This window comes from Leclercia sp. UBA1284, from assembly GCF_002308415.1.
Taxonomy (GTDB): Bacteria; Pseudomonadota; Gammaproteobacteria; order Enterobacterales; family Enterobacteriaceae; genus Enterobacter; species Enterobacter pneumoniae.
The window spans coordinates 170,306-226,434 of sequence record NZ_DBUS01000009.1 but is presented as its reverse complement, the minus strand read 5'-3'; the positions used below and the strand labels follow the sequence as shown (position 1 = coordinate 226,434).

Genomic DNA, 56,129 nt, shown 5'->3' with positions numbered 1-56,129 from the left:
TCGCACAGAGGAACAGGATGAAAATTGCGTGTCTGGGTTGGGGTTCGTTAATCTGGAAAAGCGGCGCGTTACCTGTCGCCGGAGAGTGGCAAACCGACGGGCCTTCCCTGCCCGTCGAGTTTTGCCGGGTGAGCGATGGCGGCGAACTGGCGACCGCCATCTGCATGAATGCGCCTGCTGTACCGGTGCTCTGGGCATGGCTGGATACAGACCAGTTGAGTCTCGCCTGCCAGGCTTTGCGCGCACGTGAAGGGATACCGGAGGAGCGCTGCGATGGCATTGGTTCGCTGCTGATAGCGGGTCGCCATGTGGGCGAGCTATCGACCTGGGCCGCACAGCGAGACATCGAGGCGGTTATCTGGACCGGACTACCGCCCCGCAGCGCGTCGCTGGAAGGCCGGGTGCCAACCGTGGACGAGGCTATCGCTTATCTGGATAGCCTTAGCGGCGAGACCCGCAGCCATGCAAAGGATTACATGCGCCACGTGCCGTCTCAGATCGACACGCCCTATCGGCGCGTCATTAAAGAGGTACTGGGGTGGTAACACCCCAGCCTGTTACCAGTACAGCTTCCAGCTCTGCGTAAAGCGCACCAGCGCCTCTACATAGAAGTAATCCCCCCAGCTTGCACACTCATCCACCCCTTTATTGCTTGCCAGGTGATAGACAGAGTGCTTCAGCAGGCCCGTCCCCTTCTCCTCTTTGCCCATCAGGTAGTGCTTCGTCAGTGACGACATGATCCCTTTTGCCCAGGCCAGATAACGCTCCCGGTTCGGATCGGTGGCTGGCAGATGTTTCACCAGCTCCAGCAGGCCGCATACCGCGATAGCCGCCGAGGAGGAGTCACGTAGCGCGTCGGTCCCGACCAGCGCCAGATCCCAGTGGCAGACGTAGTCTTCCGGAAGCCGATTAAGGAAATAGTTTGCCAGCCGTTTTGACAGGTCAATCATCGCCGCGTCGCCGGTGTAGATATAGCTCAGCAGGAAGCCGTAAATCCCCCACGCCTGGCCGCGCGACCAGCACGAATCGTCGGCGTAACCCTGCTGAGTATTGCCATAACGCGCCGCGCCGGTGTTGACGTCCATATAATAGGTATGGAAGGTCGAGGCATCTTCACGGATCAACCAGGTCGCCGCCTGCATGACGTGGGCTTTAGCGGCATCGGCAAAGCGCGGATCGCCGGTCTGTTCCGTCGCCCAGTAGAGGAGCGGCAGGTTCATATTGCAGTCGATGATCATCCGTCCGGCCTGATCCGGATCGGTCAGATCGCCCCACGCCTGTATAATCTTCGCCTTGTCATGGAAACGCTCCAGCAGCGCCTCTGCCGCCAGCAGCGAGAAGCCACGCGCTTCGCGGTTTCCCGTCAACCGCCAGGCCGCGACGCAGGAGAGCGTATAGAGAAAACCGAGATCGTGGGTATTGGTATCATTGCGCCCGGCGATACGCAGACCAAACGAACGGACGTGTTTCTCGGCCACGGCGCGGTATTTCTCTTCACCGCTCATCTCCCACGCCAGCCAAAGCTGCCCGGTCCAGAAGCTGGTGGTCCACTCCACGTTGTCGGTCAGCGGGTAATAGCCCTCCTGGCAGGTTTCTGCCGGAAACTGCTCGCCAAAGGTTTCTAAATGACGGCCAATCAGTTCCAGAACATGGCTGCGGGCTGAGCGTAATTCATCGCTGAATGCCCTCTCGTCTACAGGCTCGGCAATCCCGGTCAGGCGCTCAAGGGCAATCTGATTTAACATATTTGGTTCCTTCTTTGACGGCGTAAATTAGCGAGTTGAATGCTGTTCTGCGACGTTAAGCGGCTGCGCACTGCGCCATTTGCTTTGGCAGGCGGATAACGTAAAGGCAGAAATCAGCGTAAAGGTCAGCGCCGTGGCACCCATGATGATGTAGGTCTGCTCGAAGCCAATGCGGTCGTACATATAGCCAGCCGGCGAAGAGACCACCACATTCCCGACGTACAACATCGCCTGATACCCCAACAAATACATGGTGGCATTGACGCGTTTATCGAAATGCTCGGCGATATATTTAAAGACCGATACCAGCAGCAGACAGATTTCCAGGCCATAGAGCGGCTTGAGAACAGAAATTAATAGATGTGAGTCGCAGATGCCGGAAATAATCAGGCGTGCCCCGACCACCAGCCCGACAATTAATAATCCCCGTTTTGCGCCAATAAAGTTCACAAACAGCGGGATCACCATATACATGACAAATTCCATCCCTGACTGCACGGTGCCCAGATAACCAAATACCGCGTTGCCCTGGTGAATATCATCGAAGAAGGTGACGAAATAACGCGAGAACTGCTGCTCGGCGATAAACATCATCCAGGCTACGCCCGCCACGTAAAGACAGAAGGCCCAGAACTTGCGGTTGCGCAGCAGCGCATAGACATCCGCCGGGGCAATTTTCTCTTTGGTCAGCACGTCGCCGGCATGGACGGAGTTAGTGTTCACTTTCAGTTTCAGCAGCACAATCAGCATGATCACAGAGGCCACGCTGCCCATAATAAAGTTATATGCCGGAGAGAGGTTAAACAGCAGGCCCGAGAATGACGAGGCTACCGCCCAGCCGAGCGATCCCCACATGCGGATCTGGCCAAACTCCATGCCGTTCAGGCGGCTAAAGCGGTCGGAATAGGATTCACACGCCGCCACGCCCGCATACCAGGCAAAGCTTAAATAGAGTGCCCCGATAATAATCCCCAACAGGGTGTTGGACATTAACAGCGGCTGATAAACGTAAATAAAGAACGGGGCCATCAGGGCAGACATCGCCACCACAAAATAGAGCAGATATTTGCTCATGCCGATCTTATCGAGAATATAGCCATAGATAGGTTTCAAAATGACGGAGAAGATGCCGTTCACCGCAAATACCGTGCCGATGACCGAACCGCTCAAATTCGCCTTTTGTCCGAGCCAGATAGCCAGCAAGCCAATACTTGCGGACCAGGTAAAGAAATAGAGAAAAATAAAACTACTGATTTTGTAATATTCAATTCTGTTATTCATACCATCCTCGCCGACATTCAGGTGCAGGGCTTTATAAAATGAACGACAGCTGACGTTCGCTTCCGGGCTGGCTGATTACGGCCTGCCGGTTATTGATTTCCAGCCGCGGGGGTTCCCCGTGGTTGACAGGCGCTCCGCTGGCAAACACGGCGCAGCAGAGCCAGCTCTCACCGTGAGCAATCTCGCCGGTAAGGAGCGGGATAGCGGCACATTCCGGGAACATGACGCTGCTGTTTGGCGGAGTGACAATACTTTCCGCACGGCGATGGATGACCGGTGAGAGATCGACGATCCGGCTCATGCCGTTATCTGCCACCAGGCTCACCCCGCGCTCGTCGGCCTGCGGCTCGGTTTTGCGTACCGCAAAGCCCCCTTCCGCCGTTTGCAATGTCCGTGCGCTGTTAATGCGATGCAGACGAAGGTGCCATTCGCCAAACGGGATCAGCCAGGTGTCGACATGCACGTCATGCCACGGCGACCAGCGTGAAAAGATGAAGTTCTCATCAACGCGGACCTCCTCGCAGTCGCGGCGGCCGCGGTAGTAGTTATCACCATCGGCCAGCAGCAGCATGGAGTCGCTGGCCGCATGCTTAAGACCATAACGCCCACGCTCAATGGTGAAGCCAAAGCGGCTGGAGTAGGCGAATTTGGTGTATTTCGCCTCGGTATTAACGTAATTATTCAGCTCCAGCTGCCCGGCGGTGAGCAGGGTGACATGCTGCAACTGTGGTGCGTGAATGAGGATCTGCTGGGCCTTCGGGATCACGTGCTTTTCAGCCAGCGGCGGCAGCGGTTGCTCTTCCACCTGCCAGAAAGGGTGCGCTTCAGGCAATGCCAGAATCAGCATCGTTTTCAGCGCCCAGTAAGGCGAGCCGGGGGAATTGTAGTCTTCGCACATCGCCAGGTTGGGGTAAGCAAACCCGAGCGTCAGGATCCCGTCGCGATCGGTAATCGGCTGCTGTTGCCACCAGCGCAGATGGCGCAGGATGATCCCCTTTACGATGCCGGGGGTGAACACCTCCAGCCCGGAGAATGCCACTGCGCTCCAGAAGGCGACCATCGCGAAGCGGTAGGTCAGGCTGCGGCCGAACGGAATCGACGCGCCATCGGCGGCAGACATAAAGATGAAATCGTCCGCGAAGAGGCGGGAACGCTCGCGCAGCACGGCGGCCCGCTCCTCATCACCGCTGAGTGTGGCGTAGATAAGACCGTAAAAGTGGAACGCCATCGAGATGTAATAATCTTTCGGACGGCCAGCACCGTCGGAGTACCAGCCGTCGCCGAGGTAGTAGGCATCCATCATCGCAAAACGGCGATCGATGGCGGACTGATCGTACGGTAGCCCGGCGCGTTTAAAACCGAGCTGAACCATAATGGCGAAATAGTTCCAGTTGCTGTCGGGCATCTCCGCGTCGGTGATCTGGTTTAACCAGGCGTGCAGGTTCATGACCTCGCGCTCGCTAAACAGGTCGGTGAGCTTCTCCTGCAATAACGTAAGCCCCAGACCGTAGGCCGCCATCTCTACCAGCCGCTGATCGTAAGGGGCGGTTTCTCCCCAGTAGTCCGGGTGCGTCGGATCGCTGCCGATGCGGATAGCGTTGATATATTTGTCGCTAAAGGGGGTGGTGTCCCCTCCTGCCATCAATGGAAACAGCCCCCACAGCACGCGGGAAAGCCCCTCCATTTCGGCAATGTCTGTTGCGTAGTGCGCGCTGGTTTCCCCCAGCGAAAAGCGCGAACGCCCGGCCGGAAACTGTTTATCCAGCGCGCTCAGCATCCCATTCAGGGCCGTGACCAGATCCTGACGGGAAGACAACGGATTTGATTTTTCTTGCTCTACCGCCCACATACGCTTGCCCTCGTAATCAACTGCGGCAAAGCATAGTGAATCCGTCGGGCGTAGAAATGTTAGCCCGGTCACAGGAGTGAGAGATGAATGAACTCCCCGTTGAGAAAATTTAAAAAGGTGGTTTATAACGACGTAGAGAGGGGTAAAAATTGAGTTTTATTGCACTATGCGCGAAACGCCACAATCTGAATTTCTAGAGCTTATTACCTTAAACGATACCCTGGTGTCGTTCAGTCGACTCTTTGCCAACACCGTGCGCTACCACCACTGGCACCAGTGTCTGGAGATCCTCTACGTTGAAGAGGGGTTTGGCGTGGCGATTGTTGATAACCGACAATACACCATGCGCCCCGGACGGCTCTTTTTCTTTCCCCCCTTTACGCTGCACAAGGTGATGGTGGATGAGCAGGCCGAGGCCAGCTATCGCCGCACCATTATTCATCTCGATCACCACGCGGTACTGAAGTCACTTCGGGATTTCCCTCAGACCCGGCAGCGCCTGCAGCAGCTCTCACGCCGTGGCGGACCGGCGTGGGTCGTGGATATGGCCCACTGCCATAGCCATCTCGATCATCTGTTTAGCTGTTACCAGCCCCCGCTTAATGCAGAGCGTATCGCCAGCCTGCTGATTAGCCTCTTCGCCATGCTGCCTCAGGAGATAGACGGCGAGCGCGGCAGCAGCCACGGGATTGCCAGCCAGGTGATGTTCTGGCTGGATGAGCACTATCGTGAGAAATTCAGGCTGGATACGCTGGCGCAGGCGCTGGGAAAGTCTCGCAGCTATGTGTCACGAAAATTTCACGCCGAAACGGGGGAGAAAATTCACGACTATCTGAACACCCTGCGGCTGCGTAAGGCGTGCGAATATCTGCTGCATAGCGAAGAGAGCGTGCGCGATATCGCCGCGCGGGTGGGGTTTTCAGACGTGACCTGGTTTATCAGCGCCTTTCGCAAGGGGATTGGGGAGACGCCGCTGCAGTATCGTAAAAACCACGCCAGCGACTAATTTTCAGGCACAAAAAAGCCCTGCATCGCAGGGCTTGTTTATCAGGCTTCGATATCGGCCATGTCGCCTTTCTCCTGCAGCCAGTTACGTCGGTCTTCCGAACGTTTCTTGGCCAGCAGCATATCCATCACGGCGTTGGTTTGCTGTTCGTCTTCATCGCTGATGGTCAGCTGTACCAGACGACGCGTGTTGGGATCCAGGGTCGTTTCACGCAGCTGCATCGGGTTCATCTCGCCCAGCCCTTTAAAGCGCTGCACGTTGGGTTTGCCCTTCTTACGCTTTAACTGCTCCAGCACGCCCGCTTTCTCTTCTTCCGTCAGCGCGTAGTAAACCTCTTTTCCGAGGTCGATACGGTAGAGCGGCGGCAGCGCCACGTGAACGTGGCCGTTTTTCACCAGCGTACGGAAGTGCTTCACGAACAGCGCGCAGAGCAGCGTGGCGATGTGCAGCCCGTCGGAGTCCGCATCCGCAAGGATACAGATCTTGCCGTAGCGCAGCTGGCTCAGATCCTCGCTGTCCGGATCGATCCCGATCGCGACAGAGATATCGTGCACTTCCTGCGAGGCCAGCACTTCGTCTGAAGAGACTTCCCAGGTGTTGAGGATCTTACCCTTCAGGGGCATGATCGCCTGATATTCACGATCGCGCGCCTGCTTGGCCGATCCGCCCGCCGAGTCCCCTTCTACCAGGAACAGCTCGGTGCGGTTGAGATCCTGCGCGGTGCAGTCCGCCAGCTTGCCCGGCAGCGCGGGGCCGCTGGTGAGCTTTTTACGCACCACTTTCTTCGCCGCACGCAGACGACGCTGGGCGCTGGAGATGGCCATTTCGGCCAACATTTCTGCCGCCTGCACGTTCTGGTTCAGCCACAGGGTAAAGGCATCTTTGACCACCCCAGAGACAAAGGCCGCGCACTGGCGTGAAGAGAGACGCTCTTTGGTCTGTCCGGCAAACTGCGGATCCTGCATCTTCACGGAGAGCACGTAGGCACAGCGATCCCAGATATCTTCCGCCGACAGCTTCACGCCACGCGGCAGAATATTGCGGTATTCGCAGAATTCGCGCATCGCATCCAGCAGGCCCTGACGCAGGCCGTTGACGTGGGTGCCGCCAAGCATGGTCGGGATCAGGTTGACGTAGCTTTCGGTCAGCAGCTCGCCGCCTTCCGGCAGCCACAGCAATGCCCAATCCACCGCCTCGGTGTCGCCGGCGAAATTACCGACGAAGGGTTTTTCCGGCAGGGTCGGCAGGCCGTTTACCGCTTCGCAGAGATAGTCGTTCAGACCATCGGCGTAGCACCAGCTCTGCTCGGTGTTATTAACGTGATCTTTAAAGGTGATCTCTACGCCCGGGCAGAGCACCGCTTTCGCTTTCAGCAGGTGCGTCAGGCGGGAAACAGAAAAACGTGGGCTGTCGAAGAAGCTCTCGTCAGGCCAGAAGTGGACGCTGGTGCCGGTGTTGCGTTTGCCGCACGTGCCGACAACCTGCAGATCCTGCACCTTTTCACCGTTCTCAAACGCGATGTTATAGATCTGACCGTCGCGACGGACGTTCACTTCCACGCGCTTAGACAGGGCGTTAACGACGGAGATCCCCACGCCGTGCAGACCGCCCGAGAACTGATAGTTCTTGTTAGAGAACTTACCGCCCGCATGCAGACGACAGAGAATCAGCTCAACGGCAGGTACGCCCTCTTCCGGGTGAATATCCACCGGCATACCGCGCCCGTCGTCGATGACCTCCAGCGACTGATCGGCGTGCAGGATGACGTCGACGCGTTTGGCATGGCCTGCCAGCGCTTCGTCCACACTGTTATCAATAACTTCCTGGCCCAGATGGTTTGGGCGCGTCGTATCGGTGTACATCCCCGGGCGGCGGCGAACCGGCTCTAGCCCGGTGAGTACCTCAATGGCATCAGCGTTATAGGTTTGCGTCATGATTTAAACTAGCAATTCGCATTGATTGTCAGTGGCTGTGCAGTCCAAGAAAATCGACAATCTGGGTGAAATGATTCTCAAAGCCCGTGAAAGCATGATTTCCGCCCTCTTCTACAGTCTGGCGGCAAGAGGCGTAATACGCCACTGCCTGGCGGTAATCCAGCACTTCATCGCCCGTTTGTTGCAGCAGCCAGATAAGATCCGGCGCTTCAAGCGGGTCTACCTGCATAACTTTGAGATCGTAAATATGGCGTGACTCTAGCACATATTGCTGCCCGGTGTAGGGGTTCTCGTTTTGCCCGAGAAAGTCCCGTAACAGCTCGAATGGCCGAACTGCCGGATTCACCACCACCGCAGGCAACATAAAGCATTGTGACAGCCAGGTGGCGTAGTATCCGCCCAGAGAAGAGCCCACGACGCCCAGCGGTTCACCGCCGTGCGCCAGCACGATAGATTCCAGCAGTTCTGCGGCATCGGCCGGGTATGGCGGCAGCTGCGGCACGATTATCTCAACCTGTGGATGATGAACATTTAGCCACTGGCGAAACTGTGTTGCCTTCGCAGAGCGCGGCGAACTGTTGAAACCGTGGAGATAAAGAAGTGCTGACATCAGTATCCTTCTGAAGCCGTATCCGGACGGAACGCGGTTCCTTGCAGGCGGCAAACTTCCGTCGTTAAGCTGCCATCAGCATGCAGTTCCAGCCAGCGCCAGCCCGGCGCAATGGTATCAAGCGTAAAGTTGGCGCAGTGGGGTTTGAACTGCACGCAGGTGGATGGCGTAGCCAGCAGGCGACGACCGTTCCAGTCGAGATCCTGCTCCTGGTGGATATGACCGCAGAGCAAATTTTTTACGCGGGGGAATTTCACCAGCACCTGATCCAATGCGGCAGAGTTGCGCAGACTGTGCTGATCAAGCCAGCTACATCCCGCAGGTAACGGATGATGGTGCAATAACAGCAGGGTATGGCGCTCGGGCTCAGCGTTGAGCTTATCTTCCAGCCACTCGAGCTGGAATTCACTCAGCTCGCCGTGCGGTACGCCGAACACCTGGCTATCGAGCAGCAAAATTTGCCAGTGGTCGCCAACGAAGACGCGCTTGGCAGGCGAGATGCCCGCATCCTGAAGCGCGCTGTACATTGCAGGCTGGAAATCGTGGTTGCCAGGCAACCAGACGCAGGGCACGCTGAAGCTCGCGATACCCTCAGCGAAGCGCTGGTAGGCCGCAGCGGTTTGATCCTGCGCCAGATCACCCGTGGCGACAATCAGATCGTATTCGCGCTTTTCAGCATGAATCGCATCCAGGACAGCCTGATAGCTCTCCCAGGTATTCACCCCCAACAGGGTTTCATGCTTTTCGGCAAACAGGTGAGTATCAGTAATTTGTAGTACCCTGACTGGCGCCCCACCAGCAACAGTCAGGTTTAACAGGCTTTCCAAATGGTGTCCTTAGGTAGGTTTCACGACGCTAACAAACCGGAATCGCCATCGCTCCATGTGCTAAACAGTATCGTAGCCAGTCGGCCAGAAACTGATTAATTTGATGCTTTTCGTCACGTTGATGCAACTTTTTATTTGGGTAATCATACCGCGCTTTGAAGCGGAAAATCTGCTGACTTGAACACACTTCCGCGACCATCGCATCGTGGTAAAGGCGCACCGTCATCGACGGTAAGCTCCAGTAGCTGACGGATGGGGCCGTCTGCTCAATTTCGACCAGCGTAGTGTAGCGGGTAGATTCCACAATCGTTAACCGATACTGCGCGTTGCTCACCTGATAGCTCACTGTCTCGCCAGCCGCGTCGTTTCGCGGCAGCAGGCGTCGGAGTTGCGCGAAGTTGGTCTCGCACAAACGCATCATTTCAGGGAAGTCAGGTGTATAACGCTTCATTCATTTCCACTCATTTCGTAATTCTTGATAGTGCAGCTGGAGCCATTGCAAAGCGATGACAGAAGCTGCGTTGTCGATTTTCCCCTCTTCTACCCAAAGGTAAGCCTGCTCCCGGCTCACCACATGAACACGAATGTCTTCGTTTTCATCAGCCAGACCATGTATACCTTGTGCGGTCGTGGCGTCCACTTCGCCTACCAAAACAGATAAACGCTCGCTGGTGCCACCCGGGCTCGCGAGATAGTTCAACACCGGTTTGGTGCGGCCTACTACCAGCCCGGCCTCTTCCATGGCTTCGCGACGGGCGACATCTTCCGCTGTTTCGCCCTCTTCAATCATTCCGGCCACCATCTCCAGTAACCACGGGCTTTCGCTGGTATCAAATGCGGCAATACGAATCTGCTCTACCAGTACCACTTCGTCGCGCACTGGGTCAAAGGGTAGCAATACTGCGGCGTGCCCGCGCTCAAAAATTTCGCGTTTCACTTCGCCACTCATTTCGCCGTTAAACAAGCGGTGGCGAAAACGGTAAAGATCGAGCGAAAAAAATCCGCGATAGAGCGTTTCTCGTGCAATAATTTCTACATCATTTTTGCTGAAAGTCACTGGCATCTTTTCAGGTATAGGCATGAGAGTGTCCTGTAAAAGTGGTGATGTTATTTCGATTTTCAAATCTTCTAAAATGCGGTTTCTCAGACAGTATGGTAAATTGCTGCGAGTTACTGCCGGATGGCACGGAACGCCAACCTTTTGTACTGGCGAAGTCTGCTAGAATCGGTAAATTATTTTTAATTAGATCAGCGCTAACAAAGCTTCACAACAAGGAAAGCAAATGAAGAAATTGCTCCCCATTCTCATCGGCCTGAGCCTGACGGGTTTCAGCGCGATGAGTCAGGCAGAGGACCTGTTACAGGTTTATAAGCAGGCACGACTGAGCAACCCGGAACTGCGTAAATCCGCTGCCGACCGTGATGCTGCCTTTGAGAAGATTAATGAAGCACGCAGCCCACTTCTGCCACAACTCGGTTTAGGGGCTGACTATTCCTACACTAACGGCTATCGCGATGCTAACGGTCAGGACTCAAACGTGACCAGCGGTTCCCTGCAGTTAACCCAGACTCTGTTTGATATGTCTAAATGGCGTGCTCTGACCCTGCAGGAAAAATCTGCCGGTATTCAGGATGTCACTTTCCAGACCGATCAACAAACCCTGATTCTCAACACCGCGACGGCTTACTTCAAGGTGCTGAGCGCTATCGATACTCTCTCTTATATCGAAGCCCAGAAACAGGCTATCTACCGTCAACTGGATCAGACCACCCAGCGTTTTAACGTTGGCCTCGTGGCGATCACCGACGTACAGAACGCCCGTTCACAGTACGACAGCGTGCTGGCGAACGAAGTGACCGCGCGTAACGACCTTGATAACGCCGTTGAAGAGCTGCGTCAGGTTACCGGTAATTACTACCCGCAACTGGCTTCGCTGAACGTCGACAGCTTCAAAACCGATAAGCCGCAGGCGGTGAATGCCCTGCTGAAAGAAGCTGAAAACCGTAACCTGAGCCTGCTGCAGGCACGTCTGAGCCAGGACCTGGCCCGTGAACAGATTCGTCAGGCGCAGGATGGCCACTTGCCAACCCTGGATCTGAACGCCTCCTCCAGCATCTCTAACTCACGTTACAGCGGCTCCAACTCCATCAATAATAACGCTGACGTAGGTCAGAACAAAGTTGGCCTGAGCTTCTCCCTGCCGCTGTATCAGGGCGGAATGGTGAACTCGCAGGTTAAACAGGCCCAGTACAACTTTGTTGGCGCGAGCGAGCAGCTTGAAAGCGCACACCGCAGCGTTGTGCAGACTGTACGTTCCTCCTTTAACAACGTGAACGCCTCCATCAGCAGCATCAACGCCTATAAACAGGCCGTTGTCTCTGCCCAGAGCTCTCTCGATGCGATGGAAGCCGGTTACTCTGTGGGTACCCGTACCATTGTTGACGTGCTGGATGCGACCACCACGCTCTATAACGCCAAGCAGCAGCTGTCTAATGCGCGTTATAACTACCTGATTAACCAGCTGAACATCAAATCTGCCCTGGGAACCCTGAATGAACAGGACCTGCAGATTCTGAACAGCTCCCTGGGTAAACCTATCTCTACCACGCCAGAATCCGTGGCGCCGGAGAATCCAGGTCAGGATGCGTCCGCTGATGGATATGCCGCCAACAGTGCCGCTCCAGCCGCACGCCCGGCCTCTACCGGAATGCTGCGCAACTGATGCGCTAACCCGGCCTGATTTTTCAGGCCGGGTCTGTTTTCACACCAACCGATAAATACAACCCGATCCCTTCGAATTGCAGACAGCCGAGGCACAGGCAGTTTGAACTCTGTCCGGTATAAACGTAAGCCAACGTAAAGATCCCCTCGATTCCCGCACTACGCTTCATTTTCGACCACTCATCCTCTATTCTGAGCGTTATATACCACGTAATACCACTGGGTCCTGGAAGACAAAAATGAAACGGACAAAATCCATCAATCACGCGTCGTTCCGCAAAAATTGGGGCGCACGCCATCTCACTCCTGTCGCACTGGCCGTAACGGCCGTCTTTATGCTGGCGGGCTGTGAACAAAACGACGAAACGGTTTCGCTCTATCAGAACGCTGATGACTGTGCGACCGCCACCGGCAACAAAGCGGAATGTACCACCGCTTACAACAGTGCCCTGAAAGAAGCTGAACGTACTGCGCCGAAATACGCCAGCCGTGAAGACTGCGTAGCCGAATTCGGTGAAGGTCAGTGTCAGCAGGCACCAACACCGGCACAGGCTGGCACCGCGCCAGAAAACCAGGCGCAGGCGCAATCCAGCGGCAGTTTCTGGATGCCGCTGATGGCGGGCTATATGATGGGCCGCCTGATGAGCGGTGGCGCAGGCTACCAGCAGCAGCCGCTGTTTAGCTCTAAAAATCCGAACAGCCCTGCCTACGGCAAATATACCGACGCCAGCGGTAAGGGATACGGCGCCGCACAGCCGGGCCGTACCATGACGGTACCGAAAACCGCGATGGCGCCAAAACCGGCGACCACCAGCACCGTAACCCGCGGCGGCTTTGGGGAATCTGTTGCGAAACAGACCTCCATGCAGCGTAGTGCCACGGGCACCTCAACCCGCTCCATGGGCGGCTGATAATGGAACGAGTCAGTATTGTCGAGCGCCCGGACTGGCGCGAAAAAGCCACTGAATATGGTTTTAACTTCCACACCATGTACGGCGAGCCGTACTGGTGTGAAGAGGCCTATTACAAGCTCACTCTTGAGCAGGTTGAAAAGCTGGAAGAGGTGACTGCCGAACTGCATCAGATGTGTTTGAAAGTCGTCGATAAGGTCATTGCCAGCGATGCGCTAATGACCAAATTCCGTATTCCTAAACACACCTGGGGTTTCGTTCGCCAGTCCTGGGAAACGCATCAACCGTCGCTCTATTCCCGCCTCGATCTGGCGTGGGATGGCGTTGGCGAACCTAAGCTGCTTGAGAATAACGCCGATACGCCGACTTCCTTGTACGAAGCGGCGTTCTTCCAGTGGATTTGGCTGGAAGATCAGCTCCAGGCGGGCAAGCTGCCGGAAGGTAGCGATCAGTTCAACAGCCTGCAGGAAAAGCTGATTGCGCGCTTTGCCGAGCTGCGTGAGCAGCACGGTTTCAACCTGCTGCATCTGGCCTGCTGCCGCGATACGGTAGAAGATCGGGGTACCGTGCAGTATCTGCAGGACTGCGCTGCAGAAGCAGAGGTCGCTACCGAGTTCCTGTATATGGAAGACATTGGTCTGGGTGAGAAAGGTCAGTTTACTGACCTGCAGGACCAGGTCATCAGCAATCTGTTCAAACTCTATCCGTGGGAGTTCATGCTGCGCGAGATGTTCTCCACCAAGCTGGAAGATGCCGGCGTGCGCTGGCTGGAGCCAGCCTGGAAGAGCATCATCTCGAACAAAGCGCTGCTGCCGATGCTGTGGGAGATGTTCCCGGATCACCCTAACCTGCTGCCTGCATATTTCGCCGAAGATGACTATCCGCCAATGGATAAGTATGTCGTGAAACCGATCTTCTCCCGCGAAGGTGCCAACGTATCGATTATCGAAAACGGTAAAACGCTGGAAGCCGTTGAAGGTCCGTACGGTGAAGAGGGAATGATCGTCCAACAGTTTTATCAACTGCCTAAATTTGGCGACAGCTATGTCCTGATTGGCAGCTGGCTTATCAACGACGAGCCAGCCGGGATTGGTATTCGTGAAGACCGGGCGCTGATTACCCAGGATCTGTCACGCTTCTATCCGCACATCTTTGTAGAGTAAACCTTGCCCGGTGGCCTGCGCTACCGGGCATGTTTTAACCCACCTGTACCGACAACATGCTCAGGCTTCCCATCTCAATTCCGTCGACCGGGATCGTTATCGGCTCTTCGCCATCCCAGGCCCCCAGCACATACAGCAGAGGCAAGAAATGTTCAGCCGTGGGATTCGACAGCGAGCCACCTTCGTGTTCCAGGTAATTCGCCAGCGGATGCTCTCCGGCGGGCCCCTGCCAGTGAAGATTCGCTTTTACAAAATCGTTGAACGATGTCGCCCAGGGATAGGGCGTATTTTCGCCATGCCAGCGCGCGGTACGCAGGTTGTGCACCACATTACCGCTGGCCACCAGCATAATGCCCTCGTCACGCAATGTTGCCAGCTTGCGCCCCATCTCCAGATGCCAGGCCGCCGGTTTGGTGCTGTCGATGCTAAGCTGCACCATGGGGATGTCTGCATCCGGATACATCTTAATAAGCACGCCCCAGGAGCCATGGTCGAAGCCCCAGGCCTCTTTATCCAGCGCCACCGGGACGGGCGCCAGCCTTTCAACCAGCGCCTGCGCCAGCTCGGGCGAACCCGGCGCCGGGTAGTGCGTGTCATACAATGCCTGTGGAAAACCGCCAAAATCGTGGATCGTTTTCGGCGCTTCCATCGCGGTCACGCCAGTACCGCGGGTGAACCAGTGGGCGGACACCACCACGATAGCCTTCGGACGCGGTAAGGTCTCGCCCAGATGACGCCATGCGCGGGTATAGACGTTATCCTCCAGCACGTTCATCGGGCTACCGTGCCCCAAAAACAGCGCTGGCATACGAGAAGCAGTCATGATGATATCCTTACATAAGATGTCGATTTAATAGCATCACATTACGCGCTATCGCGCTAAGATGAACCCGGATAAGCATGATGATGATCTTCAGGAAATTTGAATGTAAGGGAATGGTAAAGGCGTAGCGGCCCTCTCGCTTTGCCCGCTTTTAGCCCTTAATATTAATGAGAATCGTTATCAAAAGGAGAGAGACATGTCAGTACCCTTGCTTCTGACCATACTTGCAGGCGCCGCCACGTTTATTGGTGCGATTCTCGGCGTGCTGGGCCAGAAACCGTCTAACCGCGTGCTGGCCTTCTCCCTCGGCTTTGCCGCGGGCATTATGCTGCTGATATCACTCATGGAGATGCTGCCCGCCGCGCTGGGCACCGAGGGCATGTCGCCGGTGCTGGGCTATGGCATGTTTGTCTTCGGCCTGTTGGGTTACTTTGCGCTGGACCGGATGCTGCCCCATGCGCATCCGCAGGATCTGATGCAAAAGGGGGCGAAACCGCTGCCGGGCAATATCAAACGTACCGCCGTGCTGCTGACGCTGGGCATCAGCCTGCATAACTTCCCGGAAGGGGTCGCCACCTACGTTACCGCCAGCAATAACCTTGAGCTGGGCTTTGGTATCGCGCTGGCCGTGGCATTGCACAATATTCCTGAAGGTCTGGCGGTGTCCGGGCCGGTCTATGCCGCCACGGGCTCTAAACGTAAAGCGGTATTCTGGGCCGGGATCTCCGGTATGGCAGAGATTCTTGGCGGCGTGCTGGCATGGCTGATTCTGGGAAGCCTGATTTCACCGGTGGTGATGGCGGCCATCATGGCTGCGGTCGCGGGGATTATGGTGGCGTTGTCCGTGGATGAGCTCATGCCGCTGGCAAAAGAGATCGATCCTAACAATAACCCGAGCTATGGCGTGCTCTGCGGCATGTCGGTGATGGGGCTAAGTCTGGTCCTGCTACAAACCGCAGGGATAGGATAAAAAAACGCCGGGTTAACCCGGCGTTTTTCATTCAATTAGCTGGCTTTACGCTCATGCGCCTGACGATAGGCCACCAGATCTTCGATGGTGACAACGGCCATGTTGTGCTTCACGGCAAAGTCGATGCACTCTGGCGCGCGCGCCATGCTGCCGTCGTCGTTGGTCAGTTCACAGAGCACGCCGGCTGGCTTGAAGCCTGCCAAAGTCACCAGATCGATGGTTGCTTCTGTGTGACCACCGCGGGTCAGAACGCCGCCCGGCTGCGCGCGCAGCGGGAAGACGTGGCCCGGACGGTTCAGATCGGAAGGTTTTGCGCCGTCGGCAATGGCGGCACGAACGGTCGTAATACGGTCGGCAGCAGACACGCCCGTTGTCACGCCGTGGGCTGCTTCGATGGTTACCGTAAAGCCGGTGCCGAAGGCGCTGGTGTTGTTTTCTACCATCATTGGCAGATCCAGCTGCTTACGGCGCTCTTCGTTAAGACACAGGCAGACGATCCCACTGCCGTGGCGAATGGTCAGCGCCATCTGCTCAACGGTCATGGTTTCGGCGGCGAAAATCATATCACCTTCGTTTTCACGATCTTCATCGTCAAGCACCATCACACCGCGACCTTCACGAAGGGCGGTAAGAGCCTGTTCGATACGTTCGACAGGGGTACCAAAAGAGGAAAGTAGCGTCTGATTCATGGTAAATAAACCTCATTAAAATTATGGTTACCAGAATCAGGGCAGTCTTAGGAGCGCCGCAAAGCGGCAAAAAAATAACGTGAGCGGGCCTCGCCCGACTTGATCGTTACTCTCTCCCATCCGGACTTTAACCGTCGGCCCCGGAATTACACCGGATCTGCTGACCTTCAGGCTCACACCTGAAGCGCTCGCGGGCTTTCAACGTAAGGTTGATTTACCGCCGGTGGGGAATTTCGCCCCGCCCTGAGAATAAGCGAGATAACTATAACGCTAATGATTATGTTCGGCAACGCATTAGCTTCATACAAATCTGGTTTATGGATCCGCGTTACGCGCTACAATGGTCATTAACACCTTTTCATCAAGGGAAACGACAATGATTGACCCGAAAAAAATTGAACAGATTGCCCGTCAGGTCCATGAATCCATGCCGAAAGGCATTCGTGATTTTGGTGACGATGTAGAGAAGAAGATCCGTCAGATCCTGCAATCGCAGCTGATGCGTCTGGATCTGGTGAGCCGCGAAGAGTTTGACGTCCAGACTCAGGTGCTGTTGCGTACCCGCGAAAAAATCGCCCTGCTTGAGCAACGTCTGACAGAGCTGGAAAATCGCAATACCCCTGCGGAAGTGAAACCGGCCCCGGCTATTCCACCGGTCGACGATCAGGTATAAAAAAACGGGCCATCAGGCCCGTTTTTTTTATTCACTATCTTTCTGTATCTTTTTGATGATGTTCGTCGTTGAACAGCCATCTTCAAAGTTCAGCACCATCACTTCACCGCCGTTAGCCCATACCTCTTCGCTACCGGCGATCTGCTCTGGCTTATAATCGCCGCCTTTCACCAGCAGATCGGGCAGGATACCGGCAATCAGGCGCTGCGGCGTGTCCTCTTCAAACGACACCACCCAGTCCACCGCTTCCAGCGCACCCAGTACAATCATGCGCTGTTCCAGCGGATTGACCGGACGGGTCTCGCCCTTCAGACGTTTTGTCGAGGCATCGCTGTTGACCGCCACAATCAGGCGATCGCCCAGCTTGCGCGCGTTGGCCAGATAGGAGACATGGCCGGCATGCAGAATGTCGAACACGCCATTGGTCATCACCACCTTTTCGCCCCGCTTACGCGCTGCGGCAACGGCGTCTTTAAGCTCGTCTTCGGTCATTACGCCGAAGCCCGTCTCTGCGCGGCCACGCACGGCGTTTTCTAGCTCAACCGGCGAGACGGTAGAGGTGCCCAGTTTGCCCACCACCACGCCTGCTGCGGCGTTGGCAAAGTAACACGCCTCTTCCAGGGTATTGCCCGCCGCAAGCGTCGCCGCCAGCACGCCAATCACCGTATCACCCGCACCGGTTACGTCATAGACTTCCTGAGCCTGGGTTGGCATATGCAGCGGCGCTTTACCCGGCTGCAGCAGGCTCATCCCCTGTTCGGAACGGGTCACCAGCAGCGCAGAAAGCTCGAAATCAGCGATGATCTTCATGCCGCGCTCTACCAGCTCAGCTTCGTTTTTGCACTTGCCCGCCACCGCCTCAAACTCAGAGAGGTTAGGCGTCAACAGCGTGGCGCCACGATAGCGTTCGAAGTCTGTCCCTTTCGGGTCGATCAGCACAGGCACATTGGCTTTACGCGCCAGCTGAATCATCTGCTGTACGCTCGCCAGCGCCCCTTTGGCGTAGTCAGAGAGCACCAGCGCGCCAATGTTGCCCAGCGCCTGGTTGATGCGCTCGTGCAGCGGTTGCGGATCTACTCCCTCAAACCCCTCTTCAAAGTCGAGACGGATCAGCTGCTGGTTACGCGATAGCACGCGCAGCTTGGTAATGGTGGGATGGGTAGGCACAGAAACGAAATCACATTTGACGTTCACGTCGGCCAGCGTTTTGCTCAGGGCACGCGCCGCATCATCAATACCTGTCAGCCCCACCAGACGCGAATGCGCGCCGAGGGAGGCAATGTTCATCGCCACGTTTGCCGCGCCGCCAGGACGCTCCTCAATGGTATCAACTTTTACCACCGGTACCGGCGCTTCCGGGGAGATACGGCTGGTGGGTCCGTACCAGTAGCGATCCAGCATCACATCGCCCACAACCATCACGCCAGCCCGTTCAAACTTTGGCAGTGTTACTTTCATTCCTGACTCCAGAAAGATTCACAATTTGCGCGCGATAATATCACACTTGTTTTGTTACGCACGGTTCCACCAGCCACTTCTGCCAGCTGGCCCGCACAAGCTCTCGCTCTGCCGCGAAGCACTCTGGCGCCACATGGCCAGGCTGCTCTTGCAATGCCAGATGGTGCAACTCATCACGTAGCGTGGTGTAAGCCCGGGTTAACGCCAGCGACTCCGCTTCATCCATGATGTCGTTTTGCGCCAGCAGTTCCAGAATGCGCACGTTATCCGACCAGCGGGTCAGCTTCGGTTTCAGGTGCGCGTGACGCAGTACCAGATATTGCGTAATAAACTCAATATCGGTGATCCCGCCCTCATCGGCCTTGATATCGAAGCGATCCCGGTGCTTATTGCCAAGATGCGAACGCATCTTATCGCGCATTTCACGCACTTCAGTTTGTAGGGTCTCGCCCTCGCGCGGGGTGGTAAGCACATCCCGACGAATGGTGTCGAATTGCGCGGTTAACTGCGGATCGCCATACACCACACGAGCGCGCACCAGCGCCTGATGCTCCCACGTCCAGGCTTCGTTTTGCTGATAGTCGGCAAAGGATTCGGTCGAGGTGACCAACATGCCCGCCGCACCAGAGGGACGCAGTCGCGCATCCACCTCATAGAGGATCCCTGATGAGGTGCGGGTGCTAAAGAGGTGCATGATGCGCTGAGCCAGCCGCAAATAGAACTGCCGCCCGTCGATTTCCCGCTCGCCGTCGGTCATCACGTCCATCGGGCAGTCGTGCAGGAAGATCAGATCCAGATCGGAGCTGTATCCCAGCTCCCAGCCGCCCAGCTTGCCGTACCCCACTACCGCAAAACCGCGGCCTTCCCGATCGGCCAGGTGCTTCGGCTGCCCGTAGCGCGCCACCATCTGCACCCATGCCTGCTGTACCACCGCATCAATAATCGCTTCCGCCAGCCAGGTTAAATGGTCACTCACTTTCATGACCGGCAGCGTTTCAGCGATATCGGCAGCCGAGACGCGCAACATCTGCGCCTGCTTGAACTGTCGCAGCGCCTCGAGCTGCTGCTCTTCGTCCTCTTCCGGTACGCGCAGCAGATATTGGCGCAGCTCGTCGCGATAGGCGTCCGTCGCCGTCGGCTGATAAAGGGTATTGGGATCAAGCAGCTCATCCAGCAACAACGGATAACGCGCCAGCTTATTGGCCACCATGGGAGAGGCGGCACAGAGGGTGATCAGGTGCTTAAGCGCGCCGGGGAATTCGCTCAGCAGCTCCAGATAAGTGGTACGGGTGATAATGCCGGTTAGCAGCGGCGTCAAACGCGAAAGGGGGATCGGGGCATCCGCGCGGGGGCAGACTTCACTCAGCAGATGCGGCATAAGATGATCCAGCACCTGGCGCCCGCGAGGGCCGATGGCGCGCCTGTTCATCTCCAGGCGGAAATCGGCAATCAGCGCCACGACCCGGTGACGATCTTCATCGCTCAGGTGCGCCAGTACCGGGGTGGTGTCGTCCTCTTCCAGCGCATCCTGCCACAGCTCGCGCCAGTGCTCAGAGAGTTCATCCTCTTGTGATTCGCTTTCGTCATCGCCAATCAGTTCATTAAAGATATGCCGCACCGCGGCCATGTGCCGATCGAGCTGGTCGGTAAGGCTTTGCCAGTCGTCCATCCGCATGCCCCAGGCGAGGCGTGCGCGATTGAGATCGTCGCCCGGCAGAGTCTGCGTCTGCTCGTCGTTGATACTTTGCAGCAGATTCTCAAGCCGACGCAAAAAGAGGTAGGCCTCACGCAGCGTCTGCGCATCCCCTTCCGGCAGCAGATTCAGCTGCGCAATCGCCGCCAGGGTGGGCAGCAGAGAGCGGGATTGCAGCGACGGCTCGCGCCCACCGCGAATCAACTGGAAGACCTGAACAATAAATTCGATTTCCCGGATACCGCCCGCGCCGAGCTTGATGTTATCCCGCAGTCCACGACGCCGCACTTCCCGGGCAATCATCCCTTTCATGTTTCGCAGCGACTGAATTACGCTGAAGTCGATATAACGACGGAAGACAAACGGGCGCAGCATGGCGCGTAACTCACCAGCGTAGACATCGTCGTTATCGCCCATGATCCGCGCTTTTACCATCGCGTAGCGCTCCCAGTCGCGCCCCTGCTCCTGGTAATAATCTTCCAGCGCGGCATAGCTCAGTACCAGCGGGCCGCTGTCGCCAAAGGGGCGCAAACGCATATCCACCCGATAGACAAAGCCGTCCTGAGTCGGCTGATCCAGCGCTTTGATAAGCCGCTGACCCAGACGCGTGAAAAATTGAGCGTTATCCAGTTCGCGGCGCCCTCCACGGGTCGCCCCTTTCTCCGGCCAGGCAAAGATCAGGTCAATATCCGAAGAGAAGTTCAGCTCGCCGCCGCCCAGCTTCCCCATCCCCAGAATCATCAAGGGCTGCGGGATGCCTTCGTCATTACAGGGGGTTCCCCACTCTTTACAGCACGCCTCGTACAGCCAGTCGCGGGCGGCGACGATTAAGGTCTCCGCCAGGGCACTCAGCTGCTGTAACGTGCTCTCTTCGCTCACCAGTGACAGCGCCTGCGCCCAGGCGATGCGCACCATCACCTGACGGCGGAACTGACGCAGCACGCGCATCAGCGCAGCCTCGTCGGTCACCTCTGCCAGCGCAGCGTGCAGCCAGGCGGCATACTCCCGCCACTCTTCCGCCTGGGGTGGCGAGGTTTCAAGTTCCACCAGCCAGTCGGGATGCGCAGAAATACTCTCCTGCACAAAATCGCTAAAGGTCAGCACCTGCTGCGCCTGCTCACTCAGGGAGGAGGCGGGTAACGACGCCGGCAGACGTTCACACACCGTCTGCCACTGCTGCTGTAACTGGGAGGAAAGCGGCATGATTGGGGTTCCTTGCCTGCGTTAACGTTTTCCGCTGTGCAGCCAGAATGGCTCCTGCGAAATGGACTCATTACGGAAATGTTCAATCTCAATACGCTGACGGGTCTTAATGGCATGCTGCAACCCCTGCCAGTTCTCCAGCCAGGCATGGGCGACGGGGCCATCATAGGCGCCAGCCAGCAGCAATATGCTGTCGATATCACGCGCCAGTCGGACCAGCTGATCGCCATACTGGTCGCCCAGCGGCTGGGCGAACGCCGCTTTCAGTTCCGCCGCGTGACGGGAAAGGTGAATATCAGCAAAGCGTTTAAATGAGTCGTCAATTTTGGCCTGCGCTTTGGCATCCAGGAAATTGCGCCAGCCATGTGTCACCAGAAACTCGGTCAACGCCAGTTTAGCCGTGGCGTTTTGCGCGCTGTACGTGGCCGTCTGGGCAGAGACCTCGGTTGCCATCAGGGTCTCGGTCTGGGTAAGCAGATCGCGTAAGCGAGCACTGGCTTTACGTGGAACGATACCGCCAAACAGCGCCAGGGTATGGCGCACCAGGCTTATTGCCGCCAGCACGTCTGCTTTGGCGTCTTTCACGCCGCGTACCCACAGCTCTTCATGGTACTGCCACTGGCTGAGGGCCAGTTCCAGTGCCGCTTCAAAGCCCTTCTCCACGGAGGATTTGGCCGGAACCTTCAAAATTGGCGTCGGTTTGCGGGTGCGTGGGGCGTTACCTGCCGCCAGGTGATAGCCGCGCGCGGCTTTGCTCAGGCTTCCCTGACGCAGACCCGGCTGGCTTACCAGCTTACGCGCCAGTTTCAGCACATCTTCGGCATCGCCTTCCAGCAGCTCCAGCTCCAGCTCGCAAAGAGGTTCCTGCAGTTCACCGGCCTTCACTTCCCCGAGGTCGAGGGCAATCTCAATGCGGCTGTTGCCTTCATTCACCAGCCACTTCTCGCGCATGAAATTGGTGCTGAACAGGGGGCTCACCTCGGCGGCAAGCGTGGCGGGTAATCCCCCTTCCGGCCAGACCTCAGCCGGGAAGCGATCCAGCGCCAGTTCAGGCTTTTCAATATCGATGTTGTATTCAGGACGTTGATGCAAACCGCCCACCACGCGACCGGCGATTTTCATCGTCATCTCATAGCGCCCGCTGGCACCACGGATGCGCAGGCCCATATCGTGGCGGCGCAGCCAGTTATCCGGCGTTTCGTAATAGATGTTAAGTAACTCCACCGGCTGATGATGTTCAGCGGTCAACTGGTGAAGGCGGGTACGCAGCGCATCAACGCTGTCATTTTCGACGATAAATTTTAATTCGATTTCCTGAGCCATGGCCTCGATCTTCTGGTTGCGTCACAGCGGGGTAAATTACAGCGAACTTACTCATCACTTTTTTGTCAGTAGATAGTATTTTGCGCCAGATTGCCACGCAATGAGCAATTTGACGGGCGTAAAGGTTAGACGCAGTGCGTTACGGTACACAGATGATTCTGAATGCTGACGAATCTTTTGCGTGGAAGCATCGTAACCTCTACTATCGTTCCACTTTTTATGTAAATAACGACTAATGATGCTTAAATTACGCCTGATTGGACTCACTTTCCTCGCTTTCAGCGCCGCCACTGCGGTGCACGCGGAAGAGAAACGCTACGTTTCTGATGAACTCAACACCTGGGTACGCAGCGGCCCGGGCGACCATTATCGTCTCGTGGGCACCGTCAATGCCGGCGAGGAAGTCTCTCTGTTACAGACCAATGCGGATACCAACTACGGCCAGGTGCGCGACAGCAGCGGCCGTACGGCGTGGATCCCGTTGAAAGAGCTTAGCACTAACCCCAGCCTGCGTACCCGTGTACCGGATCTGGAAAATCAGGTTAAGACCCTGACCGATAAGCTAAATAATATCGACACCACCTGGAACCAGCGCACCGCCGAGATGCAGCAGAAGGTCTCGCAGAGCGATAGCGTGATTAATGGCCTGAAAGAAGAGAACCAGAAGCTCAAGAACGAGCTGATCGTCGCGCAGAAGAAGGTCAACGCCGCGAACCTGCAGCTTGACGACAAACAGCGCACCATCATCATGCAGTGGTTTATGTATGGCGGCGGCGTGCTGGGCGTAGGCCTGCTGTTGGGTCTGGTGCTGCCTCACCTGATACCGAGCCGTAAGCGTAAAGATCGCTGGATGAACTAAATCGTCTTCTCTGCCACACTAACGTATTATTTTGTGAAAAATGGATGCGGGAGTGTAAGGCGTGAAGATTTATCTGGTCGGTGGTGCGGTTCGCGATGCGTTGTTAGGTCTGCCGGTCAAAGATAAAGACTGGGTGGTGGTGGGCGCCACCCCCCAGCAGATGCTTGACGCGGGCTACCAGCAGGTAGGCCGCGATTTTCCCGTATTCCTTCATCCCCACTCTCACGAAGAGTATGCCCTGGCGCGTACGGAGCGAAAATCTGGCTCCGGCTATACCGGGTTTACCTGCTATGCCGCACCGGACGTCACCCTGGAGCAAGATTTGCTTCGCCGCGATCTCACTATCAATGCCCTCGCGCGTAATGACGACGGCACCATCGTGGATGTTTACGGCGGCCAGGAGGATTTGAAAAACCGCCTGCTGCGCCATGTCTCCCCTGCGTTTTCAGAAGACCCGCTGCGCGTTCTGCGCGTCGCGCGCTTTGCCGCACGCTACGCCCACCTCAGCTTCCGCATTGCCGACGAGACCATGGCCTTAATGACGGCCATGACCGCCGCAGGCGAGCTGGAGCATTTGACGGCGGAGCGCGTCTGGAAAGAGACGGAAAATGCGCTCTCTACCCGCAACCCGCAGGTCTTTTTCCAGGTGTTGCGCGATTGCGGTGCCCTGAAGGTGCTCTTCCCGGAAATTGACGCCCTCTTTGGGGTGCCTGCGCCAGCGAAGTGGCACCCGGAAATCGATACCGGCGTCCATACCCTGATGACCCTGAGCATGGCGGCGATGCTGAGCCCGACGGTGGATGTGCGCTTTGCCACGCTCTGTCACGACCTGGGAAAAGGACTCACGCCAAAAGCGTTGTGGCCACGGCATCACGGCCATGGTCCGGCGGGCGTGAAGCTGGTCGCCGGGCTCTGCCAGCGTCTGCGCGTACCGAACGAACTGCGCGATTTAGCGAAGCTGGTCGCCGAATTCCATGACCTGATCCACACCTTCCCGATCCTGAAACCGGCCACCATCGTGAAGCTTTTCGACAGCATCGACGCCTGGCGCAAGCCCGTACGCGTGGAGCAGATCGCCCTTACCAGCGAAGCGGACGTACGTGGACGCACCGGGTTTGAGGCCAACGACTACCCGCAGGGTCGGTTACTCCGTGAAGCCTGGGATGTGGCGAAAGCGGTGCCGACCAAAGCAGTCGTGGAGGCAGGATTTAAGGGCGCAGAAATTCGCGAAGAGTTAACGAAAAGGCGTATTCAGGCTGTGTCAGAATGGAAGGAAAAGCGTTGCCCTCAGCCAAAAGAGTGAGGGCAACCGGTCATCAGAAGAAGACCACGTACACCGCTGCCGCGACGATAAAGCGGTAGATGGCGAACGGAATAAAGGAGATGCGCTTGATGAGCTGGAGGAAGGTTTTGATCGCCACCAGCGCCACGAGGAACGCCGTCACGAAGCCGACGGCAAACATCGGGATGTCGCCCACCGTCAGGAAGTGGAAGCTCTTATAGAGATCCAGCGCGGTGGCACCCATCATCATCGGCACCGCCAGCAGGAACGAGAACTCCGATGCCGCATAGCGGCTCACGCCCATCAGCATACCGCCGGAAATGGTCGCCCCGGAGCGGGAGAAGCCCGGCCACAATGCCAGACACTGGAAGCAGCCAATCATAAACGCCTGGCGGTAAGTCATATCATCCAGACCCGGCGCGCGCGGCTCTTTTGGCTTCAGTAGTTCTGCCGCAATCAGCAGCACGCCACCCACCACCAGCGCGTACATCACGTTAATGGGGTTGAAGAGCGATTTGATGGTGTCGTGGAAAATCAGGCCCAGCACCACGGCGGGCGCCATACCAAGCAGAATATGAATCAATGTGAGACGACCTTTGCCCTCGCCTTCATGCTGCGGTGGGCGGCCAAAGTGAATGCCAATCAGGCCGAACAGACGGCGCCAGAACATCACCACCACGGCGAGAATGGAACCCAACTGAATAACCACTTCGAAGGTTTTTGCCGTTTCGCCCTCAAAGCCCAGCAGGTGACCCACGATAATCATGTGTCCGGTACTGGAAACCGGCAAAAACTCCGTCAATCCTTCGACCACACCCAGTATTGCCGCTATCAACAGCGAGTGCATATCGCTCATCAAATAAACCCCTAAAAATTATAGTAAAAACGGCCTACCCTACGGGCAGCCGCGAAAGCTACAGCTTTAAGACCGGTTTAACCGGAAATGGTTTAGTAATTATGAAGTTAATTATCGCCTTTAAGATTTTGGCTACGCTCGATCACCACGCCAACGTTGGCAGCACGCGCCACGGCGCCCGGTTTGCTGAGTTTGATGCGCACCCAGGGGGAGTTAAAGCGGCTTAACAACAGGCTCGCCACCTCTTCCGCCACGCGCTCGACCAGCGCAAAACGTTGCCCTTCAACATGGTTTACCACCGCCTCGCTGATATCGGCATAACTTAAGCAGTCATTCACGTCATCGCTTTTCGCTGCGGCACGGTTATCCCAGCCCATTTCGATATCGAACACCAGCTTCTGTTCGATGGTCTGTTCCCAGTCGTAAACACCAATAGTGGTGATTACCGAAAGTTGCTCTATAAATACAATATCCATCACGACCTGCCTGCTTTTTGACTTAACCAGATACCACTCCCGGCGAATTATGCGTATTATCCACAGATGCTGAGTACAAAACGACATTTTCAAAACGGAACAGCGTTATGAGTGCAATCGCGCCTGGAATGATCCTCCTCGCCTACCTTTGCGGCTCAATTTCCAGCGCCATTCTGGTCTGCCGTCTTGCCGGGCTTCCCGATCCACGTGAGAGTGGCTCCGGAAATCCGGGGGCGACCAATGTACTACGAATTGGCGGCAAAGGAGCAGCCGTAGCGGTGTTGATTTTCGACGTCCTGAAAGGCATGTTGCCCGTCTGGGGCGCATACGCATTGGGCGTGACGCCGTTCTGGCTGGGACTGATTGCTATTGCCGCCTGTCTGGGCCATATCTGGCCTGTCTTCTTCGGTTTTAAAGGCGGCAAAGGCGTGGCCACCGCCTTCGGGGCGATTGCCCCTATCGGCTGGGATCTTACCGGCGTCATGGCGGGCACCTGGCTGCTGAGCGTATTGCTGAGCGGTTACTCTTCACTGGGTGCGATTGTCAGCGCGCTGATTGCGCCCTTCTACGTCTGGTGGTTTAAACCCCAGTTTACCTTCCCGGTTTCGATGCTCTCCTGCCTTATCCTGCTACGCCATCACGATAATATTCAGCGCTTGTGGCGTCGTCAGGAGACCAAAATCTGGACCAAATTCAAACGAAAAAAGAGAGAGCCTGAGTAATTTCTCTCTCCTCTTTTTGCCCGGCGACGCGCTGCGTAAACGGGCCTGGCGGGCCACGCTCTCTTCAGGTTATGTCTTATAACCAAATGTGATATTTATCACTTTCTGCCTGTGGTAACTCTAAGAGACACACCACAACGACACAAAAAGAAGAATGGCAGACATTTCAGACACAACTCCGCTTTCAACGGCAGGACATGCCCCGGATGGTGACATCAGGTGGGTTCGTAGCGCGGCAGACGTTTCACGTCTGGTCAACGCGGGATCACAAGGCAGAGCTAACGCCCGTATCGTGGTCGGCATCGCACTGGGTGGCATTTTCCTCGATGCGTACGATCTGGGTGCGCTGGCGTTTGGCATCAAAGATATCACCCGCGAATTCAATCTCACTCCGGCCGGTACCGGGATGGTGGCATCGGCCATCACCTTTGGCGCCATTGTCGGGGCGCTCCTCGGGGGTTATCTCACTGATAAAATCGGGCGCTACCGCGTCTTTATGGCCGACATGGTCTTCTTTGTGGTCGCAGCCATCGCCTGCGCCCTCGCCCCCAATGAATACGTGCTGGCAGGGGCCCGCTTTGTGATGGGCCTGGGGGTGGGGATCGATCTCCCCGTCGCGATGGCGTTTCTCAGCGAGTTCGCCAGGCTTAAAGGTCCGGGCAACAAAGCGTCCAGCGTGGCGATGTGGTGCCCTACCTGGTACGCCGCAATCAGTATTTCGTATCTGCTGGTGCTCTTCTTCTATGCCGTACTGCCCGAAAGCCATAGCGACTGGCTCTGGCGCTTAATCCTCGGCTTTGGCGCGGTGCCTGCGCTGGTGATTATTGCGATTCGTAGCCGCTATATGAGCGAATCCCCGGTCTGGGCGGCGAACCAGGGCAAGCTGAAGGAGGCCGCGTCTATCCTGCGGCAGTCGTATAACATTAACGCCCATGTGCCACAGGAGGTGCTTAACCAGCCGGCCCCGGTGGTGAACAAGGCCAAATGGTCAAACTATCTAAACCTGTTCCGCGGTCGCTATTTACGGCGTACCACCCTGGCGACGCTGCTCTCCGTGGTCTCCTCTTTTGCCTACAACGCCGTTGCCTTCGGCCTGCCGGTGATCATCTCCAGCTTCTTTGTGCAGTCGATGCTAACAACGATTCTGATCTCGCTGGCGCTCAACCTGCTGTTTGCCTTTGTGGGCGGGCTGCTGGCGGTACGTTATGTGCCACGCTTCGGCGCATGGCGGATGTCGCTGGCGGGCTACGCTTGCCAGCTTGTCGCCTTGCTCGGACTGGCGTTGATTGGTCGACCGGATGGTGCCGCTGAAGGGGTGACAGCCGTGGCGATGCTGGCGCTGTTCCTGTTCGGCCAGGGGTTTGGCCCCGGCGCGCATACCATGACCTTTGCCTCGCTGAGCTATCCGACCTCACTGCGCGGCGTAGGTGTTGGGCTCAATCAGACTCTGATGCGCAGCAGTTCGACGTTATCGCTGTTTATGTTCCCGCTGCTGGTGGCCTCGCTGGATACCGCCGTCTTCTGGGTGATTGCCCTGGCGCCATTTATTGGTCTGGCGTCGCTGCTGGCGATCCGCTGGGAGCCCTCCGGGTACGATGTGGACGCCGAAGATTACCGCTAAGGGTAAGGCACTGGCGGGGGTGCAACGTCCCCGCCATCACGGGCTATAAATCCTCCAGCAGATTTCTGGCGAGCTGTCTCAACGTCGCCAACTCCTTATCGTTCATACGCATGCTACAGCGCATCTGGTCCGGCAAGCCCATAATTTGCGCTTTCAGCGCATCCGCTTTTTCGGTTAGCACGACGTTTTTCATTCGTTCATCTCCCACCACCGCAACGCGTTTCAAAAAGCCTTTCGCTTCAAGCTTTTGTACCAGTGGGGTCAGGGTACCCGAATCAAATAACGTCTTTTCACTGAGGTCACGCAGCGGAATATTATCCTGCTCAAAGAGGGCCATCAGCACCACGAACTGCGGATAGGTGAGATCCAGTTCATTGAGTAAGGGCCGGTACTGGCGGATCAGGGCGTTGGTTACCGAGTACAACGAAAAACAGAGCAAGCCATCTAACGTTTTGTTTTCTTTCATTTTTAACTCCCATCACACAAATCTTTCTAAAAAAAGTATAAATAATGTTTGACTAAAAGTATCTTGCGCGCAAGTATTACAGTACAAACTAAATAGCGCACTACCTAGTTAGTGACAAACAACCTTAACGACACATACAGAGGCTTCACCATGAAAACATTATCCGCAATCCTGGTTTCTTCCGTCTTCGCATCCGCTGTGGCCTCCGCGCAGCCTGTTAATACTCCGGCCCCCACTGCTGGTGTGCAGGCGTTTCTGAACGTCCTGAATAGCGGTAACGGTAAGCCGATGGAGCAAATGACCCCGCAGGAAGCACGCCAGGTACTGATTGGCGCCCAGCAGGGGGCAAAACTGCCACCGGCGCAGGTTTCGCAGAAAACCATCCAGGCCAACGGGCAGGCGATCAAACTGACCATCGTTAAGCCTGAAGGTGCGACCGGCACGCTGCCGGTGTTTATGTTCTTCCATGGCGGCGGCTGGGTACTGGGTGATTATCCAACCCACGAACGTTTGATCCGCGATCTGGTGCGGGCATCCGGTGCGGCTGCGGTCTATGTGGATTACACGCCGTCACCGGAGGCGCACTTCCCGGTGGCCATCAATCAGGCCTATGAAGCGACAAAATGGGTAGCAGAGCACGGTCAGGAAATTGGTGTGGATGGCAGCCGTCTGGGTCTGGTCGGTAATAGCGTGGGTGGCAACATGGTGGCCTCCGTGGCGCTGCAGGCAAAACAGTTTAAAGGGCCGAAAATCCGCTATAACGTAATGCTGTGGCCGGTTACCGATGCAAACTTCGATACCGCCTCTTATAACCAGTTTGAGAACGGCTATTTCCTGTCAAAAAACATGATGAAATGGTTCTGGGATAACTACACCACGAACGCGGCTGACCGTAATTCGATTCTCGCCTCGCCGCTGCGTGCCAGCACTGAACAGCTGAAAGGCTTCCCGCAAACCCTGATTCAGACCGCGGAGCTGGATGTGCTGCGCGACGAGGGTGAAGCGTTTGGCCGTAAACTCGATGCCGCAGGCGTGCCGGTTACCGTTACCCGCTACAACGGTATGATCCATGACTATGGCCTGCTGAATCCGCTGAGCGAAGAGCCAACGGTGAAAGTTGCCTTGCAGCAGGCGGGCGCAGCGCTGCATGAACATCTGAAATAAGCCATAACACGCGTTTGAGAGCACGGCCCCGGCCGTGCTTTTTCTTTTTCATCCCCCGCCATCCATAAGCGACTCATATGACAGGGTTCATTTGCGCCAGGGCATACTGACCTGGAACCCGACGACAAGCAGATGGACGAACCATGTTAGCAACCCAGGTGGCTGATAATACGTATAAAGGCTGGCGCGCCTCGCTGGCTTTAGCGTTTCGTCATACGCCGGAAAAGACCCTACTCCACTCTGCCCGTCACGTCGGCCCCCTTACCGTTCAGCGCCCCTTTTATCCGGAAGACAACACCTGCCATCTCTACCTGCTTCACCCCCCTGGCGGCATTGTCGGAGGCGATGAACTGGATATTTCTATTCGACTGGACGCCAACAGCCATGCGCTGATCACCATGCCGGGCGCCAGTAAGTTCTACCGCAGCAGCGGGCCGCAGGCGCGGCTGACTCAGCACTTCTGGCTGGACGAAGACGCCACGCTTGAGTGGCTACCCCAGGACACGATTTTCTTCCCCGGCGCCAACGCCGCGCTGCGCTCGGTATTCCATCTGCATGCCACCAGCACGCTGCTGGCGTGGGAGCTTTACTGCCTGGGCCGCCCGGTCATTGATGAAACCTTTAGCCACGGCACGCTCGAGAGTCGACTGGAAGTGTGGCGCGATGGCGAACCGCTGTTAATTGAACGCCAGCACCTGGCCGACGGCGACCTCTCGCCGGTGGCGGGCCATCCGTGGCTCGGCACGCTGCTTTTCTATCCGGCAAATGAGAGCCACCTGGAGGAAACGCGAAGCCTGCTGACAGAGCTGAACCATTTTGCCGGCGCCACCCTCACGGATGGTCTGCTGTCGGTGCGTTTTCTCTCGCACGATAACCTGATTTGCCAGCGGGTGATGCGCGATATCTGGCAGCATCTGCGCCCGCACTTAACCGCCAAAGCGCCCCATTCACCCCGGATCTGGCAGACCTGAGAGAGCCCCTATGGAACTGACCCCCAGAGAAAAAGACAAACTGTTGTTATTCACCGCCGCGCTTGTGGCAGAGCGCCGTCTCGCCCGCGGCGTCAAACTCAACTATCCGGAATCGGTCGCGCTGATTAGCGCCTTCATTATGGAAGGCGCGCGCGACGGGCAGACCGTGGCGGAGCTGATGGAGGCCGGACGTCATGTCCTCACCCGCTCGCAGGTGATGGAAGGGGTACCGGAGATGATCCCGGATATTCAGGTGGAGGCGACCTTCCCGGACGGCTCCAAGCTGGTCACCGTTCACAACCCCATCGTCTAAGGAGCGCGCAATGATCCCAGGCGAGTATCAGATCAAACCAGGGCAGATCGCCCTCAACGTGGCCCGCGAGACCCAACGCGTGGTGGTCGAAAACCATGGCGATCGCCCCATTCAGGTGGGATCGCACTACCACTTTTACGAGGTCAACCCGGCGTTAAAATTCGATCGTGAGGCCACGAGAGGCTACCGCCTGGATATCCCGGCTGGCACCGCCGTGCGCTTCGAACCCGGCCAGAAGCGCGAAGTGACGCTGGTTCAGGTGGCGGGTGCGCAGCGTATTTTTGGCTTTCGCGGCGAGGTGATGGGCGAGGTGAAGCATGGCTGAGATTTCGCGTCAGGCCTACGCCGACATGTTTGGCCCCACCACCGGCGACAAGGTACGGCTGGCGGACACCGGGCTGTGGATCGAGGTGGAAAAAGATCTCACCGTGTACGGCGAAGAGGTGAAATTTGGCGGCGGGAAAGTGATCCGCGACGGCATGGGCCAGGGGCAGATGACCGCGCAAGATTGTGTGGATCTGGTTCTGACCAACGCGCTGATCGTCGATCACTGGGGGATCGTGAAAGCCGATATCGGCGTCAAACATGGCCGGATCTTCGCCGTGGGCAAAGCCGGTAACCCGGATATTCAACCCGGCGTGACCATCCCCATCGGCGCCGCGACGGAGGTGATCGCCGCCGAAGGGAAGATCGTGACCGCCGGCGGGATCGACACCCACATTCACTGGATCTGCCCGCAGCAGGCGGAAGAGGCGCTGGTCTCCGGCGTCACCACCATGATCGGCGGCGGTACCGGCCCGGCAGCGGGCACAAACGCCACCACCTGTACACCGGGCCCCTGGTACATCGCCCGCATGCTGCAGGCGGCCGATACATTGCCGGTTAATATTGGCCTGCTGGGCAAAGGTAACGGCTCTAATCCCGACGCGCTGCGCGAGCAGATTGCAGCGGGTGCCATCGGGCTGAAGATCCACGAAGATTGGGGGGCGACGCCGGCGGCCATCAACTGTTCGCTGGAGGTGGCCGAAGAGATGGATATACAGGTGGCGCTGCACAGCGACACGCTGAATGAATCCGGCTTCGTGGAAGATACCCTGGCGGCGATTGGCGGGCGTACCATTCACACCTTCCACACCGAAGGGGCGGGCGGCGGTCACGCGCCGGATATCATTACCGCCTGCGCGCATCCGAACATTCTCCCCTCCTCCACCAACCCGACGCTGCCCTATACAGTGAATACCATCGATGAGCATCTCGACATGCTGATGGTGTGCCACCACCTTGATCCGGACATCGCCGAGGACGTGGCTTTTGCCGAATCGCGCATCCGCCGGGAGACTATCGCCGCCGAAGATGTGCTGCATGATATCGGCGCCTTCTCGCTCACCTCGTCCGACTCGCAGGCGATGGGCCGCGTGGGCGAAGTGATTATCCGCACCTGGCAGGTCGCCCACCGGATGAAGGTACAGCGCGGCGCGCTGCCGGAAGAGAGCGGTGATAACGATAACTTCCGCGTGAAGCGCTACGTCGCCAAATACACCATTAATCCGGCGCTGACCCACGGTATCGCCCACGAAGTCGGCTCCATCGAAGCGGGCAAACTGGCGGATCTGGTGGTCTGGTCTCCGGCATTCTTTGGCGTAAAACCCGCGACCATTGTGAAAGGCGGGATGATCGCCTGCGCTCCGATGGGCGATATCAACGCCTCTATCCCTACGCCGCAACCCGTGCACTACCGCCCGATGTTCGGCACGCTGGGGGCCGCCCGTCATGCCACCCGCCTGACCTTTATTTCGCAGGCGGCAGAGGCGCAGGATATTGCCCGGCAGCTGAACCTGCAAAGCGCCACCGCCGTGGTGCGGGGCTGTCGCAGCGTGAAGAAGGCCGACATGATCCACAACGGCCTGCAACCCAACATCACCGTCGATGCGCAAACTTACGAGGTGCGCGTGGACGGCGAGCTGATAACCAGCGAACCGGCAGAGATCCTGCCGATGGCGCAACGCTATTTCCTGTTCTGAGGAGCCAAGATGATCACCTTAACCCAACGCCTTGATCACGCCCATCGCGTCACCACCAGCGTGACGCTGCCGATTGATATCCGCGTCAAAAGCCGCGTCCGCGTCACGTTGAACGATGGCCGCGAAGCGGGGCTCATGTTGCCGCGCGGCCTGCTGCTTCGCGGCGGCGACATGCTGGCAACGGAAGACGGCAGCGAAATTATTGAAGTGATTGCCGCCCCGGAGTCCGTTTCGGTGGTGCGTTGCGCCGATCCTTTCCTGCTTGCCCGCGCCTGCTATCACCTGGGCAACCGCCACGTGCCGCTGCAAATCATGCCCGGCGAGCTGCGCTATCACCACGATCATGTCCTCGACGACATGGTGCGGCTGCTCGGCCTTGAGGTGACGTTTGCCACGCTGCCGTTTGAGCCAGAAGCCGGGGCGTATGCCAGCGATGCTCACAGCCATAGCCACTCTCACGCTCATTCACATTAAGGATCTGTCATGCGTACGTACCTTCCTCTGTTATTGCTGGTCTTTTCCCTTCCCGCCCTCGCCCATCCGGGGCACGGCGCAGATAGCTTTCAGGCGGGCTTTTTCCATCCGCTGACCGGTCTCGATCACCTGCTGATGCTGACCGGCGCTGGCGTCCTCTCTGCCCTGAGCGGCCGTAAGCTGCTGATGCCGCTCGCCACCCTCGGCATGATGCTTACCGGCGCCATTGCGGGCAGCCTGTTCGGTGGCTTTAGCGGGATGGAGACGCTGATCGTCGCCTCGCTGGCGGTATGCGGCGTGATGATGTTTAAAACAGAGAACCGACTGCTGCTGGCGGTGCCTGCGCTGGCTATGTTCCACGGCTGGGCGCACGGCGTGGAAATGGCGGGCCACAGCTTCTGGCTCTTTACCTCTGGCTTTATGCTCGCCAGCGCGGCGGTGCTGTGCCTGAGCTTCGGCGCAGGCCTGCTGCTGCGCCGTCATGACGGGATCCGTAAAACGCTGGGCGGCGGACTTATCGCCTCTGCGCTGCTGGCGCTGATGAGCTGATGGAGAACGCCCGCCAGCGGCTGCGGCTGATGCAGCTCTCCAGCAGTAGTCTGCCGGTGGGTTCGTTTACCTGGTCCCAGGGGCTGGAGTGGGCGGCCGAAGCGGGCTGGGTGACGACCGTCGACGCATTCCGCCGCTGGCAGATACAGCAGATGGAGCAGAGCTTTTTCTGCACCGATTTACCGCTGTTTATCCGCCTCTGCCACGCCTGCGAGCGGCACGATATCGCTCAGGCAAAACGGTGGACGGCGTACCTGCTGGCCTGCCGCGAAACGCGTGAACTGCGCGAAGAGGAGCGCAATCGCGGTGCCGCCTTCACCCGGCTTATCAAGAGTTGGGAGCCGGACTGCCCGCCTGACTGGCAACCGCTGTTTATGCAAAGCCAGCTTTGCGGCATGGCATGGCTGGGCGTTCGCTGGGCGATCCCTCCTCGCGAGCTGGCCCTGAGCCTGGGTTACAGCTGGATTGAGAGCGCGGTGATGGCGGGCGTCAAGCTGGTGCCATTCGGGCAACAGGCGGCGCAACAGCTAATTATCGAACTGAGCGATCGCTTCGCGGCAGGATTTGAACAGGCTTTACTGCGCCACGATGATGAACTGGGTGCCGCGACGCCCCTGTCGGCCATCGCCTCGGCGCGTCATGAAACACAATATTCACGGTTATTCCGTTCCTGAGGATTGTCTATGTCTGATTACAAACATCCCCTGCGCGTGGGCGTGGGTGGCCCGGTGGGGTCGGGTAAAACCGCCCTGCTGGAAGCGCTGTGTAAAGCCATGCGCGACACGTATCACCTGGCGGTGGTCACTAACGATATCTACACCAAAGAAGATCAGCGCATCCTGACCGAAGCTGGTGCCCTGGAGCCTGAGCGCATCGTGGGCGTAGAGACCGGCGGCTGTCCGCATACCGCCATCCGTGAAGATGCCTCGATGAACCTGGCGGCGGTAGAAGCGTTGAGCGAGAAGTTTGGCAACCTGGACGTGATCTTCGTCGAAAGCGGCGGCGATAACCTGAGCGCCACCTTCAGCCCGGAACTGGCCGATCTGACCATTTACGTCATCGACGTGGCCGAAGGGGAAAAAATCCCCCGTAAAGGCGGGCCGGGGATCACCAAATCCGATTTTCTGGTCATCAATAAAACGGATCTGGCGCCCTATGTCGGGGCCTCACTGGAGGTGATGGAGCGCGATACCAACCGCATGCGCGGCGAGCGTCCGTGGACCTTCACCAACCTGAAAGCTGGCGACGGCCTGGCAACGATTATTGCGTTTCTGGAAGAGAAAGGGATGTTGCGGGTGTAGTAACGCGGGATGGGGATATTTCCCTCTCCCCGCGGGGAGAGGGAGAGGCGTTACGCCGCAGGCAGCTCTGCCAGCGGCCAGCGTGGACGCACAGAGACGGCTAAATCTGCCGTCGCGCCCGCTTTCAGACGCACCAGGCCGGCGTAAGCGATCATCGCCCCGTTATCGGTACAAAACTCGGGGCGAGCGTAGAATACTTCGCCACGGCGTTTTTGCATCATCTCTGCCAGCTTCGCGCGCAGCGTGCGGTTGGCGCTCACGCCTCCCGCCATCACCAGACGTTTAAAACCGGTCTGATCCAGAGCGCGTTTACACTTGATCATCAGCGTATCCACCACCGCATCTTCAAACGCACGGGCAATGTCCGCCCGGGTTTGATCGTCGTTGCCGTTGTTACGAATGGTGTTGGCAGCAAAGGTCTTCAGACCGGAGAAGCTGAAATCCAGGCCCGGACGGTCGGTCATCGGACGGGGGAAGACAAAGCGCCCTTCCGTTCCCTGCGAGGCGAGTTTAGAGAGCATCGGCCCCCCCGGATAGTCGAGCCCCAGCAGCTTGGCGGTTTTATCGAAGGCTTCACCGGCCGCATCGTCAATGGATTCGCCCAGCAGGGCATACTCACCAATGCCCGTCACGCTAATCAGCTGGGTATGCCCGCCGGAGACCAGCAGCGCCACGAAGGGGAATTCCGGCGGGTTATCTTCCAGCATCGGCGCCAGCAGATGACCTTCCATATGGTGAACAGGAATGGCAGGCACGTCCCAGGCGAACGCCAGCGCGCGCCCAACGGTGGCACCGACCAGCAGCGCACCCACCAGGCCAGGCCCTGCGGTGTAACCGACGGCGTCGATCTCTTTCGCCGTTAAGCCGGCCTCTTTCAGCGCCGCCTGGATCAGGGGCACCGTTTTGCGCACATGGTCGCGGGAGGCCAGTTCAGGTACCACACCGCCGTAGTCAGCGTGTAATTTCACCTGACTATACAGTTGGTTGGCAAGCAGCCCTTTTTCGTCGTCGTAAATGGCGATGCCGGTTTCATCGCAGGATGTTTCAATACCGAGTACACGCATGACTTGTTTTACCTCGTTTCAATACCGCGCAGTGTAGGGCCAATGCGGGTTGATGTAAAACTTTCCTCACCCCTGGCGTTGAGTTCGTGTATACTCCCCACCCTTATAAAAGTCCCATTTCAAAATCGCATCGGTGCTTTACAAAGCAGCAGCAATTGCAGTAAAATTCCGCACCATTTTGAAATAAGCTGGCGTTGATGCCAGCGGCAAACCGAATTTATTAAAGGTGAGAGTTACATGCCGGTAATTAAAGTACGTGAAAACGAGCCGTTCGACGTAGCACTGCGTCGCTTCAAGCGTTCATGCGAGAAAGCAGGTGTTCTGGCTGAAGTTCGTCGTCGTGAGTTCTATGAAAAACCAACGACCGAACGTAAGCGCGCTAAAGCTTCTGCTGTGAAACGTCACGCGAAGAAACTGGCTCGCGAAAACGCACGCCGTACTCGTCTGTACTAATCTGTTGAGGGTAACGGCCCTCAATTGACAGACAGAGTAATAGTCGTAAGGCCGTGCTTCCGTAAGGAATGCGCGGCTTGTTTTCGTTTATGAGTAGCTAAAAATTCACGGGGCATATGGCTGGACGAATCCCACGCGTTTTCATCAATGACCTGCTGGCAAGAACCGACATCGTCGATCTCATCGACGCGCGGGTAAAGCTCAAAAAGCAGGGCAAGAACTACCATGCGTGCTGTCCGTTCCATAACGAAAAAACCCCCTCTTTCACCGTAAACGGTGAGAAACAGTTTTACCACTGCTTCGGTTGCGGCGCACACGGCAATGCCGTCGACTTTTTGATGAACTACGACAAGCTCGAGTTTGTTGAAACCGTCGAAGAGCTGGCCGCCATGCACAACCTTGAAGTGCCTTATGAAGCAGGCTCTGGCCCAAGCCAGATAGAGCGCCATCAACGGCAAAGTCTCTATCAACTGCTGGAAGGTCTGAATTCGTTTTACCAACAGTCTCTGAAGCAACCTGCCGCTGAGCCTGCGCGTCAGTATCTGAACAAGCGCGGTCTGAGCGACGATGTCATTGCGCGTTTCGCTATTGGTTTCGCCCCGCCCGGCTGGGATAACGTTTTAAAGCGTTTTGGCGGCAATAGCGAAGATCGTAAATCGCTTATCGATGCGGGCATGCTGGTCACGAATGACCAGGGACGCAGCTACGACCGCTTCCGCGAGCGGGTGATGTTCCCCATTCGCGACAAGCGTGGCCGGGTCATTGGTTTTGGTGGCCGCGTACTGGGCGATGCCCTGCCAAAGTACCTGAACTCCCCGGAAACTGACATTTTCCATAAGGGCCGCCAGCTGTATGGCCTTTATGAAGCGCAGCAAGATAACGCTGAACCGCCGCGCCTGCTGGTGGTCGAAGGCTATATGGACGTGGTCGCCCTGGCGCAATACGACATCAACTATGCCGTCGCGTCGCTGGGCACCTCCACTACGGCTGACCATATTCAGCTGTTGTTCCGGGTGACTAATAACGTCATCTGCTGTTACGACGGCGATCGCGCGGGACGCGATGCCGCCTGGCGCGCACTGGAAACCGCGCTGCCGTATATGACCGACGGGCGGCAGCTACGCTTTATGTTCCTGCCCGACGGTGAAGACCCGGATACGCTGGTGCGTAAAGAGGGTAAAGCGGCATTTGAAGCGCGGATGGAGCAGGCACAGCCGCTCTCCACGTTTCTCTTTAACAGCCTGATGCCGCAGGTAGATTTGAGCACGCCGGATGGCCGTGCGCAGTTGAGTACGCTGGCCCTGCCGCTGATTACTCAGGTACCGGGCGAAACGTTGCGCATCTATCTGCGTCAGGAGCTGGGCAAAAAGCTGGGCATACTGGATGACAGCCAGCTTGAACGTTTAATGCCAAAACAGGCCGATAACGGCACGGCACGTCCCGCTCCGCAGCTAAAACGCACAACCATGCGTATACTGATAGGACTGCTGGTACAGAACCCTGAGCTGGCGCCCAAAGTGCCGTCGCTGGCGGGTCTGGACCACGATAAGTTGCCTGGACTTGGCTTATTTTCAGAATTGGTCAACACTTGTCTGTCACAGCCAGGTCTGACCACCGGGCAACTTTTAGAGCACTATCGCGGCACAAAAGCGGCTGCAACCCTTGAAAAATTGTCGATGTGGGACGATATAGCAGATAAGGATATCGCTGAAGAGACCTTCACCGATTCGCTCAACCATATGTTTGATTCGATGCTTGAACTGCGCCAGGAAGAGTTAATTGCTCGCGAGCGCACACACGGTTTAAGCAGCGAAGAGCGCCGGGAACTCTGGATGTTGAACCAGGAACTGGCGAAGAAATAAGAGAAAGACAAAAGTATTTAACGGCTTAAGTGCCGAATATCGATCGGGAAGCCCCCGACAGCCGCACTGAGAGGCAGCGGCAAAAATATAAGTACGCCCTCGCTTTAAATGTTGGCAGCCGTATTGCCGACACCAATCAAACGAATAAGTGTGGATACCGTCTTATGGAGCAAAACCCGCAGTCACAGCTGAAACTTCTTGTCCAACGCGGTAAGGAGCAAGGCTATCTGACCTATGCCGAGGTCAATGACCATCTGCCGGAAGATATCGTCGATTCAGATCAGATCGAAGACATCATCCAAATGATCAATGACATGGGTATTCAGGTGATGGAAGAAGCACCGGATGCCGATGATCTGTTGCTGGCTGAAAACTCCAACAACACTGATGAAGATGCTGAAGAAGCCGCTGCACAGGTACTGTCCAGCGTAGAATCTGAAATCGGACGCACGACCGACCCGGTTCGCATGTACATGCGTGAAATGGGTACCGTTGAACTGTTGACCCGCGAAGGCGAAATCGACATCGCAAAACGCATTGAAGACGGGATCAACCAGGTTCAGTGCTCCGTTGCCGAATACCCGGAAGCCATCACCTATCTGCTTGAGCAGTACGATCGCGTTGAAGCGGAAGAAGCGCGTCTGTCCGATCTCATCACCGGCTTCGTCGATCCAAACGCTGAAGAAGATATGGCGCCGACCGCCACCCACGTTGGATCTGAACTGTCTCAGGAAGAGATGGATGACGACGAAGACGAAGATGAAGAAGACGACGACGACAGCAGCGATGACGACAACAGCATCGACCCTGAGCTGGCGCGCGAGAAGTTTGGTGAATTGCGTACCCAGTACGAACTGGCTCGCGACACGATCAAAGCCAAAGGCCGCAGCCATGCTGCCGCTCAGGAACAGATCCTGAAGCTGTCTGAAGTGTTCAAACAGTTCCGTCTGGTGCCTAAACAGTTCGACTACCTGGTTAACAGCATGCGCGTGATGATGGATCGCGTACGCACCCAGGAACGCATCATCATGAAGCTGTGCGTTGAGCAGTGCAAAATGCCGAAGAAGAACTTCATCACCCTCTTCACCGGTAACGAAACCAGCGAAACCTGGTTCAACGCCGCTATCGCGATGAACAAGCCGTGGTCTGAAAAACTGCACGACGTGAAAGAAGACGTGCATCGCGGCCTGATGAAACTGCAGCAGATTGAAGAAGAGACCGGCCTGACCATCGAACAGGTGAAAGATATCAACCGTCGTATGTCCATCGGTGAAGCGAAAGCCCGCCGTGCGAAGAAAGAGATGGTTGAAGCAAACTTGCGTCTGGTTATCTCTATCGCCAAGAAGTACACCAACCGTGGTCTGCAGTTCCTGGATCTGATTCAGGAAGGCAACATCGGTCTGATGAAAGCGGTAGATAAGTTTGAATACCGTCGTGGTTACAAGTTCTCCACCTACGCAACCTGGTGGATCCGTCAGGCAATTACCCGCTCTATCGCGGATCAGGCGCGCACCATCCGTATTCCGGTGCATATGATTGAGACCATTAACAAGCTCAACCGTATTTCTCGCCAGATGCTGCAGGAGATGGGTCGCGAGCCGACGCCAGAAGAGCTGGCCGAGCGCATGCTGATGCCGGAAGATAAGATCCGTAAAGTGCTGAAGATCGCCAAAGAGCCTATCTCCATGGAAACACCGATCGGTGATGATGAAGATTCGCATCTGGGTGATTTCATCGAGGATACCACCCTCGAGCTGCCGCTGGACTCTGCCACCACCGAGAGCCTGCGTGCCGCAACGCACGACGTACTGGCTGGCCTGACCGCCCGTGAAGCGAAAGTGCTGCGTATGCGCTTCGGTATCGATATGAACACCGACCATACGCTGGAAGAAGTGGGTAAACAGTTCGACGTAACCCGCGAACGTATCCGTCAGATCGAAGCGAAAGCGCTGCGTAAACTGCGCCATCCGAGCCGCTCTGAAGTGCTGCGTAGCTTCCTGGACGACTAATCCAGGCACACAGCAAAAAGCTCCCAAACGGGAGCTTTTTTTTGTTTTTTCCTCGCTCCTGGAGGGGCTCTGAACGCAGGGGGCTCACAGCCCCCGCACCACCAGCGCCTCATCCAGCTCCCGATACGCCTCGACCAGCTTATCCAGCGTCGCACGGTTTAGTCCACTCGGGTTTGGCAGCACCCAGACCTGCGTCACGCCAATCATCACGCTCTGCTTACCCCACTGCACCCCACGCTGGCTAAAAGCCTGCTCGTACGCCTGCTTGCCCAGAATTGCCAGCGCGGCGGGCTGGTAGTCTTCCATTTTCTTAATCAGCTCGCGGCCCCCACTGCGCAGTTCATGCAAATTGACCTCGCTGGCCTGCACCGTGGGCCGCTCTACCAGCATGGTAATGCCGCAGCGTGTATCCAGCAGCCGTTGTTCCTCTTCCGGTTTGAGTTGCGTATCGGTAAAGCCTGCCTGGTGTATGACCTTCCAGAAGCGGTTTCCCGGATGGGCGAAGTGGAATCCGGTGTGGGCCGACGACTTACCCGGATTGATACCGCAGAACACAACGCGCAGGCCTGGCGCAAGAATGTCGTTAATCATTATTACTCCCGATAGATGAATCACTATAGAAGTATAAAAGATTGAAAATACGTTGTTTATAAAAACAGCAGGCAGGCGCGTATGGCTGGATTGCAGCGGGGAGTTACATTATAATCCTTCGCCACGGCCCCTTAGCTCAGTGGTTAGAGCAGGCGACTCATAATCGCTTGGTCGCTGGTTCAAGTCCAGCAGGGGCCACCAAATTTTAGCTTTAAAATCATATAATTAAGCCACTCTATCGAGTGGCTTTTTTGTTTCCTTGGCTATCAACGTCCCCTTTTTGTCCCCCCAAATATCACGAGGGAACCGACAACTAGTGGTTCAGCCTTTGATTGCGGTAGGTTTTGAAGACGTTATAGCAGTTTCCGTTTACTGGCTAAACGTATTTCACCAAGTAATGTAAGGCTTATATGATTGCTTTGAGGCTATTTTCTTTTGATAAGCCCTTTAACCCATTCAACAAAATCTTCCACTACTTTGCTGGTTGGTGTGGCAACGGAAGAAAGCACGCTATCTCCGTCTTCTTTTTCTGTTGGATCGACCTCTGATTTAAATAATGCTTTCATAAGGGCAAGCAGAAGCGTTAAACCAACCCCCAAAATGAATGCGACTAACGTGATCAGAGGGCTTGCTGATAACCAATTTGTCGACTCGACAAGGTCACGAGCAACATCACTTCGAATGGAATTATTTGCGACAAATTTTCCTTCAGCATGCGCTATGCTCTCAGGAGGCGAAAGTAATTTTAAGGCTTCCAGGTGCTCTACAGCAGGCTCTTTTATTGTATTCAAAGCACCGGAAACTGCGGTTGAAATTGTACCTTTGTAACTCAGAAGTCCTGTTGCAACCTGTTGGCTCAGTGAAAGACCGGTACATAAAAACCAACCAGCTAAAATCAACGTAAAAGCGAATAGAAAGCCCCTCATCAAGCGTCGATCATTGAAGTCTTTACTAATTCGATCTAGATATGCTTTTGTTCTTGGAGGAGTATTTCTGGGAGCGCTGCCATCATTTGTAGCAGGTTCATCGTAGTCGACACCTTGAGGTACGTCGTCAGTAGGAAGACCATTTTGTGTAGCTGAATCTGTTTGCTGTGAGTTTTGCATGAAAAAAGCCACCATAATTTTAGGTGGCTTTATATTAGTTCAGCTAGTTAACTTTTTGAACTCAAATAGGATAACCTAAGTTTTTAAGACGCCAATACATCGCCTTTTCTGAAACATCAAAATAATAAGCAAGCTTATTGATGTCAGTTACGCCCTCTCGCTTAACGAGCATGTTCACTGCATCGCCAGGCATAAGCAGTTCTGCAGCAAAACGGTTTGCTTCAGTCTCAACCCTCGGATTGTCCGGATTACTGTTTGTTGAGTAATCACGCAGACAGCGGTTGTAAAGTGCAGTATGGCCTAATACGTGATGCGCGAGTTCATGCGCAACAGTAAAGCGTATACGAGAGTGACTGTCGAACTTGTTGTAACCAATCATCTTTTTACCATCAGACAAAATCTCAGCCATACCACTAACGTTTGGATTTCGTTCTGAATTAAGCGGAAGTACATTGATTCCCATTTGTTGCGCTATGATGTCAGGATTAACGGGAAGTACCCCATCCCAATAGGAATCAAGTACAGATCTTACCGTCCTCGCTTCCATAATGTTTCCCCTTTCTAGTCTCACGACAGTAATCGAAGAGCTTCATGACGAAGCTGGTGCATCAAACAATGATACCTAACTCTGTCATTCAATTTACCTCAAAGGTAATGAATTGTCACGAACACGATTATTCGTGAAATGCAAGATCTGCTAACGGGCGCGTGTATAAATTTAATGCCATTTGAACGAATTCGTAAGTGCTTCCACTGGCTAATACTTCTATCCTAAACATCAGAACTGGATCCATTTACATAATGTTAATTATAGTCATTTTCAGTCTCTTCAACCGTCCAAATCTCTTAGTGTGCCAAACACCGCTTGCGTTTGTCGCATTTCATCCTGCAGCCTTTCAGATCCTTAAGGGGATCGCACTCGCCAACAAAAAAACAATAAAAATAAATATAATCAATTGGATACAACCATGCCCCAACCTTACCTTAAACTCGAAAACTGAAAAACACTGAAATTCTTTTCAATCTTTTCAGTTCTGGCTTTGCGGCAGACCGCCAGCAGCGGCGCGGGCTGGCGGTCTGGTTTGTAGAAAAATAAAACTGAAAAATTTTTATGATCCAAAACCCGCAGGCGGGTGCGGTGTAGTGCCGTTTTTGTCTGCGACACATTTATTTTGTCAGGCTGTGACGCGCTCAGCGGCTCGCTGTGCTCACGATCTGTTTTGGGTGTTGAGGCGGGTTTGATTCTGTCAGCGCCGCGCATACTGCGGCATTTAACCAGTTCATTAACCGGCACGCATGGCAGGCAGTGAATCTGCGCAAAAAAGCCATCAATGATGGGTTGAGTCTTCAGAAAGGTAGAAAAAACCGCACCGTTCCAATCAGTAAAGAGCTCTACGACTCTCTGCCTGAGGATAAAAAAGGCCGGTTATTTAGTGATTGTTAAGGCGCGTTTCGGTCAGCTTTGGAAAGAACAGACATCGCTTTACCAGCAGGACAACTTATCCACGTTTTACGCCATACCTTCGCCAGTCACTTTATGATGAATGGTGGTAATATTCTGGTCTTACAGCGTGTACTCGGCCACACCGTCATCGAAATGACAATGCGATCTGCGCACTTTGCTACGGATCACTTAGAAGACATAGTAAGGCTTAATCCGCTGGATTGGAATGAAGAGCGTTAATCTAATCTCATGGTGAGGAGGAGAGCGAGCTGACCTACCCGATGCTTTGAGTAGTTGAGTAATCGAAACAGAACAGATTGCTTCACTGAGCGGGATCGTAAAGGCAGTCTGTATGATTGAAAGAATAGATATGATGGAAACACCAGCCTTCGGTGAAACATAAACTACTCTTTGCTTTTCCTCTTTGAGAAAATAGTCGTTAACCCCTAAGCCAAGAGCAGCAGCGGCACGCTCAATCGCTTCTTGGATTCTTTTGGAATCTATCGCGATTTTGCGTCCATTATGCTTTATGAGTACTCCGCCTAGAAGGTCCTGCAATCTCTTCTCCCGTTTCGTTTATCCTTCCAAATCAAAAGAGCTACCCCTCATTTGACTGGCTGCACTGGAGGTGATGACCCCTCCATTTTAAGTGGTTACTATGCTATTAAATGCAATTTTATTTTGTTATCTGGTTTCATATAACCTCCTGAATTACATAATTTTATAAAGGAGATGACTTACAAACTTTGCTGCTGCGCTTATTGGCTCCTTAAACATGGCTAAGCAATCGAACCATCCGAGCGCTTTAAAGGATCTGTAAATACTTAAAACATGCGAAAACACAGTCAAAAATTTAATCAACCTATTGTTTTCATTACCTTTAAAACGAGAACATTTACGACACTTAGGACATGCGTTTTTAGCGCAGGATTTTGATTTTCTTTTTAGCTTCATGTCATACCCCAAAACATGGATACAAGGATATGAGAAGCCACCAAAACCACTGTAAAATAGTCCTGTCGGATAAAGGTTAAAAACCAGGACGTATTGCTTTTATAAGGCCATGTGTACTTACACGCAAGAGCCAGCTTTGTAAAAATAGTTAATGGCGATAAAGTGGCGGTAGAAATGGCGAAAGATGGGTAATTCTTGGCAAATAGTGGCAATCTATATCATTGATAAATAATGCAAATCATTGATTTTCGGTTGTTCTTGTAGGAACTACATAATCGCCTGGTCGCTGGTTAAAGTCCAGCAGGGGCCACCAAATTTTGTTTGAGAATCAAAGTATTAAGCCACTCTATTGAGTGGCTTTTTTGTTGCCTGGCTCAAGATTAACGGTAAAGAACCCCCTGCGACGTTTTATCTGGCAAGTCAGATCAGACAGCTCCTGCACTAATGCACTAAATACGGCTCCTGCACATAATCCCTGACAATATAAACCATGTCATGTAGCAGCCCGGCAAGGTCATCCGCCACCGGTTTTGCCAGCGTGTTACCCAGCAATGCCTGCGTTAATGACTGGAGATATCCCACCGTCAGACAGGTGTCATGCCACAGATCCGGCATGCTGCTGGGAAGCAATTCATCGGTGGTGAGACGGATAAGCAGTTCGGGCGGCAGGTCATCGTCGCAGAGTTGTGCCATTCGGGTGAACGCCTGGGATAAGCGGCCCAGGATCGCTATACGCTCGGCGGGGTCATTAGTTTCAAGCAACACATTCACAAAGCCGGTACAGAAGTCGGTGACCTCGAACAAATTGGCCGAAGCAGGTAACGGCGTCGCGAGCAACTGAACGGTAAAGCTGTCGCGGCAAGGGGTGTAAAGCAGATTGGGGATGGTTGTCATTTTGTTGTCTCCGTTGAGTATTAAGAGCCACAACCTGAGTTCCTAAGCACAGGAGAGTGGCAGCGCTGACAGGGTTAGGAACCGGAACTCAACGAAAACCGGCCAGCCTTTCGGCTGCCCTGCCAGCGCCACCAAAGATTTTACAGAGGTGTACGCTGGCCCGATACATAAACATGTACCACCGTTGAGTAGTTCGGGTTCCTACGCCCGGTTACAGATTCTCTGCAACGCCTTCACCCTACTCCCGCCTTTCCCCTGTAAAAAGCGAAATCCACCGCCATGTTTCCCTTCTGCGAGCCCTCTTCCGTAATGAATGTAACGGATTCATCATTCAGGCGAAAAAACCGTAAAAACTAAAGAAATCCCCCATCGCGCCGATCATCATCCGTGTGTATTATTTCCTGTAGCTCTTACCACAATTACCCTTAACTCAAATACTTAAGCGCCAAAGCGAAAGGCATCATGAGCACTCCGATAAAACGGCTAGAAATCATCAAAAATGCCATTGAACTGGAAGACGACGACATCATCCTGAGCCAGCTCGCCAGGCTGAAAAGTGAAGCGTTTGACGATGAGCTACAGGCAATCGTCGTGGCGCTTGAGCAGAAAAATTATACCGCCGCGATGGCCGCCATCACCGCCTGGCTGCAGAGCCAGCGCGCCGTCACCCCGTGGCGCGATCCCCAGCTGGCGGCCAGTAAGCTGGAATTGAAAGCGCTGGAAGAGCGCCTGCGCGATCTGATTGACCGTCGTAACGCCCGCGTCCAGCAGCTGGATGAGTTTAACGACAGCTATTTCTCTCGCCTCGGCCCCCTGATGACCCAGATCCTCGCCCTGCGTAAAACTCTGGCGGAGCTGAATCTGCGCCGTCAGCAGGCGGAGGCGCGTCGGCGTGAAGAGGATTATCGCCGCTGTCAGCACTATATGGCTCAGGCGGTGGAAGTGCTGGCCACCCTGACCCAGCGCTGGCGCGACCTGCCGGCAGACTCGCTGCAGGCCGCCGAGGCGCGTAAACAGCTGCAGCAGCAGAGTAACCTGATTGCCAATCTGCTGGCCGAAGCGCAGGAGCTGGAGATCGGTTTAACCCGCGAAGAGGAGCCTGCCCGGCAGGCTCGGGATGAGGCCAACGACGAGTATGAAAAATACCGCGAGCAGCATCACGAAGCCGAAGTGCGGCTGCGTAAAGGTAAGGACTTATCAGAAGAGGATAAGAACGAGTTAAAACGCCTCTGGCGTCAGGCCAGTAAGCTCTGCCATCCGGATCTGGTGGCGGACGATCTGAAAGAAGAGGCGAATGCCATGATGGTGCAGCTCAATCAGGCTAAACAGCGGGGTGACGTGAAGGCCATCCGTTCGCTGGTGGCGCGCCTGCAGCAGGGCTTTGAGCCACTGATGGCCAGCGACAGACTGAACGATCTGGAACGTATCCGCAAAAAGATGAACCAGGTGCGCGAGCAAATCGACACGCTGGTGAACGAGCTGGCAGAGCTGGAAAAAGAGGAGTCCTGGCTGCTGGTCTCTTCCCTGAGCAATATGGAGGCCTACTTCGCCCAGCAGGAGAAAGCGCTGAACGACGTCCGCGCCTCGCTCGAACATCAGGTGAACGAAGCGCAGTTGGATTCAGCGGCCTGACTATTTTGCGTGCCAGTATGCGCTGGCACGCACCAGCTGTTGATCAATGGCATCCGTTTCAAACTGGCGGCTCAGGTTTTTCACCATCTTCCCTTCCCCGGTCAGCCAGATAAAGTAATCCGCCGCGGGCACGCTTAAGGTCGCCAGCGTGTCGGCAACCGCCTGCTCGTTATGCCCCACAACCCAGTGAATGTTAAACACGCTCAGATGTGCCAGATACTCTTTATATGCTTCGTCACCCACCGTCACCACCGCGTGGATCTCCGGGCGTACCGGCAGCGCCGCAATGGCTTCAAGACGACGACGAAGGGCCGGCATGCCCGATTCATCGCACACGTACAGCTGCCAGGCATAATCTTCCGGCACAACCAACGAACCGCGCGGGCCGCCGATGGTCAGCTTATCGCCCACTTTGGCCTGCGCCGCCCAGTCGCTGGCGAGACCGCGTTCGTGGATGAAGAAATCGAGCGCCAGTTCATGGCGCGCCGCATCGTACAGGGGGGTGTAATCGCGCGCCTGCGGGCGCACGCCCTCGCCCCAGTCGATCCCCTCTTCCGTGACGACCGGCGGCACAAAGGTCGTCCCCGGCTCAGGGAAAAAGACTTTGGTATGGTCGTCAAAACCGCGAGAGCTAAAGCCTTCCAGCGCCTCGCCGCCTAAAACAATGCGCTGAAATCCGCCGCTGATGCGCTCCACGCGCAGCACGTCCAGTTCGCGAAAACGCAGCGCATTGCGCACGCGTTGTGGGTATCGGGTCGATGTCATTTTTCTGCCTTCGTGATGATTTACGATATATCTAAATTAATTTTAAATGATAATGATTGCTAATAACCAGGATTGCAAGTTTTTTTTGATAGCCTTTTAATTCTCCCTGATACGAATCCACACCCATAAAATAAATCATTTTAATCATTGAGTTAGGAACAAATTGGCGTGAACATTTGCAAATAAGAACACTTTAGATATAAATTAGATATATCAAAATAAGGAGCCAACTCTATGCGACACGCACATCCTGAACGCGACCACGATCATCACCCCCACGGCGGCGGCGGACGTCGACAGCGATTCTTCGGACACGGCGAGTTACGGCTGGTCATCCTCGACATTTTGACCCGCAATGCCAGCCATGGTTATGAGTTGATTAAAGCGATCGAGAGCCTGACCCAGGGCAATTACACTCCAAGCCCGGGCGTGATCTATCCGACGCTGGATTTCTTGCAGGAGCAGCAGTTTATTACCATTACGGAAGAAGAGAACGGCCGCAAAAAGCTGGCCATCACCGTGGCCGGGCAGCTGTGGCTGGATGAAAATCTGGAACAGCTGGAGCAGATTCAGACGCGTATCAAAGCGCGCTGCGTGGGTGCCCAGTTACGTAAAAACCCGCAGATGAAGCGGGCTCTGGATAATTTTAAAGCGGTGCTGGATTTACGTGTTAACCAGGCCCCGCTCAGCGACGCGCAGCTTAAGCAGATTATCGGCGTGATCGACCGCGCGGCGCTGGAGATCTCCCAGCTGGATTAAGCCACGGCTTCATCACGCAGGCGGAAGATTTTCACCATCTCTTTCAGGTGTCGGGCCTGATCGTTCAGTGCCGATGCCGCCGCAACGGACTCCTCTACCAGCGCAGAGTTCTGCTGGGTAGTGGAGTCAATCAGGCCGATGGCGCTGTTGATCTGGGAAATGCCTTCCGTCTGTTCGCGGCTCGCCTGGCCAATCTCGCGCAGAATGGCATCCATCTCTTCCACGTTCCCCACCATCCCGTTGATCAGAGCGCTGGCTTTCTCAACCAGTTCCATGCCTTCCTGCGTCTGGCTGGTGGAACTCTCAATGAGCTGGCGGATCTCACGGGATGACGAGGCGCTTTTCTGCGCCAGCTGACGTACTTCCCCGGCCACCACCGCGAATCCGCGCCCGTGCTCGCCCGCGCGTGCCGCTTCTACGGCGGCATTCAGCGCCAGAATATTGGTCTGGAAGGCGATGGCATCGATCAGGTTGATAATGTCAGACATGCGGTTAGAGGTGTCGTTAATCAGACGCATTTTCTGCGTCACCTGCTTCATCATTTCACCGTTATTTTTCACCACCAATGCCGCATCGGCAGAGAGGTGAGTGGCATCGCCCGTGTGGGCTGCGGTGTTCTTCACCGTCACGGTGATCTGCTCCATCGACGCCGCCGTCTGCTCGACGGAACTGGCCTGCTCTTCAGTCCGGGCTGCCAGATCCTGGTTGCCTGCCACAATCTGCGCCGCCGCGCTGGAGATGCTCTCGGAGCCGGACTGCACCTCCTGCACAATCTCCTGCAGACGGGTTTTCATGGTCATCAGCGCGTTCAGCAGAACGCCGGTCTCGTCACGGGAGCGGCTGACCACCGTTCGGGTGAGATCGCCCTCGGCGATAGATTCCGCCAGCGAGACGGCCTGGCCCAGCGGATGGGTGATTGAGCGGGCGATAAACCAGCCGATCACCGACGCCGCCAGCACGCTTCCCAGCGCCAGCAGGACCAGGATCATACGGTTCGATTTGAAGTCGCGCTCAACGTCGTCACCACCCTTCTGCATCTCGCGGTTCTGCACCGCAATCAGCTCCTGCACTTTCACTTTATAAGCTTGCTGCAGCGTCAGGGTCGTGGTCATCATCTCGGCCACCGCGCCCGGGCGGTCATTATTTTGTATGGCTTTCAGGATACGGAAGCGGGACTCAAGATATTGCTGGCGTATCTGGCTGAAGTCGGAGAGGATTTTTTGCGATTCTTCGTCGTTGAGCCTGTTGGTCAGGTCAGTAGAAATGCGCGTGATATTTTCACTTATCGCCTTCAGATGCTGCTCCGACGTGGCGGTGTAGGTGCCCTGGTCATCCAGCAACATGAGCTGCTGGGTACTGACAAATTCCTGGAACTGTTCGATTAACTGATTGGCTTTTACCGTGGTGGGATAATCCTCAGAAATGATGGTCTGCATACCGCTATTAGCCCGACTCAGGCTCAGTAAGGAGAGACCGGAGCTCACTATCATGAGTAAAATAATGAACCCAAACGCCAGAAATAATTTTGTGCCGATCCTTACGTTATTTAAAGACATATTAACTCCATCGATGTGATTATTTCTTTGACGAGGGGGTTATCGGTCGGTTTTTAGCTAACTTTATGACTTTGATCGCTTTTTTCTTAGAAACCACTATCAAAGAATAGGTATCGCCTATTAAATGCGGGTAATCGATCGTTTTAGCGCCTGTATTTAAGTGAATTGACTTCTGCGCAAGAATAAGCGCGCATTATTTCTGGTTATTATTTCATCGGGAACTTTAATTATTTAATATAAAATTAACATTCCCTGCGGCTTTACCGCGGAATAAAAAAAGCCGCTTACTTAAAATAAATAAGCGGCTTTTTCTTCTGCGGGACCTTTAGTGTAAAACGGTGACCGCATCCTCCAGGCGTTTCGCCCGGTGCTTCACCATGGCGGAGACATGCGCGCTCTCTTCCACCAGCGCGGCGTTTTTCTGGGTGATGCCATCCAGTTCTGCCACGGCACGTGTCAGCTCGGATAAACCGGTGGCCTGTTCCGATGTCGAGTGGCTAATCTGGGCAATCAGGCGGGTGACGTTCTGAACCTGCTCAACGATATCATCCATGGTCTGGCCGGCGGCATGCACCTGCTCCGAACCTGACTGCACCTTACTGGAACTGGCATCAATCAGCTTACGGATATCATTGGCCGCGCTGGCGCTGCGGCTCGCCAGATGGCGCACTTCGCCAGCCACCACCGCAAAACCTTTCCCCTGCTCACCCGCACGGGCCGCCTCAACCGCAGCGTTCAGCGCCAAGATGTTGGTCTGGAAAGCAATGTCATTAATCAGTTTAGTGATTGAGCCGATGCGCTGGGTACTGTCGGCGATCTCATCCATCGTCCTGACTACCGTCTGCATCGCGCTGCCCCCTTCGGTGGCCGCGCCGCTGGCCGCCATAGAGAGCTTATCGGCGGCGGCGGCCGTCTCTGAGTTGCTCTGCACCGATGCCGCCATCTGGTTCATGGTGGTCACCGTCTGCTGCACGTTGGCCACGGTCTGACGGGTGCGATCGTTCAGATCTTCGTTGCCCTTCGCCAGTTGGTCACTTCCGTCGCGCACGCTCACCACCTGGCTTGATACGTCATTGATCAGCCAGCGGCACATCAACCCTAACTGCCCCACCGCACGCAGGGTCAGCCCCAGTTCGTCGCTGCGGTTGAGGTGCTCTACGCTATTGCGTGCCCCGGTCGCCACGTTCAGCGCCTGGCGCGCAACGTTCTCGATCGGGCGTACAATCTGCTGCTCAAACAGCAGGGTGCCTGTCAGCATGATGAGGGCACTGGCCGCCAGCGGCGCCCAGCCTGCAGAGGTGGCCAGCAGCACCGCGGCAAGCACCACAAACAAACCGGCCATCACGCTACGCACCCGCCAGCGCAGCGGCAGAGTGGGCAGCTTGCCAGACCAGCCTTTACGCAACACTAGCCCTTTATGCAGACGTTTGTTACTGCGTCCTTCGTTCAGCGCTTTGTAGAGCGGCTCTACCGCGGCAATCTCTTCCGGCGTGGCCTTCGCGCGAATCGACATATAACCCGTCACCTGCCCGTTACGCACCATCGGCACGGCGTTGGCGCGCACCCAGTAATGGTCGCCATTTTTGCGGCGGTTTTTCACAATGCCGCTCCACGGCTCGCCCTGCTTCAGCGTGTACCACATATCGGCAAACGCGGCTTTTGGCATATCCGGATGGCGTACCACATTGTGCGGCTGGCCCAGCAACTCATTCAGTTGGTAGCCGCTGACCTTCACGAAAGTATCGTTAGTGTGGGTCATGTAGCTGTTGAGGTCAGTGGTGGACATCAGAGTGGTGTCATCGTCCAGAGGATACGCATTCTGGGTGACATACGATTGAGAAGACATGTGAGCATCCCTTGCAGGTTATTTGAATGTTAATTTCGGGGGTTAATCTCTTTTCGGCGGTAGGGAATTTATCTTTAGTTGTTAAATTCGATCGAGATCGCAAATCATCTCTAAACCGCACTTTTAGTACGCTTTTCTAATCTATTGATTCAAAATACTTTCATGGTGAAATTACTCACAAAGCCTTACCCGTTAAGGCCTACTTAAGTAGCGTACGCCGCACCACGTCAGTGCAATTGACGAAAATGAGTGCAACGCAATGGCCCGCGACCCCACGCCAAAACCGCCTCCGCTGCGTCTCACATGATTAAATATTGTGCAACATTACTTTAACCTGGCGTTTATCCCGATTTTCGTCGGGTCATCGGAAGTGGCGCAATCCCTGCAATAATTAACTCAGTATCATGTGATACGCGATCCCCGGGAGCACATCTTGAACAGGTTACCCTCCAGCGCCTCGGCTCTTGCCTGTACCGCGCACGCACTGAATCTCATTGAAAAGCAAACGCTTGATCATGAGGAGATGAAACAACTTAACCGCGAGGTGATTGATTACTTCAAAGAGCATGTGAATCCGGGGTTTTTAGAGTATCGAAAATCTGTGACCGCTGGCGGGGATTACGGAGCCGTAGAGTGGCAGGCGGGGAGTTTGAATACGCTTGTCGACACCCAGGGACAGGAGTTTATTGATTGCCTGGGTGGTTTTGGGATTTTCAACGTGGGGCACCGTAATCCAGTTGTCGTTTCCGCCGTACAGAATCAACTCGCTAAACAACCTCTTCACAGTCAGGAACTCATCGACCCCCTGCGGGCGATGCTGGCAAAAACGCTGGCGGCCCTGACCCCCGGCAAACTGAAATACAGCTTCTTTAGCAACAGCGGCACGGAGTCGGTCGAAGCGGCGCTTAAGCTCGCCAAAGCGTACCAGTCGCCGCGCGGAAAATTCACCTTTATCGCCACCAGCGGTGCCTTCCACGGCAAATCGCTGGGCGCCCTCTCCGCGACGGCAAAATCGACCTTCCGTAAACCGTTTATGCCGCTGCTGCCGGGCTTCCGCCATGTGCCGTTCGGCGATATTGCTGCGCTGCGCCTGCAGCTCAGCGAGTGCCGTAAAACCGGCGATGACGTGGCGGCGGTGATTCTGGAACCTATTCAGGGTGAAGGGGGCGTGATCCTGCCTCCGCAAGGCTATCTGCCTGCCGTGCGTCAGCTGTGCGATGAGTTTGGCGCGCTGCTGATCTTCGACGAAGTGCAGACCGGTATGGGTCGTACAGGCAAGATGTTTGCCTGCGAGCATGAGAACGTGCAGCCAGACATTCTCTGCCTGGCGAAGGCGCTGGGCGGCGGCGTAATGCCGATTGGCGCCACGGTGGCGACCGAAGAGGTATTCTCGGTGCTGTTTGAAAACCCGTTCCTGCACACCACCACCTTCGGCGGTAATCCGCTGGCCTGTGCTGCTGCGCTGGCGACCATCAACGTATTACTGGAGGAGAACCTGCCTGCGCAGGCCGAGCAGAAAGGCGACATGCTGCTCGATGGTTTCCGCCAGCTAGGGCGTGAATACCCGGACCTGGTGCAGGACGCACGCGGCAAAGGTATGCTGATGGCTATCGAGTTTGTTGATAACGTAATCGGCTACAACTTCGCGAGCGAGATGTTCCGCCAGCGGGTGCTGGTAGCCGGCACGTTGAACAACGCCAAAACCATCCGCATTGAACCGCCGCTCACGCTCACCATTGAGCAGTGTGAGCAGGTGCTGAAAGCTGCGCGTAAAGCGCTGGCGGCGCTGAGAGTGAGCGTCGAAGAGGCGTAAAAAAACGGCCGGGCGGCCCTGCGCCTGCCCGGCCGTTTTTTTTTCCGCTACGTCCGAACCTTTTTAACGGTAAACCGCCGCACATTTCCCCTTTACTGGCCCCGCTCTGTTTTTGCCAACGCCTGGCTACCGGAACGATATTCGCTTCCGGCCAGGTCCATACCTTGTCTTTATCCTTGTTGGGTCACAACCATGGTATAAAACCGTCAACAGAGGTTACGCCGTCAGTAGCCTCGCATCTTGCCGTGATGGCCCTTGCTTTATTTTTTGTTAACGCGATGACGACGGCTCAGGTTCACCGCTGGCGCTTTAAGAGGAGAGACGATGTTTCACGGATTAAGTGCATTTCCGTTGACCCCCCTGAAAGAGGGAAAGATCGACGAGCAGGCTTTCACAACCCTTCTGCGCCCACTGGTGGATGCGGGCGTAGATTCGCTGGGTATTCTTGGTTCGACGGGCAGCTACGCGTACCTCACCGTTGCAGAACGAGCTCAGGTAGCACGCTGTGCGGTTGAGCATGCGGGCGGTATCCCTGTGATGGTGAGCATCGGCGCACTTCGGCTGGACGATATTCTGCGTCTGGCCGACGATGCGCAGGCGGCCGGGGCGGCCGGCGTGCTAATGGCTCCGGTCTCGTACCAGCGGCTGACGGCGGAGGAGGTCTATTCGCTGTATGAGCGGGTTACCCGCCAGCTCTCCGTTCCGCTGTGCGTTTACGATAACCCGGCCACCACCGGCTTTACATTTAGCGATGAGCTGATGTTTGCCGTGGCGGCGCTACCGAACATCGGCTCCGTGAAATTTGGCCGCGTGCCGGAGGATATCGCGCAGGTACGCTCGCGCCTTCCGGACAACGTTACCATGGGCATCAGCGGTGACTGGCAGGCAGCGCCAGCCCTGCGGGCCGGGTTCGACGTCTGGTACTCGGTTATCGCAGGCGTGTTCCCGCAGACCGCGCTGGCGATTGCGCGTTCAAAAGAGACGGCGCAATCTGAACGGCTTGAGCCGCTGTGGGCGCTGTTCCGCCGTTATGGCAGCCTGCGCGTCATGGCGGCCGCAGCCGAGATGATGGGAAAAGTCACGGTGCCTGCACTGCCGTTTCCCCTGCAGGCGATCCAGGGCGAGCCGCGTGAAGCGCTGGCGAGACTGATTGTCAGCCTTGAGCTGGCCTGAACCACCCGCTGGCGCTCCGCGTACCCGGCAAGCGGGATTAGCACTCCACAGGCCCGGTCCGCGTTGCGCCACCGGGCAAGGCCGTTATTCCGGCAACAACCCGACAAAACAGCGTTTTTTACGCGGCTCCGACATCAGTTCCTCGAGCTTATCCACGCAGGCCAGATAGTGCGGCGTCTGCTTGTGCGCTAATACTGCCTCTTCGTCTTTATAGGCTTCATAGATAAAGAACCGGGTTTTCACCCGCGGGTCC

The 56,129-nt window shown here is 55.8% G+C and carries 54 protein-coding genes, 1 tRNA gene, 2 pseudogenes and 1 riboswitch (1 of these 58 cut by a window edge); of the genes and pseudogenes, 29 read left to right on the top strand and 28 right to left on the bottom strand.

The features are described from left to right. Positions 1-17 precede the first annotated feature (17 nt). Entirely contained in the window at positions 18-545 is a 528-nt protein-coding gene (locus B3511_RS19660; protein WP_286791374.1) for a hypothetical protein, read from the top strand. A 12-nt stretch (positions 546-557) separates the two neighbouring features. On the opposite strand, the gene B3511_RS19655 is transcribed toward B3511_RS19660, so the two are convergent. Genes B3511_RS19655 through B3511_RS19645 form a run of 3 tightly spaced genes read right to left on the bottom strand, consistent with a single transcriptional unit; the run spans position 558 to position 4,875 of the window. Beyond that, positions 558-1,745 (bottom strand): glycoside hydrolase family 88 protein, encoded by a 1,188-nt coding sequence (locus B3511_RS19655; protein WP_286791373.1) that lies wholly within the window; start codon positions 1,743-1,745, stop codon positions 558-560. A gap of 27 nt (positions 1,746-1,772) precedes the next feature. Further along, on the bottom strand, positions 1,773-3,026 hold the full coding sequence (locus B3511_RS19650) for an oligosaccharide MFS transporter (protein ID WP_040073997.1): 1,254 nt from the start codon (positions 3,024-3,026) through the stop codon (positions 1,773-1,775). Positions 3,027-3,057: 31 nt separating this feature from the next. Next, positions 3,058-4,875 (bottom strand): DUF2264 domain-containing protein, encoded by a 1,818-nt coding sequence (locus B3511_RS19645; protein ID WP_286791372.1) that lies wholly within the window; start codon positions 4,873-4,875, stop codon positions 3,058-3,060. Positions 4,876-5,041: 166 nt separating this feature from the next. Here B3511_RS19645 and B3511_RS19640 point away from each other — a divergent pair, with 166 nt between their 5' ends. Further along, positions 5,042-5,881, top strand: a complete 840-nt coding sequence (locus B3511_RS19640; RefSeq protein ID WP_286791371.1) for an AraC family transcriptional regulator — start codon at positions 5,042-5,044, stop codon at positions 5,879-5,881. Positions 5,882-5,922: 41 nt separating this feature from the next. Here the strand turns inward: B3511_RS19640 and parE are convergent, their stop codons facing one another. Genes parE through nudF form a run of 5 tightly spaced genes read right to left on the bottom strand, consistent with a single transcriptional unit; the run spans position 5,923 to position 10,333 of the window. Then, positions 5,923-7,815 (bottom strand): DNA topoisomerase IV subunit B, encoded by a 1,893-nt coding sequence (parE, locus tag B3511_RS19635; RefSeq protein WP_040073994.1) that lies wholly within the window; start codon positions 7,813-7,815, stop codon positions 5,923-5,925. 28 nt (positions 7,816-7,843) lie between these two features. Then, on the bottom strand, positions 7,844-8,425 hold the full coding sequence (gene yqiA, locus B3511_RS19630) for an esterase YqiA (protein WP_040073993.1): 582 nt from the start codon (positions 8,423-8,425) through the stop codon (positions 7,844-7,846). Further along, on the bottom strand, positions 8,425-9,252 hold the full coding sequence (gene cpdA, locus B3511_RS19625; protein WP_040073992.1) for a 3',5'-cyclic-AMP phosphodiesterase: 828 nt from the start codon (positions 9,250-9,252) through the stop codon (positions 8,425-8,427). The genes yqiA and cpdA overlap by 1 nt, the downstream gene beginning before the upstream one ends. Positions 9,253-9,280: 28 nt before the next feature. After that, positions 9,281-9,703: a DUF1249 family protein gene (locus B3511_RS19620; protein ID WP_040073991.1), complete on the bottom strand. Its 423-nt coding sequence runs from the start codon at positions 9,701-9,703 to the stop codon at positions 9,281-9,283. Continuing rightward, positions 9,704-10,333, bottom strand: coding sequence for an ADP-ribose diphosphatase (gene nudF, locus B3511_RS19615; protein ID WP_040073990.1), 630 nt, complete (start codon positions 10,331-10,333; stop codon positions 9,704-9,706). A 202-nt stretch (positions 10,334-10,535) separates the two neighbouring features. Between nudF and tolC the strand changes: the two genes are divergently transcribed. The 3 genes from tolC (at position 10,536) to B3511_RS19600 (ending at position 14,048) form a co-directional block, all read left to right on the top strand. Next, the gene (gene tolC, locus B3511_RS19610) at positions 10,536-11,975 is read left to right on the top strand and encodes an outer membrane channel protein TolC (RefSeq protein WP_040073989.1); all 1,440 of its coding nucleotides are present in this window, start codon (positions 10,536-10,538) and stop codon (positions 11,973-11,975) included. 238 nt (positions 11,976-12,213) lie between these two features. Further along, the gene (locus B3511_RS19605; RefSeq protein ID WP_040073988.1) at positions 12,214-12,885 is read left to right on the top strand and encodes a DUF1190 family protein; all 672 of its coding nucleotides are present in this window, start codon (positions 12,214-12,216) and stop codon (positions 12,883-12,885) included. Positions 12,886-12,887: 2 nt separating this feature from the next. Continuing rightward, positions 12,888-14,048 (top strand): glutathionylspermidine synthase family protein, encoded by a 1,161-nt coding sequence (locus B3511_RS19600; RefSeq protein ID WP_040073987.1) that lies wholly within the window; start codon positions 12,888-12,890, stop codon positions 14,046-14,048. A 34-nt stretch (positions 14,049-14,082) separates the two neighbouring features. On the opposite strand, the gene ygiD is transcribed toward B3511_RS19600, so the two are convergent. Continuing rightward, on the bottom strand, positions 14,083-14,871 hold the full coding sequence (ygiD, locus tag B3511_RS19595) for a 4,5-DOPA dioxygenase extradiol (RefSeq protein WP_046885848.1): 789 nt from the start codon (positions 14,869-14,871) through the stop codon (positions 14,083-14,085). Positions 14,872-15,067: 196 nt separating this feature from the next. On the opposite strand from ygiD, the gene zupT reads away from it, so the two are divergent. Then, positions 15,068-15,841 (top strand): zinc transporter ZupT, encoded by a 774-nt coding sequence (gene zupT / locus B3511_RS19590; protein WP_286791368.1) that lies wholly within the window; start codon positions 15,068-15,070, stop codon positions 15,839-15,841. A gap of 35 nt (positions 15,842-15,876) precedes the next feature. Here the strand turns inward: zupT and ribB are convergent, their stop codons facing one another. Continuing rightward, the gene (ribB, locus tag B3511_RS19585; RefSeq protein ID WP_046885846.1) at positions 15,877-16,530 is read right to left on the bottom strand and encodes a 3,4-dihydroxy-2-butanone-4-phosphate synthase; all 654 of its coding nucleotides are present in this window, start codon (positions 16,528-16,530) and stop codon (positions 15,877-15,879) included. A 104-nt stretch (positions 16,531-16,634) separates the two neighbouring features. Further along, a riboswitch (FMN riboswitch) is annotated at positions 16,635-16,785 on the bottom strand. Between the two features lie 121 nt (positions 16,786-16,906). On the opposite strand from ribB, the gene ubiK reads away from it, so the two are divergent. Next, on the top strand, positions 16,907-17,203 hold the full coding sequence (gene ubiK, locus B3511_RS19580; RefSeq protein WP_040073983.1) for a ubiquinone biosynthesis accessory factor UbiK: 297 nt from the start codon (positions 16,907-16,909) through the stop codon (positions 17,201-17,203). 27 nt (positions 17,204-17,230) lie between these two features. On the opposite strand, the gene hldE is transcribed toward ubiK, so the two are convergent. The 3 genes from hldE to B3511_RS19565 are packed head-to-tail and all read right to left on the bottom strand — an operon-like array spanning position 17,231 to position 22,880. Continuing rightward, positions 17,231-18,661 (bottom strand): bifunctional D-glycero-beta-D-manno-heptose-7-phosphate kinase/D-glycero-beta-D-manno-heptose 1-phosphate adenylyltransferase HldE, encoded by a 1,431-nt coding sequence (hldE, locus tag B3511_RS19575; protein ID WP_046885845.1) that lies wholly within the window; start codon positions 18,659-18,661, stop codon positions 17,231-17,233. A gap of 40 nt (positions 18,662-18,701) precedes the next feature. Continuing rightward, positions 18,702-21,560, bottom strand: coding sequence for a bifunctional [glutamate--ammonia ligase]-adenylyl-L-tyrosine phosphorylase/[glutamate--ammonia-ligase] adenylyltransferase (gene glnE / locus B3511_RS19570; RefSeq protein WP_286791480.1), 2,859 nt, complete (start codon positions 21,558-21,560; stop codon positions 18,702-18,704). 18 nt (positions 21,561-21,578) lie between these two features. Then, positions 21,579-22,880 carry an inorganic triphosphatase gene (locus tag B3511_RS19565; RefSeq protein ID WP_286791367.1) on the bottom strand — a complete coding sequence of 434 codons (1,302 nt, stop codon included), beginning with the start codon at positions 22,878-22,880 and terminating at the stop codon, positions 21,579-21,581. Positions 22,881-23,118: 238 nt separating this feature from the next. On the opposite strand from B3511_RS19565, the gene B3511_RS19560 reads away from it, so the two are divergent. After that, a complete protein-coding gene (locus tag B3511_RS19560) occupies positions 23,119-23,739 on the top strand; it encodes a TIGR04211 family SH3 domain-containing protein (RefSeq protein WP_046885842.1) in 621 nt (206 codons plus the stop codon). Positions 23,740-23,800: 61 nt separating this feature from the next. After that, complete coding sequence (locus B3511_RS19555; RefSeq protein WP_286791365.1) at positions 23,801-25,042, top strand: multifunctional CCA addition/repair protein; 1,242 nt, start codon at positions 23,801-23,803, stop codon at positions 25,040-25,042. Between the two features lie 13 nt (positions 25,043-25,055). Here the strand turns inward: B3511_RS19555 and bacA are convergent, their stop codons facing one another. Continuing rightward, complete coding sequence (gene bacA / locus B3511_RS19550; RefSeq protein WP_046885840.1) at positions 25,056-25,877, bottom strand: undecaprenyl-diphosphate phosphatase; 822 nt, start codon at positions 25,875-25,877, stop codon at positions 25,056-25,058. Between the two features lie 107 nt (positions 25,878-25,984). Then, positions 25,985-26,353, bottom strand: a complete 369-nt coding sequence (folB, locus tag B3511_RS19545; protein WP_040073976.1) for a bifunctional dihydroneopterin aldolase/7,8-dihydroneopterin epimerase — start codon at positions 26,351-26,353, stop codon at positions 25,985-25,987. Positions 26,354-26,460: 107 nt separating this feature from the next. On the opposite strand from folB, the gene plsY reads away from it, so the two are divergent. Both plsY and B3511_RS19535 read left to right on the top strand, forming a co-directional pair. Continuing rightward, positions 26,461-27,075 (top strand): glycerol-3-phosphate 1-O-acyltransferase PlsY, encoded by a 615-nt coding sequence (plsY, locus tag B3511_RS19540; RefSeq protein WP_040073975.1) that lies wholly within the window; start codon positions 26,461-26,463, stop codon positions 27,073-27,075. A 154-nt stretch (positions 27,076-27,229) separates the two neighbouring features. Beyond that, positions 27,230-28,696, top strand: a complete 1,467-nt coding sequence (locus B3511_RS19535; protein WP_040073974.1) for an MFS transporter — start codon at positions 27,230-27,232, stop codon at positions 28,694-28,696. A 43-nt stretch (positions 28,697-28,739) separates the two neighbouring features. Here B3511_RS19535 and B3511_RS19530 read toward each other — a convergent pair whose 3' ends face one another. After that, positions 28,740-29,162: a MarR family winged helix-turn-helix transcriptional regulator gene (locus tag B3511_RS19530; RefSeq protein ID WP_286791364.1), complete on the bottom strand. Its 423-nt coding sequence runs from the start codon at positions 29,160-29,162 to the stop codon at positions 28,740-28,742. A gap of 150 nt (positions 29,163-29,312) precedes the next feature. Between B3511_RS19530 and B3511_RS19525 the strand changes: the two genes are divergently transcribed. The 9 genes from B3511_RS19525 (at position 29,313) to ureG (ending at position 35,955) form a co-directional block, all read left to right on the top strand. Then, positions 29,313-30,326 carry an alpha/beta hydrolase gene (locus B3511_RS19525; protein WP_233800556.1) on the top strand — a complete coding sequence of 338 codons (1,014 nt, stop codon included), beginning with the start codon at positions 29,313-29,315 and terminating at the stop codon, positions 30,324-30,326. A gap of 143 nt (positions 30,327-30,469) precedes the next feature. Further along, positions 30,470-31,297, top strand: a complete 828-nt coding sequence (locus tag B3511_RS19520; RefSeq protein ID WP_286791363.1) for an urease accessory protein UreD — start codon at positions 30,470-30,472, stop codon at positions 31,295-31,297. 10 nt (positions 31,298-31,307) lie between these two features. Beyond that, positions 31,308-31,610 (top strand): urease subunit gamma, encoded by a 303-nt coding sequence (locus tag B3511_RS19515; protein WP_040073970.1) that lies wholly within the window; start codon positions 31,308-31,310, stop codon positions 31,608-31,610. 10 nt (positions 31,611-31,620) lie between these two features. After that, positions 31,621-31,935 carry an urease subunit beta gene (locus B3511_RS19510; RefSeq protein ID WP_046885835.1) on the top strand — a complete coding sequence of 105 codons (315 nt, stop codon included), beginning with the start codon at positions 31,621-31,623 and terminating at the stop codon, positions 31,933-31,935. Next, positions 31,928-33,631 (top strand): urease subunit alpha, encoded by a 1,704-nt coding sequence (gene ureC, locus B3511_RS19505; protein WP_286791362.1) that lies wholly within the window; start codon positions 31,928-31,930, stop codon positions 33,629-33,631. The genes B3511_RS19510 and ureC overlap by 8 nt, the downstream gene beginning before the upstream one ends. A 9-nt stretch (positions 33,632-33,640) precedes the next feature. Further along, entirely contained in the window at positions 33,641-34,105 is a 465-nt protein-coding gene (gene ureE / locus B3511_RS19500; RefSeq protein WP_286791361.1) for an urease accessory protein UreE, read from the top strand. Positions 34,106-34,114: 9 nt separating this feature from the next. After that, a complete protein-coding gene (locus tag B3511_RS19495; RefSeq protein WP_286791360.1) occupies positions 34,115-34,654 on the top strand; it encodes a HupE/UreJ family protein in 540 nt (179 codons plus the stop codon). Beyond that, the gene (locus tag B3511_RS19490; RefSeq protein WP_046885832.1) at positions 34,654-35,328 is read left to right on the top strand and encodes an urease accessory protein UreF; all 675 of its coding nucleotides are present in this window, start codon (positions 34,654-34,656) and stop codon (positions 35,326-35,328) included. Before B3511_RS19495 ends, B3511_RS19490 begins: the two co-directional genes overlap by 1 nt. A 9-nt stretch (positions 35,329-35,337) precedes the next feature. After that, a complete protein-coding gene (gene ureG, locus B3511_RS19485; protein WP_046885831.1) occupies positions 35,338-35,955 on the top strand; it encodes an urease accessory protein UreG in 618 nt (205 codons plus the stop codon). A 50-nt stretch (positions 35,956-36,005) separates the two neighbouring features. Here the strand turns inward: ureG and tsaD are convergent, their stop codons facing one another. Then, entirely contained in the window at positions 36,006-37,019 is a 1,014-nt protein-coding gene (gene tsaD / locus B3511_RS19480) for a tRNA (adenosine(37)-N6)-threonylcarbamoyltransferase complex transferase subunit TsaD (protein WP_040073963.1), read from the bottom strand. A gap of 237 nt (positions 37,020-37,256) precedes the next feature. Here tsaD and rpsU point away from each other — a divergent pair, with 237 nt between their 5' ends. The 3 genes from rpsU (at position 37,257) to rpoD (ending at position 41,343) form a co-directional block, all read left to right on the top strand. Then, positions 37,257-37,472 (top strand): 30S ribosomal protein S21, encoded by a 216-nt coding sequence (rpsU, locus tag B3511_RS19475; protein ID WP_001144069.1) that lies wholly within the window; start codon positions 37,257-37,259, stop codon positions 37,470-37,472. A gap of 116 nt (positions 37,473-37,588) precedes the next feature. Then, positions 37,589-39,334 carry a DNA primase gene (gene dnaG / locus B3511_RS19470; protein ID WP_263616630.1) on the top strand — a complete coding sequence of 582 codons (1,746 nt, stop codon included), beginning with the start codon at positions 37,589-37,591 and terminating at the stop codon, positions 39,332-39,334. A gap of 122 nt (positions 39,335-39,456) precedes the next feature. Further along, entirely contained in the window at positions 39,457-41,343 is a 1,887-nt protein-coding gene (rpoD, locus tag B3511_RS19465) for an RNA polymerase sigma factor RpoD (protein WP_281069593.1), read from the top strand. Between the two features lie 84 nt (positions 41,344-41,427). Here the strand turns inward: rpoD and mug are convergent, their stop codons facing one another. Then, entirely contained in the window at positions 41,428-41,934 is a 507-nt protein-coding gene (mug, locus tag B3511_RS19460) for a G/U mismatch-specific DNA glycosylase (RefSeq protein WP_040073960.1), read from the bottom strand. A gap of 125 nt (positions 41,935-42,059) precedes the next feature. On the opposite strand from mug, the gene B3511_RS19455 reads away from it, so the two are divergent. Further along, a tRNA-Ile gene (locus tag B3511_RS19455) sits at positions 42,060-42,135 on the top strand. Positions 42,136-42,359: 224 nt separating this feature from the next. Here the strand turns inward: B3511_RS19455 and B3511_RS19450 are convergent. The 4 genes and pseudogenes from B3511_RS19450 to B3511_RS20700 all read right to left on the bottom strand — a co-directional run. Next, positions 42,360-43,040, bottom strand: coding sequence for a hypothetical protein (locus B3511_RS19450; RefSeq protein ID WP_286790093.1), 681 nt, complete (start codon positions 43,038-43,040; stop codon positions 42,360-42,362). A gap of 61 nt (positions 43,041-43,101) precedes the next feature. After that, positions 43,102-43,587, bottom strand: a complete 486-nt coding sequence (locus B3511_RS19445) for an ImmA/IrrE family metallo-endopeptidase (protein ID WP_286790092.1) — start codon at positions 43,585-43,587, stop codon at positions 43,102-43,104. A gap of 432 nt (positions 43,588-44,019) precedes the next feature. After that, positions 44,020-44,301, bottom strand: a complete 282-nt coding sequence (locus B3511_RS19440) for a hypothetical protein (RefSeq protein WP_286790091.1) — start codon at positions 44,299-44,301, stop codon at positions 44,020-44,022. Positions 44,302-44,310: 9 nt separating this feature from the next. Continuing rightward, a pseudogene (locus B3511_RS20700) lies at positions 44,311-44,395 on the bottom strand (hypothetical protein); the annotation flags it as partial. Here B3511_RS20700 and B3511_RS19435 point away from each other — a divergent pair. Next, positions 44,392-44,724, top strand: a pseudogene (locus B3511_RS19435) (tyrosine-type recombinase/integrase); the annotation flags it as partial. The pseudogenes B3511_RS20700 and B3511_RS19435 sit on opposite strands and share 4 nt — an antisense overlap. Here the strand turns inward: B3511_RS19435 and B3511_RS19430 are convergent. Further along, the gene (locus tag B3511_RS19430; protein ID WP_286791486.1) at positions 44,674-45,042 is read right to left on the bottom strand and encodes a hypothetical protein; all 369 of its coding nucleotides are present in this window, start codon (positions 45,040-45,042) and stop codon (positions 44,674-44,676) included. The pseudogene B3511_RS19435 and the gene B3511_RS19430 overlap by 51 nt on opposite strands. 837 nt (positions 45,043-45,879) lie before the next feature. Then, positions 45,880-46,332 (bottom strand): hypothetical protein, encoded by a 453-nt coding sequence (locus B3511_RS19425; RefSeq protein ID WP_286790090.1) that lies wholly within the window; start codon positions 46,330-46,332, stop codon positions 45,880-45,882. A 462-nt stretch (positions 46,333-46,794) separates the two neighbouring features. On the opposite strand from B3511_RS19425, the gene B3511_RS19420 reads away from it, so the two are divergent. After that, positions 46,795-47,964 (top strand): DNA repair protein, encoded by a 1,170-nt coding sequence (locus tag B3511_RS19420; protein WP_046885826.1) that lies wholly within the window; start codon positions 46,795-46,797, stop codon positions 47,962-47,964. Here B3511_RS19420 and B3511_RS19415 read toward each other — a convergent pair whose 3' ends face one another. Beyond that, positions 47,965-48,729 carry a siderophore-interacting protein gene (locus B3511_RS19415; protein WP_233800540.1) on the bottom strand — a complete coding sequence of 255 codons (765 nt, stop codon included), beginning with the start codon at positions 48,727-48,729 and terminating at the stop codon, positions 47,965-47,967. It abuts the gene before it with no gap. 234 nt (positions 48,730-48,963) lie between these two features. Between B3511_RS19415 and B3511_RS19410 the strand changes: the two genes are divergently transcribed. After that, positions 48,964-49,488, top strand: coding sequence for a PadR family transcriptional regulator (locus B3511_RS19410; RefSeq protein ID WP_286790089.1), 525 nt, complete (start codon positions 48,964-48,966; stop codon positions 49,486-49,488). Here B3511_RS19410 and B3511_RS19405 read toward each other — a convergent pair. Together B3511_RS19405 and B3511_RS19400 are read right to left on the bottom strand one after the other, a co-directional pair. After that, the gene (locus B3511_RS19405; RefSeq protein ID WP_286790088.1) at positions 49,485-51,044 is read right to left on the bottom strand and encodes a methyl-accepting chemotaxis protein; all 1,560 of its coding nucleotides are present in this window, start codon (positions 51,042-51,044) and stop codon (positions 49,485-49,487) included. The two genes, B3511_RS19410 and B3511_RS19405, sit on opposite strands and share 4 nt — an antisense overlap. Before the next feature lie 325 nt (positions 51,045-51,369). Beyond that, positions 51,370-52,890, bottom strand: coding sequence for a methyl-accepting chemotaxis protein (locus tag B3511_RS19400; protein ID WP_212476705.1), 1,521 nt, complete (start codon positions 52,888-52,890; stop codon positions 51,370-51,372). 433 nt (positions 52,891-53,323) lie between these two features. Between B3511_RS19400 and ygjG the strand changes: the two genes are divergently transcribed. Together ygjG and B3511_RS19390 are read left to right on the top strand one after the other, a co-directional pair. Continuing rightward, entirely contained in the window at positions 53,324-54,703 is a 1,380-nt protein-coding gene (gene ygjG, locus B3511_RS19395; protein ID WP_286790087.1) for a putrescine aminotransferase, read from the top strand. A 324-nt stretch (positions 54,704-55,027) separates the two neighbouring features. Next, positions 55,028-55,876 (top strand): dihydrodipicolinate synthase family protein, encoded by an 849-nt coding sequence (locus tag B3511_RS19390; protein ID WP_207292436.1) that lies wholly within the window; start codon positions 55,028-55,030, stop codon positions 55,874-55,876. Between the two features lie 84 nt (positions 55,877-55,960). Here B3511_RS19390 and lsrG read toward each other — a convergent pair whose 3' ends face one another. Beyond that, a protein-coding gene (gene lsrG, locus B3511_RS19385; protein WP_022649458.1) for a (4S)-4-hydroxy-5-phosphonooxypentane-2,3-dione isomerase crosses the window boundary here: on the bottom strand, positions 55,961-56,129 show its 3' portion. 125 nt of this gene lie beyond the right edge of the window; 169 of the gene's 294 nt are visible here — the last part of the coding sequence; the start codon falls outside the window, past its right edge; the stop codon is at positions 55,961-55,963.

Bases quoted from the DNA above. Each gene is read 5' to 3' on its own strand.
- B3511_RS19660 (WP_286791374.1), top strand. From the start codon at position 18: ATGAAAATTGCGTGTCTGGGTTGGGGTTCGTTAATCTGGAAAAGCGGC.
- B3511_RS19655 (WP_286791373.1), bottom strand. From the start codon at position 1,745: ATGTTAAATCAGATTGCCCTTGAGCGCCTGACCGGGATTGCCGAGCCT.
- B3511_RS19650 (WP_040073997.1), bottom strand. From the start codon at position 3,026: ATGAATAACAGAATTGAATATTACAAAATCAGTAGTTTTATTTTTCTC.
- B3511_RS19645 (WP_286791372.1), bottom strand. From the start codon at position 4,875: ATGTGGGCGGTAGAGCAAGAAAAATCAAATCCGTTGTCTTCCCGTCAG.
- B3511_RS19640 (WP_286791371.1), top strand. From the start codon at position 5,042: ATGCGCGAAACGCCACAATCTGAATTTCTAGAGCTTATTACCTTAAAC.
- parE (WP_040073994.1), bottom strand. From the start codon at position 7,815: ATGACGCAAACCTATAACGCTGATGCCATTGAGGTACTCACCGGGCTA.
- yqiA (WP_040073993.1), bottom strand. From the start codon at position 8,425: ATGTCAGCACTTCTTTATCTCCACGGTTTCAACAGTTCGCCGCGCTCT.
- B3511_RS19620 (WP_040073991.1), bottom strand. From the start codon at position 9,703: ATGAAGCGTTATACACCTGACTTCCCTGAAATGATGCGTTTGTGCGAG.
- nudF (WP_040073990.1), bottom strand. From the start codon at position 10,333: ATGCCTATACCTGAAAAGATGCCAGTGACTTTCAGCAAAAATGATGTA.
- tolC (WP_040073989.1), top strand. From the start codon at position 10,536: ATGAAGAAATTGCTCCCCATTCTCATCGGCCTGAGCCTGACGGGTTTC.
- B3511_RS19605 (WP_040073988.1), top strand. From the start codon at position 12,214: ATGAAACGGACAAAATCCATCAATCACGCGTCGTTCCGCAAAAATTGG.
- B3511_RS19600 (WP_040073987.1), top strand. From the start codon at position 12,888: ATGGAACGAGTCAGTATTGTCGAGCGCCCGGACTGGCGCGAAAAAGCC.
- ygiD (WP_046885848.1), bottom strand. From the start codon at position 14,871: ATGACTGCTTCTCGTATGCCAGCGCTGTTTTTGGGGCACGGTAGCCCG.
- zupT (WP_286791368.1), top strand. From the start codon at position 15,068: ATGTCAGTACCCTTGCTTCTGACCATACTTGCAGGCGCCGCCACGTTT.
- ribB (WP_046885846.1), bottom strand. From the start codon at position 16,530: ATGAATCAGACGCTACTTTCCTCTTTTGGTACCCCTGTCGAACGTATC.
- ubiK (WP_040073983.1), top strand. From the start codon at position 16,907: ATGATTGACCCGAAAAAAATTGAACAGATTGCCCGTCAGGTCCATGAA.
- hldE (WP_046885845.1), bottom strand. From the start codon at position 18,661: ATGAAAGTAACACTGCCAAAGTTTGAACGGGCTGGCGTGATGGTTGTG.
- B3511_RS19565 (WP_286791367.1), bottom strand. From the start codon at position 22,880: ATGGCTCAGGAAATCGAATTAAAATTTATCGTCGAAAATGACAGCGTT.
- B3511_RS19560 (WP_046885842.1), top strand. From the start codon at position 23,119: ATGCTTAAATTACGCCTGATTGGACTCACTTTCCTCGCTTTCAGCGCC.
- bacA (WP_046885840.1), bottom strand. From the start codon at position 25,877: ATGAGCGATATGCACTCGCTGTTGATAGCGGCAATACTGGGTGTGGTC.
- folB (WP_040073976.1), bottom strand. From the start codon at position 26,353: ATGGATATTGTATTTATAGAGCAACTTTCGGTAATCACCACTATTGGT.
- plsY (WP_040073975.1), top strand. From the start codon at position 26,461: ATGAGTGCAATCGCGCCTGGAATGATCCTCCTCGCCTACCTTTGCGGC.
- B3511_RS19535 (WP_040073974.1), top strand. From the start codon at position 27,230: ATGGCAGACATTTCAGACACAACTCCGCTTTCAACGGCAGGACATGCC.
- B3511_RS19530 (WP_286791364.1), bottom strand. From the start codon at position 29,162: ATGAAAGAAAACAAAACGTTAGATGGCTTGCTCTGTTTTTCGTTGTAC.
- B3511_RS19525 (WP_233800556.1), top strand. From the start codon at position 29,313: ATGAAAACATTATCCGCAATCCTGGTTTCTTCCGTCTTCGCATCCGCT.
- B3511_RS19520 (WP_286791363.1), top strand. From the start codon at position 30,470: ATGTTAGCAACCCAGGTGGCTGATAATACGTATAAAGGCTGGCGCGCC.
- B3511_RS19515 (WP_040073970.1), top strand. From the start codon at position 31,308: ATGGAACTGACCCCCAGAGAAAAAGACAAACTGTTGTTATTCACCGCC.
- B3511_RS19510 (WP_046885835.1), top strand. From the start codon at position 31,621: ATGATCCCAGGCGAGTATCAGATCAAACCAGGGCAGATCGCCCTCAAC.
- ureC (WP_286791362.1), top strand. From the start codon at position 31,928: ATGGCTGAGATTTCGCGTCAGGCCTACGCCGACATGTTTGGCCCCACC.
- ureE (WP_286791361.1), top strand. From the start codon at position 33,641: ATGATCACCTTAACCCAACGCCTTGATCACGCCCATCGCGTCACCACC.
- B3511_RS19495 (WP_286791360.1), top strand. From the start codon at position 34,115: ATGCGTACGTACCTTCCTCTGTTATTGCTGGTCTTTTCCCTTCCCGCC.
- B3511_RS19490 (WP_046885832.1), top strand. From the start codon at position 34,654: ATGGAGAACGCCCGCCAGCGGCTGCGGCTGATGCAGCTCTCCAGCAGT.
- ureG (WP_046885831.1), top strand. From the start codon at position 35,338: ATGTCTGATTACAAACATCCCCTGCGCGTGGGCGTGGGTGGCCCGGTG.
- tsaD (WP_040073963.1), bottom strand. From the start codon at position 37,019: ATGCGTGTACTCGGTATTGAAACATCCTGCGATGAAACCGGCATCGCC.
- rpsU (WP_001144069.1), top strand. From the start codon at position 37,257: ATGCCGGTAATTAAAGTACGTGAAAACGAGCCGTTCGACGTAGCACTG.
- dnaG (WP_263616630.1), top strand. From the start codon at position 37,589: ATGGCTGGACGAATCCCACGCGTTTTCATCAATGACCTGCTGGCAAGA.
- mug (WP_040073960.1), bottom strand. From the start codon at position 41,934: ATGATTAACGACATTCTTGCGCCAGGCCTGCGCGTTGTGTTCTGCGGT.
- B3511_RS19450 (WP_286790093.1), bottom strand. From the start codon at position 43,040: ATGCAAAACTCACAGCAAACAGATTCAGCTACACAAAATGGTCTTCCT.
- B3511_RS19445 (WP_286790092.1), bottom strand. From the start codon at position 43,587: ATGGAAGCGAGGACGGTAAGATCTGTACTTGATTCCTATTGGGATGGG.
- B3511_RS19440 (WP_286790091.1), bottom strand. From the start codon at position 44,301: ATGCGCGGCGCTGACAGAATCAAACCCGCCTCAACACCCAAAACAGAT.
- B3511_RS19425 (WP_286790090.1), bottom strand. From the start codon at position 46,332: ATGACAACCATCCCCAATCTGCTTTACACCCCTTGCCGCGACAGCTTT.
- B3511_RS19420 (WP_046885826.1), top strand. From the start codon at position 46,795: ATGAGCACTCCGATAAAACGGCTAGAAATCATCAAAAATGCCATTGAA.
- B3511_RS19415 (WP_233800540.1), bottom strand. From the start codon at position 48,729: ATGACATCGACCCGATACCCACAACGCGTGCGCAATGCGCTGCGTTTT.
- B3511_RS19410 (WP_286790089.1), top strand. From the start codon at position 48,964: ATGCGACACGCACATCCTGAACGCGACCACGATCATCACCCCCACGGC.
- B3511_RS19405 (WP_286790088.1), bottom strand. From the start codon at position 51,044: ATGTCTTTAAATAACGTAAGGATCGGCACAAAATTATTTCTGGCGTTT.
- B3511_RS19400 (WP_212476705.1), bottom strand. From the start codon at position 52,890: ATGTCTTCTCAATCGTATGTCACCCAGAATGCGTATCCTCTGGACGAT.
- B3511_RS19390 (WP_207292436.1), top strand. From the start codon at position 55,028: ATGTTTCACGGATTAAGTGCATTTCCGTTGACCCCCCTGAAAGAGGGA.